At 62.1% G+C, this 57,671-nt stretch carries 47 protein-coding genes and 2 pseudogenes (1 of these 49 only partly in view); 21 read left to right on the top strand and 28 right to left on the bottom strand.

All coding sequences use genetic code 11. From position 1 onward, the window contains the following. Positions 1 to 83 precede the first annotated feature (83 nt). Entirely contained in the window at positions 84 to 446 is a 363-nt protein-coding gene (locus J2D77_RS01775) for a hypothetical protein (RefSeq protein WP_230975401.1), read from the top strand. 295 nt (positions 447 to 741) lie between these two features. On the opposite strand, the gene bcp is transcribed toward J2D77_RS01775, so the two are convergent. Together bcp and J2D77_RS01765 are read right to left on the bottom strand one after the other, a co-directional pair. Next, positions 742 to 1,227, bottom strand: coding sequence for a thioredoxin-dependent thiol peroxidase (gene bcp / locus J2D77_RS01770; RefSeq protein ID WP_207844495.1), 486 nt, complete (start codon positions 1,225 to 1,227; stop codon positions 742 to 744). A 16-nt stretch (positions 1,228 to 1,243) separates the two neighbouring features. Next, positions 1,244 to 4,429 (bottom strand): [protein-PII] uridylyltransferase family protein, encoded by a 3,186-nt coding sequence (locus tag J2D77_RS01765; protein ID WP_207844493.1) that lies wholly within the window; start codon positions 4,427 to 4,429, stop codon positions 1,244 to 1,246. Between the two features lie 65 nt (positions 4,430 to 4,494). Here J2D77_RS01765 and J2D77_RS01760 point away from each other — a divergent pair, with 65 nt between their 5' ends. Both J2D77_RS01760 and J2D77_RS01755 read left to right on the top strand, forming a co-directional pair. Then, positions 4,495 to 7,734, top strand: a complete 3,240-nt coding sequence (locus J2D77_RS01760) for an AsmA-like C-terminal region-containing protein (RefSeq protein ID WP_331000043.1) — start codon at positions 4,495 to 4,497, stop codon at positions 7,732 to 7,734. Positions 7,735 to 7,844: 110 nt separating this feature from the next. Beyond that, positions 7,845 to 9,015 (top strand): annotated as a pseudogene (locus J2D77_RS01755) (IS3 family transposase). A 52-nt stretch (positions 9,016 to 9,067) separates the two neighbouring features. Here J2D77_RS01755 and J2D77_RS01750 read toward each other — a convergent pair. From J2D77_RS01750 to aat, 11 genes are all read right to left on the bottom strand, one after another. Continuing rightward, complete coding sequence (locus J2D77_RS01750) at positions 9,068 to 13,435, bottom strand: glycosyltransferase (RefSeq protein WP_207844489.1); 4,368 nt, start codon at positions 13,433 to 13,435, stop codon at positions 9,068 to 9,070. 166 nt (positions 13,436 to 13,601) lie between these two features. Beyond that, on the bottom strand, positions 13,602 to 14,429 hold the full coding sequence (locus J2D77_RS01745) for a hypothetical protein (RefSeq protein WP_207844487.1): 828 nt from the start codon (positions 14,427 to 14,429) through the stop codon (positions 13,602 to 13,604). Between the two features lie 26 nt (positions 14,430 to 14,455). Continuing rightward, positions 14,456 to 15,355, bottom strand: coding sequence for a dTDP-4-dehydrorhamnose reductase (rfbD, locus tag J2D77_RS01740; protein ID WP_207844485.1), 900 nt, complete (start codon positions 15,353 to 15,355; stop codon positions 14,456 to 14,458). 17 nt (positions 15,356 to 15,372) lie between these two features. Then, positions 15,373 to 15,930, bottom strand: a complete 558-nt coding sequence (gene rfbC / locus J2D77_RS01735; RefSeq protein WP_207844483.1) for a dTDP-4-dehydrorhamnose 3,5-epimerase — start codon at positions 15,928 to 15,930, stop codon at positions 15,373 to 15,375. 48 nt (positions 15,931 to 15,978) lie between these two features. Continuing rightward, complete coding sequence (rfbA, locus tag J2D77_RS01730; protein WP_207844989.1) at positions 15,979 to 16,860, bottom strand: glucose-1-phosphate thymidylyltransferase RfbA; 882 nt, start codon at positions 16,858 to 16,860, stop codon at positions 15,979 to 15,981. A gap of 26 nt (positions 16,861 to 16,886) precedes the next feature. Continuing rightward, complete coding sequence (gene rfbB, locus J2D77_RS01725; protein ID WP_207844481.1) at positions 16,887 to 17,945, bottom strand: dTDP-glucose 4,6-dehydratase; 1,059 nt, start codon at positions 17,943 to 17,945, stop codon at positions 16,887 to 16,889. 79 nt (positions 17,946 to 18,024) lie between these two features. Beyond that, the gene (locus tag J2D77_RS01720; RefSeq protein WP_207844479.1) at positions 18,025 to 19,251 is read right to left on the bottom strand and encodes a glycosyltransferase family 2 protein; all 1,227 of its coding nucleotides are present in this window, start codon (positions 19,249 to 19,251) and stop codon (positions 18,025 to 18,027) included. A 225-nt stretch (positions 19,252 to 19,476) separates the two neighbouring features. Beyond that, positions 19,477 to 20,250, bottom strand: a complete 774-nt coding sequence (locus tag J2D77_RS01715; RefSeq protein WP_207844477.1) for a hypothetical protein — start codon at positions 20,248 to 20,250, stop codon at positions 19,477 to 19,479. Positions 20,251 to 20,301: 51 nt separating this feature from the next. After that, on the bottom strand, positions 20,302 to 20,925 hold the full coding sequence (locus J2D77_RS01710; protein WP_230975400.1) for a hypothetical protein: 624 nt from the start codon (positions 20,923 to 20,925) through the stop codon (positions 20,302 to 20,304). Next, on the bottom strand, positions 20,925 to 21,731 hold the full coding sequence (locus J2D77_RS01705; protein WP_407927072.1) for a hypothetical protein: 807 nt from the start codon (positions 21,729 to 21,731) through the stop codon (positions 20,925 to 20,927). The genes J2D77_RS01710 and J2D77_RS01705 overlap by 1 nt, the downstream gene beginning before the upstream one ends. Before the next feature lie 119 nt (positions 21,732 to 21,850). Next, positions 21,851 to 22,486 carry a leucyl/phenylalanyl-tRNA--protein transferase gene (gene aat, locus J2D77_RS01700; protein WP_220556007.1) on the bottom strand — a complete coding sequence of 212 codons (636 nt, stop codon included), beginning with the start codon at positions 22,484 to 22,486 and terminating at the stop codon, positions 21,851 to 21,853. 289 nt (positions 22,487 to 22,775) lie between these two features. Between aat and J2D77_RS01695 the strand changes: the two genes are divergently transcribed. Further along, positions 22,776 to 23,753, top strand: coding sequence for a 2-hydroxyacid dehydrogenase (locus J2D77_RS01695; protein WP_207844473.1), 978 nt, complete (start codon positions 22,776 to 22,778; stop codon positions 23,751 to 23,753). A gap of 13 nt (positions 23,754 to 23,766) precedes the next feature. Further along, the gene (locus J2D77_RS01690; RefSeq protein ID WP_207844471.1) at positions 23,767 to 23,943 is read left to right on the top strand and encodes a hypothetical protein; all 177 of its coding nucleotides are present in this window, start codon (positions 23,767 to 23,769) and stop codon (positions 23,941 to 23,943) included. A 96-nt stretch (positions 23,944 to 24,039) separates the two neighbouring features. Here the strand turns inward: J2D77_RS01690 and J2D77_RS01685 are convergent, their stop codons facing one another. Further along, positions 24,040 to 24,876, bottom strand: coding sequence for an EcsC family protein (locus J2D77_RS01685; RefSeq protein ID WP_207844469.1), 837 nt, complete (start codon positions 24,874 to 24,876; stop codon positions 24,040 to 24,042). A gap of 244 nt (positions 24,877 to 25,120) precedes the next feature. Between J2D77_RS01685 and J2D77_RS01680 the strand changes: the two genes are divergently transcribed. Both J2D77_RS01680 and J2D77_RS01675 read left to right on the top strand, forming a co-directional pair. Continuing rightward, complete coding sequence (locus J2D77_RS01680) at positions 25,121 to 25,837, top strand: hypothetical protein (RefSeq protein ID WP_207844467.1); 717 nt, start codon at positions 25,121 to 25,123, stop codon at positions 25,835 to 25,837. 122 nt (positions 25,838 to 25,959) lie between these two features. Continuing rightward, positions 25,960 to 26,295, top strand: coding sequence for a TIGR01244 family sulfur transferase (locus tag J2D77_RS01675; RefSeq protein ID WP_207844465.1), 336 nt, complete (start codon positions 25,960 to 25,962; stop codon positions 26,293 to 26,295). 207 nt (positions 26,296 to 26,502) lie between these two features. Here J2D77_RS01675 and J2D77_RS01670 read toward each other — a convergent pair whose 3' ends face one another. Both J2D77_RS01670 and J2D77_RS01665 read right to left on the bottom strand, forming a co-directional pair. Beyond that, on the bottom strand, positions 26,503 to 26,937 hold the full coding sequence (locus tag J2D77_RS01670; protein WP_207844463.1) for an EVE domain-containing protein: 435 nt from the start codon (positions 26,935 to 26,937) through the stop codon (positions 26,503 to 26,505). 2 nt (positions 26,938 to 26,939) lie between these two features. Next, positions 26,940 to 27,233 carry a YciI family protein gene (locus J2D77_RS01665; protein WP_207844461.1) on the bottom strand — a complete coding sequence of 98 codons (294 nt, stop codon included), beginning with the start codon at positions 27,231 to 27,233 and terminating at the stop codon, positions 26,940 to 26,942. 186 nt (positions 27,234 to 27,419) lie between these two features. Here J2D77_RS01665 and J2D77_RS01660 point away from each other — a divergent pair, with 186 nt between their 5' ends. The 7 genes and pseudogenes from J2D77_RS01660 to ccmI all read left to right on the top strand — a co-directional run bounded on the left by J2D77_RS01660 (position 27,420) and on the right by ccmI (position 32,758). Further along, positions 27,420 to 28,193 (top strand): heme ABC transporter permease, encoded by a 774-nt coding sequence (locus J2D77_RS01660; RefSeq protein WP_207844459.1) that lies wholly within the window; start codon positions 27,420 to 27,422, stop codon positions 28,191 to 28,193. Then, positions 28,190 to 28,363, top strand: coding sequence for a hypothetical protein (locus J2D77_RS01655; RefSeq protein ID WP_207844457.1), 174 nt, complete (start codon positions 28,190 to 28,192; stop codon positions 28,361 to 28,363). Before J2D77_RS01660 ends, J2D77_RS01655 begins: the two co-directional genes overlap by 4 nt. After that, positions 28,360 to 28,890, top strand: coding sequence for a cytochrome c maturation protein CcmE (ccmE, locus tag J2D77_RS01650; RefSeq protein WP_207844456.1), 531 nt, complete (start codon positions 28,360 to 28,362; stop codon positions 28,888 to 28,890). The genes J2D77_RS01655 and ccmE overlap by 4 nt, the downstream gene beginning before the upstream one ends. 28 nt (positions 28,891 to 28,918) lie before the next feature. Further along, a complete protein-coding gene (locus tag J2D77_RS01645) occupies positions 28,919 to 30,904 on the top strand; it encodes a heme lyase CcmF/NrfE family subunit (protein WP_207844454.1) in 1,986 nt (661 codons plus the stop codon). Continuing rightward, positions 30,901 to 31,473 carry a DsbE family thiol:disulfide interchange protein gene (locus J2D77_RS01640; RefSeq protein ID WP_230975399.1) on the top strand — a complete coding sequence of 191 codons (573 nt, stop codon included), beginning with the start codon at positions 30,901 to 30,903 and terminating at the stop codon, positions 31,471 to 31,473. The genes J2D77_RS01645 and J2D77_RS01640 overlap by 4 nt, the downstream gene beginning before the upstream one ends. Next, positions 31,470 to 31,967: pseudogene (locus J2D77_RS01635) on the top strand (cytochrome c-type biogenesis protein); the annotation flags it as partial. The gene J2D77_RS01640 and the pseudogene J2D77_RS01635, both read left to right, overlap by 4 nt. A 59-nt stretch (positions 31,968 to 32,026) precedes the next feature. Next, positions 32,027 to 32,758 (top strand): c-type cytochrome biogenesis protein CcmI, encoded by a 732-nt coding sequence (ccmI, locus tag J2D77_RS01630; RefSeq protein ID WP_207844450.1) that lies wholly within the window; start codon positions 32,027 to 32,029, stop codon positions 32,756 to 32,758. Between the two features lie 181 nt (positions 32,759 to 32,939). Here the strand turns inward: ccmI and J2D77_RS01625 are convergent, their stop codons facing one another. Beyond that, positions 32,940 to 33,470 carry a hypothetical protein gene (locus J2D77_RS01625; RefSeq protein WP_207844448.1) on the bottom strand — a complete coding sequence of 177 codons (531 nt, stop codon included), beginning with the start codon at positions 33,468 to 33,470 and terminating at the stop codon, positions 32,940 to 32,942. Between the two features lie 89 nt (positions 33,471 to 33,559). Next, the gene (locus J2D77_RS01620; RefSeq protein WP_207844446.1) at positions 33,560 to 33,928 is read right to left on the bottom strand and encodes a YidB family protein; all 369 of its coding nucleotides are present in this window, start codon (positions 33,926 to 33,928) and stop codon (positions 33,560 to 33,562) included. Positions 33,929 to 34,129: 201 nt separating this feature from the next. On the opposite strand from J2D77_RS01620, the gene J2D77_RS01615 reads away from it, so the two are divergent. Further along, positions 34,130 to 36,313, top strand: coding sequence for an FUSC family protein (locus tag J2D77_RS01615; protein WP_207844444.1), 2,184 nt, complete (start codon positions 34,130 to 34,132; stop codon positions 36,311 to 36,313). A gap of 299 nt (positions 36,314 to 36,612) precedes the next feature. On the opposite strand, the gene J2D77_RS01610 is transcribed toward J2D77_RS01615, so the two are convergent. The 9 genes from J2D77_RS01610 to J2D77_RS01570 form a co-directional block, all read right to left on the bottom strand. Further along, the gene (locus J2D77_RS01610) at positions 36,613 to 37,485 is read right to left on the bottom strand and encodes an ion channel (RefSeq protein WP_407927071.1); all 873 of its coding nucleotides are present in this window, start codon (positions 37,483 to 37,485) and stop codon (positions 36,613 to 36,615) included. A gap of 458 nt (positions 37,486 to 37,943) precedes the next feature. Continuing rightward, positions 37,944 to 39,104 (bottom strand): hypothetical protein, encoded by a 1,161-nt coding sequence (locus J2D77_RS01605; protein WP_230975398.1) that lies wholly within the window; start codon positions 39,102 to 39,104, stop codon positions 37,944 to 37,946. Beyond that, complete coding sequence (locus J2D77_RS01600; protein WP_207844440.1) at positions 39,101 to 40,051, bottom strand: MlaD family protein; 951 nt, start codon at positions 40,049 to 40,051, stop codon at positions 39,101 to 39,103. Before J2D77_RS01600 ends, J2D77_RS01605 begins: the two co-directional genes overlap by 4 nt. Further along, positions 40,051 to 40,752 (bottom strand): ABC transporter ATP-binding protein, encoded by a 702-nt coding sequence (locus tag J2D77_RS01595; RefSeq protein WP_207844432.1) that lies wholly within the window; start codon positions 40,750 to 40,752, stop codon positions 40,051 to 40,053. The genes J2D77_RS01600 and J2D77_RS01595 overlap by 1 nt, the downstream gene beginning before the upstream one ends. Beyond that, complete coding sequence (locus tag J2D77_RS01590; RefSeq protein ID WP_230975397.1) at positions 40,752 to 41,660, bottom strand: MlaE family ABC transporter permease; 909 nt, start codon at positions 41,658 to 41,660, stop codon at positions 40,752 to 40,754. The genes J2D77_RS01595 and J2D77_RS01590 overlap by 1 nt, the downstream gene beginning before the upstream one ends. Then, positions 41,657 to 43,978: an adenylate/guanylate cyclase domain-containing protein gene (locus J2D77_RS01585; protein WP_207844427.1), complete on the bottom strand. Its 2,322-nt coding sequence runs from the start codon at positions 43,976 to 43,978 to the stop codon at positions 41,657 to 41,659. The genes J2D77_RS01590 and J2D77_RS01585 overlap by 4 nt, the downstream gene beginning before the upstream one ends. Before the next feature lie 339 nt (positions 43,979 to 44,317). Next, a complete protein-coding gene (locus tag J2D77_RS01580) occupies positions 44,318 to 45,826 on the bottom strand; it encodes a Ppx/GppA phosphatase family protein (RefSeq protein ID WP_207844424.1) in 1,509 nt (502 codons plus the stop codon). 90 nt (positions 45,827 to 45,916) lie between these two features. Continuing rightward, on the bottom strand, positions 45,917 to 48,556 hold the full coding sequence (locus J2D77_RS01575; RefSeq protein ID WP_230975395.1) for an RNA degradosome polyphosphate kinase: 2,640 nt from the start codon (positions 48,554 to 48,556) through the stop codon (positions 45,917 to 45,919). A gap of 253 nt (positions 48,557 to 48,809) precedes the next feature. Further along, complete coding sequence (locus J2D77_RS01570) at positions 48,810 to 49,610, bottom strand: P-loop NTPase family protein (RefSeq protein WP_207844421.1); 801 nt, start codon at positions 49,608 to 49,610, stop codon at positions 48,810 to 48,812. A 106-nt stretch (positions 49,611 to 49,716) separates the two neighbouring features. On the opposite strand from J2D77_RS01570, the gene purM reads away from it, so the two are divergent. From purM to J2D77_RS01540, 6 genes are all read left to right on the top strand, one after another. Beyond that, positions 49,717 to 50,799 (top strand): phosphoribosylformylglycinamidine cyclo-ligase, encoded by a 1,083-nt coding sequence (purM, locus tag J2D77_RS01565; protein WP_207844419.1) that lies wholly within the window; start codon positions 49,717 to 49,719, stop codon positions 50,797 to 50,799. Next, positions 50,796 to 51,431 carry a phosphoribosylglycinamide formyltransferase gene (gene purN / locus J2D77_RS01560; RefSeq protein ID WP_207844417.1) on the top strand — a complete coding sequence of 212 codons (636 nt, stop codon included), beginning with the start codon at positions 50,796 to 50,798 and terminating at the stop codon, positions 51,429 to 51,431. Before purM ends, purN begins: the two co-directional genes overlap by 4 nt. A gap of 8 nt (positions 51,432 to 51,439) precedes the next feature. Next, complete coding sequence (locus J2D77_RS01555) at positions 51,440 to 52,870, top strand: RsmB/NOP family class I SAM-dependent RNA methyltransferase (RefSeq protein ID WP_207844415.1); 1,431 nt, start codon at positions 51,440 to 51,442, stop codon at positions 52,868 to 52,870. Between the two features lie 190 nt (positions 52,871 to 53,060). Further along, entirely contained in the window at positions 53,061 to 53,765 is a 705-nt protein-coding gene (gene rpe, locus J2D77_RS01550; RefSeq protein ID WP_207844413.1) for a ribulose-phosphate 3-epimerase, read from the top strand. 85 nt (positions 53,766 to 53,850) lie between these two features. Further along, positions 53,851 to 55,929, top strand: a complete 2,079-nt coding sequence (locus J2D77_RS01545) for a heparinase II/III domain-containing protein (RefSeq protein ID WP_207844411.1) — start codon at positions 53,851 to 53,853, stop codon at positions 55,927 to 55,929. A 9-nt stretch (positions 55,930 to 55,938) separates the two neighbouring features. Further along, positions 55,939 to 57,063: a glycosyltransferase family 4 protein gene (locus J2D77_RS01540; RefSeq protein ID WP_207844409.1), complete on the top strand. Its 1,125-nt coding sequence runs from the start codon at positions 55,939 to 55,941 to the stop codon at positions 57,061 to 57,063. Between the two features lie 126 nt (positions 57,064 to 57,189). Here the strand turns inward: J2D77_RS01540 and J2D77_RS01535 are convergent, their stop codons facing one another. Continuing rightward, on the bottom strand, positions 57,190 to 57,671 hold the 3' portion of the coding sequence (locus tag J2D77_RS01535) for a hypothetical protein (RefSeq protein WP_230975394.1). The gene runs 127 nt beyond the window's last position; only the last 482 of its 609 coding nucleotides appear in the window; the start codon falls outside the window, past its right edge; its stop codon occupies positions 57,190 to 57,192.

Below are 57,671 nucleotides of genomic sequence, written 5' to 3'. Positions count from 1 at the left end.
GAGAGTCGATACTGAAGCCTGTTGGAAAAGAAAGGGGGCGGCCCATGAAACCCGCACCCAGGAGTAATGATCCAATGCGCCGCATGACACAAATTCTTATGGCTCTTCCCCTCGTTGCCGGCCTTGGCCTGGCGACACTGCCCGCGGCACAGGCCCGACCCGGTGAGCATTGGGGCGGAGGATACAGGCATGGATGGGGTGGTGGCCCCCGGGCTTACGGCCCACGTTATTACGGTCCGCGCTATTATGGCCGTGGCTATTACGGCCCCGGCGCAGGCCCGATCGCAGGTGCCGTGATCGGCGGCCTTGCCGTGGGCGCGCTGGCCGGTGCAGCCATGAGCGGTGGCGGCCCGGGCTACTACGCCGCCCCCCCACCCGCTGCCTACCCAGTACCCGTGGCACCCGTTCCGGGCTATTATCCGGGCGGCTATTACCCGACGTGGTAACGGCCAGCCCGGTAGGGTAATGCCGGCTTGAGCCAATGGTTGAAGCCTCTTTAAAGACGCAAGGCGTGGTACGGACCATGGGCTTTGCGGCCCGAAAGTCCCGATCGGCCGAGCGGCTTTACGAAGCCTGACCCCATATCGGTCAACATATGAAAGTTCCTGGTGAAGCTTTTTTTCAAAAAGCTTCGAAGAACGTCACCTTTTTGAAAAAAGGCGACACCCAAAAACTTTTATTATTCAGCAATGGCCTGGCGGACAGCCAGCGATGACGGTCCGCCGGAGCGAGCCGGTCACGTCAGGCCGCGCCCGCCAGGGCCTGGGCTTCGTGCATGACGGCTTCGACATGACCATCCACCTTCACCTTGCGCCAGATCTGGGCGATCCTGCCATCGGCCCCGATCAGGAAGGTCGCGCGCTCTATGCCCATGCTGGTCTTGCCGTAAAGGGTTTTCTCCACCCACACACCGTAAGCTTCGGTCACGCTGCCATCCGCGTCGGAAGCCAGGGGAAAGGTCAGGCCGTATTTGGCTGCAAAGGCATCCAGCTTCTTGACCGGATCGCGCGAGACACCGATCACGGCAATGCCTGCCTTTTCAAACGCATGCAGCGTTTCATTGAAACCGCAGGCTTCCTTGGTGCAGCCCGGCGTATCCGCCTTGGGGTAGAAATACAGCACGAAGGGCTTGCCCTTCAACGCCGCCAGATCGACCGTTTGGCCCCCGCTGGCCTGCATGCTGAAAGCCGGAGCCTGATCGCCCACCTTAAGCGGTGTGGTATCCATGAGACTGTTCTCCCTGTTAAAAATCGTCGGGCCGCATTGCCTTAACCCCGGCCGACGCATGCTGTTCCGCGGCAATGGGGCCAATCACCCGATCAAAGCAAGTCCGCACCGTTCTGGCCAGTGCGTTCACCCGTTCCATCAATGCAGCAAGGTCTGGCGCGTCCATGCCACGCAGCAGGATTTTCAGCGCTGGGGGGGCCAGGTCTTCTTCCAGCTCCTTGGGCGGCACCGGGCCGCAGAGCAGGCGCAGCAGGGCCTGCAAGCGCCGCCAGACCATATCCGCCTCGATCAGGGTGCGGGCATCGGGCGCGCTGAGCAGGCCCGCTTTTGCCAGGCGCGCCAGGGCATGGCGGGTGACGGTGCTGCGTGCCGCCGGGTCGGCCGCGCAAAGCTGGAGACTCTGCGCAATGAATTCCACCTCCATCAACCCACCGGCCCGGCGCTTGACATCCCAGATGGAAAGCGGGGGCATATCGCGCGCCAGCCGTTCGCGCATGTTTCGCGCATCGTCCAGCAACGTGGCGCGTGACGGCGGGGGCTGGCGCAACGTCCCGTCCAGAATATGGGACAGGTCCTGGCGCAACCTGCCCCGCAAGGTGCGGGGTGCAGCGATAATGCGCGCGCGCGTCAGGGCCATGCGCTCCCACGTCCAGGCGGATTGGGCGTGGTAGCGCACGAACGCGGTGCGTGAGACCGCAACCGGCCCTGCCGCACCGGACGGGCGCAGCCGCATGTCCACCGCGTAAAGGGGACCTTCCGGCCCGGGCGCGGTCAGTGCCGCGACAAAGGCATGGGCAAGCCGGGTATAATACGCGCCAACAGCAACCGAACGCGCAAGCCCGGCGGCTGCCGCAGCCCCCTGCGCGACATCCCCTGCCCCGCCGCCCGACTGCCCGGCCGACCGGCGGCGTGTGCCCGCACCCTGGGCCGCCACCACGCTGGCCTGCACGTGTTCGGGGTGGTCGAACACCATCAGCAGATCCAGGTCCGAGCCCGGCATCATCTCGCGCGAGCCGACCTTGCCCAGTGCGATCACTGCCATGCCGCCGCCGGGCACCCGCCCGTAGCGGCGCATATGCTCGTCCTCCACCGCTTTCTTAAGGATGGTGACAATCGTATCGGCCAGCATGGTGCGTTCCTGCTCGGCCCTGTTCTCGTTCATGCGGCCTTCGAGCAGGGCGACCGAAAGGCGGAATTCCTCCCCCCGCAGCAGCGGGTGCAGGGCGGCCACGAGCCCTTCGATATTTTCCGCAACCTCGGCCAGATGGTGCAGCCGGGCCACGACATCGCGCCCGTCCTGCGGGGCGGATTCAAGCAGCCCCTCCAGGGCGGACGGCGTGTCGGCCAGGTAATTCGCCAGAAAGGCGGAGGCATCGAAAATACTGGCAATGCGTTCGATCAGCCCCGGATTATGGTCGAACAGCGAGAGAAGCTGCACACCCGCATGCTGGCGGGCCAGCAACGCGTCGAACCGTCGCAGACACGCAAGCGGATTGGTGCGCGCCCCGAAACTGGCCAGCAGCTTGGGCAGGAACGACCAGAGCAGCGCATGCGCATGGTCGGAGCGCAGGGCGCGCAGGCCATTCCCGCTCCACCGGTCCAGAACCTGCAGGGCCTCGGCAATCTGTTCGGGGGGAAAGCCCTGTTCGGCCAGCAGGTCCGCAAGCTGGCCTTCATCCGGGCCGCGCACCAGCACGCGCCCCTGCGCAGCACTGCCAGCGCTGGCCTGGGTCACGAAATGCCGTTCGAAAATGCGCCTGGCCTCACGCATGCGCGGCAGCATATCCAGCGCGAAGGCCTGGCCGTCGGCATAATTCATGAAAATGGCGAAGGCTTCGAACCCTTCCACCGTGTCGGGCAGGGCGTGGGTCTGGTGGTCGGCACGCATTTGCAACCGGTGTTCCGCATCGCGCAGGACACGGTATGTGCGGGCCAGTACCTCGGCTTCCTGGCGGGGGAGATGGCCCGAGCCCACCAGTTTTTTCAGCCCGCCAAACGTGGTCTTGTCGCGCAGGGCCGGTTCGCGCCCGCCCCAGACAAGCTGGATCGCCTGGACGATGAACTCGATTTCGCGAATGCCGCCCTGCCCCAGCTTGAGGTTATGGCCCAAAAGCCAGTCGCGGCTGGCCAGCGGGTCCGCCAGCACGGCGTCGGGCAGGTCCGCCAGATCGGTGCGACCGGCCTTGCGGTGGCGGTCGATCCGGGCTTTCATGTCGTGAATGTCGTCAATCAGCGCGAAATCGAGGGTACGCCGCCACACGAACGGACGAATGGCCGCCAGGAAACGCCGGCCCACGCCCAGGTCCCCCGCCACGGGGCGCGCCTTGATCATGGCCGCGCGTTCCCAGGTCTGGCCCAGGCTTTCGTAATACAGAATGGCCGACTGCACCGTTACCGCCGGCGGGGTGGAGGCCGGGTCGGGGCGCAGGCGCAAATCAGTACGGAAAACATAGCCATTCGCATCGCGCGCTTCCATCAGGCTGACAAGATCGCTAGTCATGCGCACAAAGACGCGCCGCACCGCTTCGGGGTGCTTGTGCGTCAGGGGATCATAGAGAACCACCAGGTCGATATCGGATGAGAAATTCAGCTCCCGCGCGCCCAGCTTGCCCATGGCCAGCACAACCAGGCCACAGCCTTGCGTGGGGCGGTCGGGGTGCGGCAGTTCGATCTGCCCGATCTCGTGCGCGCGCCACAGCAAATGCCTGAGTGCGAGTTCCAGCGCGGTCTCGGCCAGGCGGCTGAGTGTAGCCGTCACATCATCGAGCGACCAGAACCCGCCCAGATCCGCCACGGCGCAAATAAATGCTATGCGTTTTTTAAGGCGCCTGAGAAAGGCTGCGACATACTCTCGCCCCGATGTGGGGTCAAAATCAGCACATGCCGCAAAAACATCCTGCACGCATCTGTCCGGTCCATTTTCCAGCAACGCCGCGAACGCGCCAATATCGTCACGCGCCAGGTCGGCCAGATAGGGGCTGTTCCCGCCCAGGCAGGCCTGCAACCCCCGCGCCCCGGCCTGCGCCATGACCATGGGGAAAATACCCGCCGCATCCGCCAGGGCCTGCATGTCGGCTGCAAAGCGTGCTGCCGCCTGCGTATCGGCCGGCCTGGGCCAGTCCGCATCCGGCCAGGCGCGCAGGCCGCGCCCGCGCGGCAGCCTGACGTCATGAAAAAGAAAATGCTCTGCCTGCTGCGTCATGAAGGGGTCCGTATCGTGAACCACGAAGGCTTGCTGCGTTGACCGCCAATGGTCAAGACACAGCCGTGCGGAAAACGGTGACATTACGGCGCGCGCTGCTGGGGGGCGTGTGCACGCTGCTGGGCCTTGGCGTAAGCGGTGTTGCCGCCCTGCTGGTCTACATGACAATCCGGCCCATCGACATTACCCCGGTTGTGCGGCCTTTTCTGCCCGTGGCCCTGATCAACAGCGGCACCAACCGCCCGCCTTTGGCCAGCCTGAGCCTGGACCGCGCGGAACTGCGCTGGAACGGCCTGCATGACGGGCTGACATCCCCGCTTGCCATTGTCCTGTATAACATCACCCTGCAAGGCCCCGCCCGCAGGACGGATGACACGATACGGGAGGCGCGGGTCATGCTGGACCCGCTATCCCTGCTGCGCGGGACGATCGGCCTGCGTTCGGCCAGCCTGCGCGGCGTGCGCATTACCCTGCGCCGCAAGGCCGATGGCTCCACCGGCCCGGATTTCGACCTGCCAGCCAATATGCAAAGCCCCGGTGGCGGCAACAGTGTCGATATCGGCAAGCTGGAACATATACGCCTGGACGACGCCGTCATTACCGTCAACGACCAGATGGCCCATACGCGCTGGGTGGTCTCCCCCCTGAGTGCGGATCTTTCGGTCCGGCACAGGAACCGCCATCAGGGGCTTGTGGGCACGGCGTCCATCGGCCTGTCACGCCAGGACGGCACCAGCCTGACCCGGCTGGTAACCCTTTCTGCCAATGGCGCGCCCGTGGGGCATGACGGTGCCATTACCTGGCGGCTGCTGAGCACCCCGGTCAGCCCCGCGGCCCTTTCAGCCCTGGCCCCGCAGTTGAAAACCGTGGATATCCCCACCGCCCTGACAGCGGACACAAGGCTGGTGCCCGCGGCAGGCACGAACTGGCTGCTGCCCGATGGGGTGAACCTCAACCTCGGCCTTGGGGCTGGCCGCATGGTCCTTGCGGGATCGACATACACCCTGGACCACGGCGCGGTCGCCCTGGGCCTGACGCTGGACCGTACGGCCCAGGGCAGCCTGCCCGCGCACCTGGTCCTGCACGATACAAGCCTGTCCGTGCATAATGCCGATGTGCCGCAGGGGCCCGACCATACGCTGGAACTGGAACTGGCCGGGCAGCTCACGGCATCGGACCTGCTGCACCCGCAAGGTATAAGCGGGCAGGTCACGGCGAATATCGCGCATGTGGCGTTCGAGGACATGCACAGCTACTGGCCCGAACATGCCGCCAAGGGCGGGAAGAAATGGGTTGCAGACAACATTACCAGTGGCGATGCGTCCGGCCTGCAAACCACCCTTTCCCTTGCCGGCACTAAAGGGTGGGATACGCTCAAGGTCGTGGGGCTGGATGGCGGGCTGGCGGCCAAGGGGCTGACCATTCACTGGCTGCGCCCTGTCTCCCCCCTGCATGACATCACGGCCCGGCTTGCGATCCATGACCTGAACACGCTGATCATCGATTTCGACAACGGCTACCAGCTTGTGGACCGGGCGGGCAAGAATGTCGGCCTGTCGGGCACGGGACGGATCGAGGCCGGTCCCGGCCGCATGACCATTACCGGGCTGAGCCAGCGGGACCAGACCGGGATCATTACCTCGAAACTGACCGGCAGGCTGGAAGATATCCTTGCTTTGCTGGCCGAGGACCGGCTGCACCTGCTTTCGCGCCATCCGATCAGCATCACCAATCCGCGCGGCAAGGCGGAGGTGAACCTGTCCCTTTCCCTGCCCCTGGTCAGCCATGTGCGCATCGATGACATGACCATCAACGCCCATGCGGACGTATCCCATGCCATGATGGGCAATGTCGTGGCGGGGCGGAGTGTCACCAACGGGCATTTCGAGCTCGACGCCACAACGCAGGGGCTTACCCTTTCCGGCGGGGGCGTGATCGGCGGGTTGCCCGCCAATGTCACCTACCTGGCCGATTTCAGCCGTGTCGGCCCGCAGGCTGTGCTGGAACAGGCGCATATGACATCGCGCCTGACGCCGCAAAGCCTGGCTGCCGCCGGGTATGACCCGGGCGAACATTTCAACGGCACCGCCGATCTTGATGTCGCCTACCGCGAAACGGAGGACCACCACGCAACGGTGGATGTGGGGCTGGACCTTGGGCATGCGCGGATTCTCATTCCGCTATGGCACAAGGCGCCCGACCAGCAGGCCCGGGTTTCCGCCCGGCTGGCTTTGGTGGATGGCCATATTGTCGGCGTGGACCGCATCGTGGCCTCCGGCCCGGACCTGGAGGTCAAGGGCCAGGCGGCGATCCGCCCGCATATGCCGCCCGAACTGATCGTGTCGTCCTTCCGTATCGCGCGTTCCAGCGGGCATGCGCGCCTGGCCTTGCCGACGGGTTCGGACAGCATGATCCATGTCGGCGTCTATGCTGACACGCTTGACCTGTCCCCCCTTGTGACGGGCGACCCCGCAACGCAGCAACCCACGACCCAGGCCCCGGCGGGCTATCACATTCCCGAAGCCGCGACCGGTCGCCTGCATGGCCCCGCGGGCACGGCATGGGCGATCGACCTGACCGCCGATACCTTGTGGTACAACGCGACCAAGCCATCGCTACGGGGGGTCAAGGCCTATTTCGAGCATAATGGCCGCCGGTTGCGGACCATGCGCTTTACCATGCGCGGCCCCACACCCGTCAGCATGTCGCTGACGCCACAGGGCAACAGCCGATCCCTGGACGTGACCATTCCCGACCTGGGCACGTTCCTGTCGGCCTTCAACATCCTGCCCGACGTGGAAGGCGGCCACGCGGTGCTGACCGGCACGTTCGACGACAGCCAGGCCACGGCCCCGTTCAAGGGCAAGATCAACGTCAGCCCCTTCACCCTGAAAAAAGCCCCCACGGCGCTGCGCGTGGCACGTAATATCTCGGTCTATGGCTGGCTATGGGCGCAGAACACCGACGCATTCGAAATCACCCATATGAGCCTGCCGGTGACCTTCGAAGGCGATGTGCTGAGCATTCACGACGGCAGCATAGGCAACACCGCCTTGGGCGCAACGCTGGAAGGTGCGATCAACCTCAGCCGCAACAACATAGACCTGCACGGCACGGTGGCCCCGGTCTTTGCCGTCAACAAGCTGCCGGGCAAACTACCGGGCATAGGCCGCGTCTTCAGCCCCGAAAAAGACGGCGGCGTGGTGGCCATGACCTTCGGCATAAGCGGCAAGCTGGACAATCCGGGCCTGCACTTCAACCCGTTTTCCATCCTCCTGCCCGGGGTTCTGCGGAATATGTTGTAATCATGACCTACTCATAGAATCTGAATAACAGGAAGAGATAGCCTTATCCAAGCGATCTCTCAGACACTGGTCTGTCGTGAGAAAACTGGTCCAATTCTGAAGAAAGCCCTCTGGGGCATAGTTTTACGCCTGAGCAGATCATTGCGAAGCTGCATGAGGTGGATGTGCTCGTTGGCCGAGGTGCGACGGCGGTGGAAGCGTGTCGACAGATCGGCATCGCTGAATAGACGCTGTATCGGTCGCGCAAGGAATATGGCGGCCTGAAAGTGGATCTGGCGCGTCGCATGAAGGATCTGGAGCGGGAAAATGCTCGATTGAAGAAGCTGGTGGCGGATCTCGCACTGGACAAGGCGATCCTGCAAGAGGCGTCGAAACTGACTTTTTGAGCCCCTCCCGTCGCCGTGAGGCGATCGTACAGGTCCGTTGTGCATTGGCGGTATCGGAACGGCTGACCTGCCGGGTGCTTGGCCAGCACCGCTCGACACAGCGTCATCTGCCAAAGGATGATGCCGACGAGCATCGACTGACAGCCGATATCATCGCGCGCTGGCCAAGGATTACGGCCGCTATGGCTATCGCCGCATCCATGCCCTTCTGGGGCGTGCTGGCTAGCAGGTCAGCCTGTCGGTGGTAGAGCGGATCTGGCGGCGGGAGGGTCTCAAAGTTCCGAAGAGGCAACCGAAACGGCGTCGGCCATGGTTGGACGACGGATCGTGCATCCGGCTGCGCCCACAGCATCGTGGGCACGTGTGGTCCTATGACTTCGTCGAAGATCGGACGCACAACGGCCGCAGATACCGGATACTCAACATCATCGACGAGTGCAGCCGGGAATGTCTGGCAACGGTGCCGCTGCGGCGGTCCCGGTCGAACGATATGGTCGATCTGCTGATCGATCTATTCATCGAACATGAGCCGCCTGGGCATATCCGATCGGATAACGGCCCCGAATTCGTCGCCAACGCGGTGCGCGAATGGTTGGGCCGAGTGGGTGCCATCACCTTCTACATCGAACCCCGTAGCCCTTGGGAAAACGGCTACATCGAGAGCTTCAATGCCCATCTGCGGGACGAACTGCTCAATGGCGAGATCTTCTACAGCCTTGAGGAAGTAAAGGCCGTCACCGGCTGGTGGCGCGACCATTACAACCGGATGCGCCCACACAGCAGCCTGCAATACCGCCCGCCAGCGCCAGAAACAATCAGAATGCCAGCGTGGCCGCTCGGTTCCGCGACGCTTCACCTCCCAGCCAGGCTGGCATCAGAAGCGCATATCAACTAACTATGAAACCGGACCAGTCATCGCAGGCAGCCCATTTCACGACGATCACATCTCAGAGGAGCATGTCCTGCCTTATCTTACTTGAGACAACCTCAAGGTCAGCCGCCTGTTGAATGATTTTATCATATTCCTCTACCATGTCTGCAAAACTAGGCTGACTATCCAATACAGCCCGGCTTTTTGTTGCCAGTTTTTGGCGTAATGCGTCATCTTCTACTAGATTGGCCATGAGAATTGCCAATTCCTCCACATCACCAGGTGGATAGAACAAAGCATTCACATTTTCATACACCTGCTCTGGTATACCGAATACTGGCGTCGTGATGATAGGCAACCCGAAAGCCATTGCTTCCACAATTACTCGTGGTGCACTTTCTATACGTGAAGTACATACAGCAATGTCAGCCGCCGCGTAATATATAAATGGATCACTTGTTGGTCCTGTTAACACTATCCTATTGGCCGCTGACGAAGGCAAACTGTTGATACGAGACGTAATCACGTCCGTATAAGCTGGTTCTCCATTTGCACCCACTAAGAATATGCGTATCTTATCCTGAGTTTTTTCCTCCAACCAAGAAAAAGCTTCTATTATATCCAACTGAGACTTACGTGCACAAAGAGTGCCCACCACCACAATTGCCACTTCCCTATTCCCAAGGTTCAACAAATTGCGGGCCTGCGCACGATCCCATCGAGAGACCATCTCCGCCAAACGCGCGGGAGGAATCCCGTGACGAACAAGCTTGAATGTACCTTGGCTATCAAGTTTATGCCACGCACGACGCGTTGCATCAGCCACATAGATGACCCTGTAAGCTTCAGCAAATGCATTGTATGCATAAAAACGGATTGCCTCGGGCAGGTAGTCGAAATAGCTCTCCCATGCCTCACTCTCGTGCTGACACAAGATCGAAGGCAGACCAACGTAGGTTGCAGCAATAACTGCCCAAAAATTCTGAAGAGTATTGGCGACTACGACCTCGGCTCCCAATTGCTTCAACAAAGCCCCGTAATCCTCACAACTACGAGCTAATGTTGCCGCATCATGCACGTCATGCAGCGGTGAGCGAGACATAATATGTACTGGAATACCCTCTGCCTCATAAACTTCGCGAAGTGGACCGTCCCGTAGCGACAATATTTTGGCATGAATATTCCCTCGCTTTATTAGACCGACGGTCAGATCCATTAAAACGGAGGGCGCGCCTTCATAATTCAGGTTATGCGTAACCATTACCACATTGACAGGATTATTCCGACGACTCTGCAAACAGACCGCTGCTGGTTCAAAGCGCTCATTCTCCAGCGACAAATTGGGATTATACCAACGGTCGTACCAATTGCCATAAATACGACGAAAATTTATTCGCTCGTGTGGATTATATTTATAACCTCGTGTTTTACTCTCAAAATGAAACAACTCAGCGGTCGCGCAATAAACACAACTCCGGTTTGAAATTACAACTCTATAGCAATAATCAACATCATTATAAGAAACCGGAAAATTCAACTCATCAAAGCCACCCAACTCTTCGAACAATGTCCGCGAAGTCAACATACAGGCTGCTGTTACGGCAGAATATTCACGTGATGTTCGAACAAAACCCATATATCCCCAATCATGTCGAGGAATATTGCGAAACGCATGCCCGACCAGTCCCTCATGATAGCCATGAACAACACCTGCGTGCTGGACCGTATTATCCTCAAAGTAAAGTCTTGCTCCTACAGCGCCAACTCCCGGCATCTGACCATAACCCATCATCTGGCTTAACCATCCAGGCGATATGACTTTGGTATCGTTGTTAAGAAACAATATATACTCTGTAGTGCAGTATTCTTGAACCGCCCTGTTGTTAAGATTAGCAAAATTAAATCCTCCTTCGGGGCTGGGTATGCAAACCACCCGAATGTGAGGAGCTAACGTTAGAGATTCCAGATAAGCAATTGCTTCGGGATCATCACTCTCATTATCAACGATTAGAATATTGTAATTACGATATGTCGTTTTTACCAGAGAGTTTATACAAGTTCTAAGGAAATCAACCTGATTTTTGGTAGGAATAACAATCGTTACTGATGGACCATCATCAGGGAAAATAAGTTCGAATATGCCGCATCGTGCCTTGGCGGCCCAGTCAGGATGTATCACACGCACATCAGAATAACCCCGGCGTTTCATGGCCTCCAGCACGGCGCGACGACCTGCCTCGATGCTTGCAGGCTTATTATCCGCAGAGACGGCCGTAGAACCAGGAGCCGCACGCCAATGATAGAGAATTTTTGGAATGTGACCTACATGACGGGCTTTCTCTGCAGCGCGCAAAGCAAAATCATAATCCTGAGAACCGTCAAATGATTTACGAAAACCACCTAATTCGACGAAGAGAGATCGACGAACGCTAAATACATGTGAAATATACATAAATGACAAAAGCAATATTGGCGCCCAGTCCGGCTTAAACTGAGGCGCATAACGATGACCCTTTGTATCTATTTTATCATCATCACTATAAACAATATCCGCATCAGGATGATCCGCATAATAAATAGCCAATTCCGCCAAACAATCAGGAGTAATCAAATCATCATGATCAAGAAAGGCAACAATCTCTCCACTAGCCATTTCAACGCCAGCATTCGTAGCCACACTTATTCCCCCGTTTTTCTCCAAACGGGTGGTTTTGATACGTGAATCACGAGCTATCGCTCTTTCCAGCATAGCTGTTACATACGGTGCACTGCTACAATCATCGACAAGACACAATTCCCAATCATCATATACCTGCGCAAGAACAGATTCAAGCAATTCCTCGAAAAAAACGGGATCTGTATTATAAACAGGCGTAATCAATGAAATTTTCGGAGTGCGACCCTTTCGCTCTCCAAGAGAAGCGCAAATATTGTCAATAGCGCCACGGCTTAGTCTATTAACAGCCAACCATGATTCATAAACTGGCAGCGGCTCCTTACTTGACCATATATTTCTGCCTTTTTTTTCCGAGTTTTCTTCTTTCAAAACTACCGTTGCCGCACTTTCATTATGCCTAGGCAAATCCACAATTTGAATTAAATGCCGCCACGTGCCGCGCACCCCAAGCTTATAGAAACAAGCAAGCATAAAGATAATACGCTTCGGCAACCTATTTGGCCTACGAATAACCTCATTCAACAGAGGCCTCATAATTCTTTTTATAAAGCGAAACTTAAGCAACCCCGTCCGGATAGAAGTCTTACACCACCGCATCCAAGCTGTAATGCGCCATGATGATGAGGCATAAACTGCATGCAACTGAATCTCTAAATCTTTAACCGCCGCATTAAGGCGCTCAATTTCCGGATAAAGAATACTCAACCGGTCGTCGCGCTCGGAAATCTCGCTGGTATATTTTTTTACATCATTCTGTAATATTTTGAGTCTAATGGGATACGTAGCTTCAGCTTTTTTATATAAAGTAGTGAGGCGCTCCACTTCTTTATAGAGAGGCTCCAATCGATTATCGCGCTCCACAACCATATCATTGGCATGATGCACGGCCGCCGTAGCATCGTTGAGCAAAGTATTAAGACGTTCTACTTCTTCATATAAGGGCTTCAATCGATTGTCGCGTTCCACAACCATGTCACTAAAACGCTGGTTCTCGTCCATGGCCCGCGACAAAAGATTGGCGCGCTCCTGCGACCATGCTCTATCAAACAAACCAGCACCCAGACGTGAAAAAAAGCGACGGACAACGGCTAGTCGCTCTGAATTTACCGCCACGTCCATTATTAACCAGCGAATATTTTCGGGCATAGGTTCAGAACCCACATAGACCATGCCCAAGCCATTAGAATGATCGAAAGAAAAAGCCGGATATTGCACGGATATTTCTTCCCACAATTTCCATACACCAAATCCCCGTTCACGCACATTAATATCGTGCAATAGAATTATGCCTCTCCGACTCATTTTGGGAAGCCATTTTGTAAAATCATTTTTTACAGCATCATATGTATGCAAACCATCAATATGCAATAAATCGATCGAGCCATCGGAAAAATAATCAAGCGCCTGGTCAAAAGTCATCCGCATCAAGCAAGAAATCGCACCATATAAGGGATTATGATAAGCACTAAGCTCATCATAAACCTCATTACCATAATAACCCGCGTGGGGATCACCCTCCCAAGTATCGACAGCATAGGATTTAATAGGCAAATCGCAAGCAATCGCCGCCTGCAAAAACGCACAATAAGAATTACCAGTATGAGTTCCCAGTTCCACCATGCACGTCGGACGTGAACTCTCCATGAGCCAAAATGCGAATGGAATATGTCCAACCCATGGGGGAGGCCACGCCAAAAACTGCGGCTCCGCCAAAATTACTTTTGAACGCAGAAGGTGCATGATATCAGTGTCAGAAGCGATCGACATAAAAATTGGACATCCACTCAATTATGATTGACCTTGATTTTACCCTTTTTAGCATTTAGTTTTGCGCTCTGAAATACTTTCTTTTTTGCATTGGTGCACTCTTGGCATCGGCAACATGATGGTGACCCATCCGTAATCCGCAGATCGCATATAAGCATATCGCGTGTCAGGAAAGAAAATCTCTTAATTTATACCCCCAACGCACTTCTCTTTTACTTGAATTGTAGTGAAATCTCCTTGTCTTGCTAGGTATGTGCATAGATGCTGCTTGAAAATCCTCTTCTTTCACATAGCCTTGGGAGCGTACTCTTTTCCCGCGCAGTGGTAAGTTACCAACGTAACATCCTTGCAAACTCACAATCCATGCCAACAAAGACTCTGAATGCAAGTCGTTATACTTGCAAAATTTCTTGATTTGATTAAAGCGTGATGCATAAAACTTTGCGGCTTCAGGCCTTGCCAAAGCGCATCGATCATTCAACCCACCCCAACTATGCCATGATGGAATCAATATAGATTTAGCGTGGCTCATATTTTTCAGTAAATCAGGTATAAGAACTTTATCTATATATAAAATGTCTGGCCTGACGAAAAAATACGCATCAAACTTATCGTTATTGATCGCTTCAAAAGCGTTCCACCCATTTTTTAAAACATACAACTGATTTAATAAATTTCTTATAGAAGCCCAATCGTCGCAGAAAGGGTCTTGTCTTTTTTTTGCAATTTCTAATTCAGCGTCGATTTTATTTTTCTTTTGATCAAAAAGAAAATAGTAATCAGAATAGATTTTCAGGAAATCGCTTCTATCGATATCGACTTCATATTCGCCCGACCTGGCATTATGGATCCTGTCGATCATGTTTAGAAACGATATTTGTGTAAATTCCACGCCGATATCTTCATTTGGCTTTATAATATTCCTGTAAATTCCATCTCTCGTTTGCGATGGACTCCTGGAAATACCAAAATAGATCAGCGCAATTTTGACCATAAAAACCTGTTTTCTTTCACTGCTGTCTATGAACTATAAAGCGTTTTGACAACCTGACGTAAGCTGTCTTCCCATGCCGGCATAGCCACCCCAAATACGCGCTTCAGTTTAGCACTATCCATGCTGGAAACCGCCGGACGCTTGGCGGGCGTTGGCCAGTCTTCTGTCCGGATGGCTGTCACGTCCGGCATTGCCTGCCCGTAGGCTGTGGCCTCTTTCAGCGCTGCGACGGCCAGGCCATGCCATGTTGTCTCACCCGTGCCGCAAGCGTGGTAAATGCCTGCGAACTCGTCTCTCCAGCTATCCTTTTCCATAACAGCCAGGACTGAAAGGATGGCCCGCGCCAGATCATCGGAACTGGTTGGGTTACCACGCTGATCGCCAACAACTTTCAGGGTGGGGTTTTTAGCGCCCGCGTTCAGTATCGTCCGCACAAAATTTTTCCCGTGGGCCGAATAAACCCATGATGTGCGCAAAACCAGGGTTTTAGGGTTGGCCGCCAATGCCAGTTTCTCGCCTTCGGCTTTTGTTTCGCCGTAGACTGTCTGGGGGGAAATGCTATCTGTTTCCACATAGGGCGCGCCCTTGTTCCCCGCAAAGACATAATCTGTCGAAATATGAATAAGCGGGATGTCTCGTAGCGCACAGAGCCGGGCCAACTCGGCGGGACCGGAGGTATTGGCGCGAGCCGCAGCTTCGGGCTCACTTTCCGCCAGATCGACAGCGGTCCACGCAGCGGCATTGACCACCGCCACCGGCTCAATGGCATCCAAAATGCGTGCCAGCGTTTCAGGCCGGTCGAAATCGAAATCGGGGCGTCCTACACGGTGAATACGCGCCCCCCCCAATTTGACCAGGGATGTCGCCAACTGGCCCTGCCCCCCCGTAACCAGAATGGGGCCGCCTTGAGGTGCGAGACTATTCATCGGACAATGCCCCGCAGCTATAGCTGAAACCAGCCCTGGGCCGCCGAAAATTCGGGGGACAGCAGGTCTTTTTCGGACAACACGGCGTCCTCCGGCTTGATCGGCCAGTCAATGGCAAGCTCTGCACTGTTCCAGATCACCGCGCGTTCAGATGCCTTGTCGTAAAGGGCCGTGCATTTGTATTGGACCTCCGCATTCTCCGTCAGGGTGCAGAAGCCATGCAGGAACCCAGGCGGAATCCAGAGCTGCGACCAGTTGTCTTCCGACAGTTCGGCCGCCACCCATTGGCCGTAGGTCGGGGAACCGGTACGGGCATCCACTGCCACATCCCAGATAGCACCTTTCGTGCAGCGGACCAGCTTGCCTTGGGCGTGGGGCGCAACCTGGCAGTGCAAGCCACGCACAACGCCTTTCTGGCGGGAAAGACTCTGGTTGTCCTGCACGAAAGGCTGAGTGATGCCTGCCTCACGCATACGGTCGATATTATAGGTTTCCGAGAAGAAACCGCGATTATCCCCGAAACGAGGCGGTGTCAGGACAATGACGTCAGGAATGGCCAAGCGCTCTGTTTTCATACTCTGAACTCTAGCATGTATAAATATTCTGGAAGAAAAGCCTTGCGATCAGCGATGCCCAGCTTCTGAATCGGCAACCTGCATCAACAGACGCCCCAGTTCCGTCTTGATCATGCATCGGGCATGATCACGCAACTGATCCGCTGTAATGAAGCCCATACGGTAGGCGACCTCGGCCGGGGAGCCGACGAGCATGCCCTGCCTGGCCTGAATCGTATTCACAAACTGGCTTGCTTCCATCAGGCTGTCTGGAATGCCCGCGTCCAGCCAGGCACAGCCCCGCCCAAGACGGTCGACCTGCAAGGATCCCTCTTCCAGATAGAAGCGATTGAGATCGGTTATTTCCAGTTCGCCGCGGTCTGAGGGTTTGAGCCGTTTGGCAAAGTCCAGCACCCGAGCATCATAGAAATAAAGCCCGGTGACCGCCCAGTTGGAAGGGGGATTGCTGGGTTTTTCAACAATACTCAATGCGCGCCCCGTGGAATCGAAAGTCACCACGCCATAACGCTCGGGGTCACGGACCTGATAGGCGAAAACCGTCGCCCCCGAAGGCCGCAAGGCAGCGGTTTGCAGGGCAACACTTAAATGGTCCGCAAAAATCAGATTGTCGCCAAGGACGAGAGCACTGGGCGCATGACCCAGCCAGTCCTCCGCGATCAGGAAAGCCTGTGGAATACCGTCTGGCGTGGGCTGAACACGGTATTCGAACGTCACGCCAAACTGGGAGCCATCCCCCAGCAGGCGCTTGAACTGCGGCAGGTCGGCCGGTGTGCTGATGATCATGATATCGCGAATACCGGCCAGCATCAGCGTGGACAGCGGATAGTAGATCATCGGCTTGTCGTAAACCGGCAGAAGCTGCTTGCTGGTGGCTATGGTCATCGGGTAGAGCCGGGTTCCGGAGCCGCCTGCCAGCAGAATACCCTTCATGGGTGTGGAAATTGCAGTTTTCTGTGTCATTCGGCGGCAGTTCCCATACGGTTGCCAGTATAACGGCGGGCGCGAATGCCCTCCCACCAGGAGCGGTTGTCCAGATACCACTGCACGGTGCGGCGGATTCCGGTTTCGAAATCATGCCGGGCTTTCCAGCCCAGCGCCTGTTCGGCGTGGGAGGGATCGATTTCGTAGCGGAAATCATGGCCCGGGCGGTCTGTGACGAACCGGATCAGACGCTCACGCGGCCCGTGTGCATCCGGCGCGAGTTCGTCCAGCACTTTGCAGATGGTACGGACAACCTCCAGGTTGCTGCGCGGCTGGCGGGCACCTATGGCGTAGGTTTCGCCCGGAACGCCTTTTTCGACCGCCTTGACCAGGGCCTCGGCATGGTCTTCCACGAACAGCCAGTCCCGCACATTGGCGCCATCACCATAGACAGGCAGGTCCTTGCCCTCGATGGCGTTGATGGTGATGAGCGGAATAAGCTTTTCGGGGAAATGCCAGATGCCGTAATTGTTGGTGGTATTGGTCACGAAAGTGGGCAGCCCATAGGTATGGTACCATGCCCGCACCAGATGATCGGACGATGCCTTGCTGGCGGAATAAGGACTGCGCGGATCGTAAGGTGTCGTTTCCGTAAACGGCGGATCATGGGGCCCCAGCGCACCGAACACCTCATCCGTCGAGATATGATGGAAGCGAAAAGCCGCCCGATCGGCTTTGTCGAGCGACAGCCAGTATTTGCGGGCGGCTTCGAGCAGGGAGTACGTGCCCACCACATTCGTCTGGATAAACACGCCCGGACCGTCGATCGAGCGATCGACATGGCTTTCGGCCGCCAGATGCATGACCGCGTGGGGACGAAACGCCTCGAACAGGCAGCTCATCTCGCTGCTATCGACGATATTGGTACGCGCGAACGCATACCGACCGCTGGACGACGCATCTTCCACTGTTTCTTCGGACGCTGCATAGGTCATGCAGTCCACGTTCAGAACAGAATGATCGGTCGTCCGGACAAGGTGCCTGATGACCGCAGACCCGATAAAACCGCAACCGCCTGTCAATAAGATACGCAATCAGCACCTCTTTAAAAGATTTTATATTTTCGTTGTCTCATGAGCGACCGCGCCCATAAAATCAATAAAAATTACAAAACTATCTCCTACCCCCTCTCCCGACACTATTGCTTACAAAAAAATTAACCGCGCGCAGGGGTTTTGTTATTTTCCACGATTTTGAACTTTCCATATGAGAAATATAATTCTTTAATTTTATAATAATATTCTCTTTTTCATTCAAAGATGCTTCGAGCGACGCCACTTTGTGTTCAAGGGACGTGACGGTGTTTTTAAAATCAGCCTGCGTCTTTTTCAGTTCAACCTCGCCCCGCGTACGGTCGAGGCTCAGCTTATGAAATTCCCGTATTAAATATTCGTTGGAAGAAAGCGTTGAAAATTCCTTATATTTTTCTTTTTCATAGCCTCCCGCAAGAAGACTGGGGTCTAACTGAATTTCCTGAAAGAAATCCTTTATACATTCATACATTTCAAAAAAAGCCGTGTCTTTTAATGTAATCAGATGCCAATTAAGGAAACTGACACAATATTCAAAATAATATGCTTTATAATGCTCATATACACCCTTTTTTATCAACTCATCCCGTACCCCTCTGAGCGCGATGAGCGCACAGAGGAACGATTGCTCCCTGGTATTGGAGAGCGAGTTCTTTCTATCGAAGACATGCGTAATAAGATAATCGTCTATTTTTGACAGTCTCTGCGCGCAGAGAACAATAGAAAAAACAAAATACAAATCATTGGTCGTTCTTATTTCCTGAAATCGCAACCCGGATTCCAGAATGATTTTTCTTTTGATAATCTTATCCCATGCCCACCATACAAAGCAGTGGAAAATATTGTTTTTTATATCCCTGGCAGAAAAAACCTCCGTATCCGGCAATAAATCATCTCTGATGGACCATGTCATGGGAGATGTATCATGCGTCTGCAGATTTTTACCGTATGACCGGAAAACCACTATATCCGCATCACGTGATTTAGCAGCATGATAGGCTTTTTCCAGCATATCGGGATGATATATATCATCATCGTCCAGGAAGATAAGATACTCACCCTGAGCAAGGGATAAGGCCAGATTCCTCGAATAGGCAGCACCACGGTTTTTATCGTTGAAAACGATCTTGAAATTGTCCTCCTTGTCAAATTTTTCCAGTATCTCTGCCGTACCATCCGTCGATTTATCGTCAACCACAATAACCTGATAATACTCAAGTGTTTGGTTTTTAATATTACAAAGGGTTTCTTCTATAATATCCGCAGAATTATATGTCGTTATGACCACAGAAACAGGAACGCCGCTCACTCTTTTGATCTCCTGCATTCTACTCTCTCGAGTCCTGCGCAAAAAATGGTGATTCCACAAAATTGCTTGACAGCGATAATACTCTGCTCACTCTCTCAATAATACCTCTCGCCACGCCGCGCTCCAAACAGGTCTTCTCCCCTCACCTTCGGGGCAGTCATCCAACAGCCTTACGTGACGAACCTCAGCCCGTACAGCGCGACCCGATCCGATGGATACGCCACCTTACTGTCTTTTCTTATCCGAAGCACCCGCCGCAGCGTAACCCGGCAGATCGTCCGCGGCCTCGTCCCCGTCATGTATGTCGGGCAGCTTATCCAGCCATTGGCCGGTTTCGCGCCCTTGCGGGGTCGCATTGTCGGGTAAAGCCTGGGCCGCGTCACCGCTATCGTCGGAGAGCATGTCCGCGGGACCTTCCTGCAAATAAACGGTGTCGTTCAAGGCACTGGTCACGGAAGCCTGGAGCTGGCCCGAGCGTGCAAGGGTGCGGAAGGATGTTTCCTCATCCACCATTTTGGTGTCCAGCCCGTTGCCGCTGATCTCCCCCACCGCATGAAACGCCGGATCGGCCACGGGGTTCACGGGCGCCACCAGCCAGTGGCGCGTGTGCGACACCACACTGGCGGCATCGGCCTGCGCGCAGGGCTGCATGTGGGTGAGCGTCACGGTCTCGGTCGTAACAAACCCTTCGGTGCGGCTGTCCAGCACGATGCGCGTATGGTTATGGTGATGGGTATTGCCGCGCTGGGGCACCACCCTGCGCTGCCATTGCTGCGCGGTAAAAACGGTGCCGGACGGCACGACAACCAGAACCTGCGTGGGCGCAGCCGCCTGCGGAGCAAGGCACACATTCGCCGCCCCGCCATCGGCTGCGTGTGCAACCCCACCCAAACCCACGCCCTCCCGCCCCGGCAGGCATGAGCCAAAAGCACAAAAGGTGAAAACCAGGGCCAGTGCGCCCAGCACACGCAGGGAAACCCCGCCAGCTTGCGGTTTCATGGGCAAGGCACCTTTCCTGTCAGCCTTTTCGCACCGCCCCGCCACCCGCGATCAGGGATGGGCCGGGCCTTCGGACTTCAGGCCTGCCGGAATGGCAAAAACGCTGTCCGGCTGGGCTGCGCGACTGACGCTGAGCGCGCGCACACGCACCTGCCCGTTCTGGACAACCTGAAGCAGCAGGCCATCAGCCGTATAACAGGCATCGGTCTGTCGCCCGTCCGTATCGGTCGTGCGCCATAGTGTGCAGCCTTCACCCGCGACAGTGGAACTCCCCAATCGCGCATAGGTGCCCGTAGCTGGGTGCTGGCCTGGCAGGGTCAGTTCCTGCTGGCCGGGGACGGGCATGGAACTCTCCCGCCCACGGCTTTCATCCACCACATGCAGGGTGCGATCCTTCCACGACGTGATCATGAACACGCCCGCCCCCTGGGGGTCCAGGCGCTGCCGCAGGGTGGAAACCTGCCAGCGCATGCGTTGCCGGGCCGAGGTCTCCCCCTGGGCGGAGGCCACCTCATACATCACATCCGCATCCACCGATGGCGTGACATAAGGGGCATCGGCCGTGCCCTGGGCCAAAGCGCGCCCCCCGCCCACACCAGGCCAGGCGAGTGCGACCAGAAAGGACATGATCGTGCCCGCGCAAGCCAGACGCGCGCCATGACGACACATGACCATTACGGGTTCCCCTGCTGGCTGGTATCGGGCTGGCTGGTGTCGGACGGATTGCTGCCGGGCTCGCCACTGGCGGGGGGCTGGGCGGCCGGGCCCTGCCCTTCCTCCCCGGCGCCACCTGCGGGAACCGGGGCATGCGGCTTGACTTCCTGGTACCCCACCGGCGGCTGGAAGGCGCTGCTGGGCACCGTTTCGTAGGACACGCTGGTCGCCACCAACTGGCCGTTCAGCCCATCCACATCCGCCCCGTCCTGGCGCAGGATAAAGCCGTCATCGGTCACGCAGGCAGAGGTCGACCCTTGGGCGGAATAAGCCTGCCAGACCGTACAGGGCTGACCCGCCACCGTGTCCGTTCCCTTGCGGGTGAACTGCATGGACAGGTCGAGCAGGAACGGGTTGCGCACGCTTTCCTGCTGCACAAGCCGCGTATAAATATGGCGTGTATTCAGGATCACCAGCACTTCCTGTGCCGCGCGGTTGATAATGACGGCGCCACGGCTGGCGCCATCGGCAGCCCCCGTCAGGTAGTTCAGGCGCAGCAAGCCGCCATCGCCCGAATACAGGACCTGCACCTGCCGCGTGGGCAGTGGCGTGGTGGGGGCCGGGCCTGCCTTCAGATCCTGCTCGGTCGGGCGGGGCTGAAAACTATAGACAATCACGGCATCACGCGCGGGGGTAAGCGGCGGGTGATCCATCGCCTGCTGGGCATGGGCGTGACCCACGCCAAGGCTCAGGCTCCCCACCGCGCACAGGGACAGCAACGCCAGACGCCGCGCATGGCCCGCGCCCTTGCTCAAGACGGGGGAAATATCAATCACCGTGGCTGTCTCCAATCTTCACGCAGGGTTATCGGCAAGTCTGCACGCCTTTCATGGGTCTTTCGTGGATCTTTCATAGGTCTTTTATCCGCAATCGGCCGGCTGTGGTGTCATAAATTGCGGATTTCGCTTTCCAGCATATCGGGCGGAATGTCTGCCTGCCAGCGTGGCGGCATGGCTATGGCACGTTCCAGCAGGGCCTTGTAGCGGGCCGCGGGAATTTCCGTCCCGCCGAATGTGGCCAGATGGTCGGTCCCGAACTGCGTGTCCAGCAGGATGAAGCCGCCCAGCCGCAACCGTGCCACCAGGTGAACAAGGGCAACCTTGGAAGCGTCGCTCACGCGACTGAACATGCTTTCGCCAAAAAACACGCCGCCCAGGGCCACGCCATACAGGCCGCCCACCAAATCTCCATCCAGTCGGCATTCCACGCTATGACCGAACCCCATATCGTGCAGGGCGCAGAAAATCCGGTAAATCTGACCGTTGATCCAGGTTGTCTCCCGCCCCGGGGCGGGGCTCGCGCAACCGCGCATGACGGCAGGGAAATCCCGATCCACGCTGACTTCGAAACGACCTGACAACGCCGTGCGGCGCAGGCGCCGGGGCAGATGAAAGCCATCGAGCGGCAGAATGCCCCGCGGGTCGGGATCGTACCAGTCCAGCCCGCCGTCTTCCGACGCCATGGGGAACAGCCCCGCGGCATAGGCCGCGAGCATGAATTCGGGGCTGAGCCCTTCTGGCATGCGGATCTTTCCTCCCTGGCTGTATGGCTGGCTGCGTGGCCTGGCTGCATGGCGCACGCAGTCTGCTGTTCTGGCCCCTTGGCGCGGCCGCATGGGGCTGCCCCGTAATCCCGATCGCCGGACCGAATCATTGCGACGCGCCTGTTACCCGAACCGTGCCACCGGCGGGGCATCAGGTCATGCCCGGGATGGTAGGGCATGCGCCACGGGGCCATCCCTGCCATGCCAGATTGACAGGGCCGGAGGCAACGGCCCAACTATCGCACCAATAAAAATTATGGAGACCGCCGTGACAGCCACGCCCCCACGCCTGATTCGCTCGGTTCGCCTGCTTGACGCGGCGGAAGCGCGCATCCGTTCGGAATTCACGGCCCCCCCGCCCCCCGACACCGCCATGGACACACCCACGGCCATAGCACTGGCCAACGAATTCAAACCCTTCGCCATGGTGGTGACGCATACGGCCCCCCTGCGCAAACCCGATATTGCCAAGCTGCCCGACAGCGTCAAACTGGTGGCGACAGTCAGCGTGGGGCTGGACCATCTGGACGTGCCCGCTTTGCTGGAACGCGGCATTGCCGTGTCCAACACGCCCGACGTGCTGACCGACTGCAACGCCGATTTGGCGATGATGCTGGTTCTGGCCGCCAGCCGCCGGGCTGCGGAATATTTCACCCTGGTCAAGACAACCGGCTGGACAAAGCCGCTGGGCATGGCGGACATGCTGGGCCACCGCGTAAGCGGAAAGCGGCTTGGCATTGTGGGCATGGGCCGGATCGGCCAGGCGCTGGCCAGGCGCGCACGCGGGTTCGACATGGATATTCTCTACCACAACCGCCGCCGTCTCGATGCGGCGGAAGAAGCGGGCGCCACCTATTACGCCACGCTGGAAGACATGCTGCCCCATTGCGATATCGTGTCATTGCACATGCCGGGCAATGCGTCCGCCCCCCCTATCATCAACGCCCAAACGCTGGCCCTGCTGCCGCGTGGCAGCGTGCTGGTCAATGCGGCGCGCGGGTCGCTGGTGGATGAAGACGCGCTGATAGACGCCCTGCAATCGGGCCAGCTCAGCGGGGCCGGGCTTGATGTCTATCGCCACGAACCCAACCCCAATCCCCGCCTGGTGGCCCTGCCCAACCTGTTCACCACCCCCCATATGGGCAGTGCGACGGTGGAGACACGCACCGCCATGTGCATGCTCGCCCTCGATAACGTGGCGGCTCTGGCGGCAGGCAGGCCCATGCCTTCCCCCGTAACCGCGTAAGGGAGCAGGAACCATGACCTTCCGCCTGTTCTGCGTACTGGCTGTTTTCGCGTGCCTGGGCCTGGATTTCATTGCCCCCCATTACCACGGCACGGCCGAAATCGGCGGGCTGGCATTCCTGGGTTTCGCGGTGGCGGCCACGGTTCTTGGGCTCAGGGCCGACACGCGCGCGAAGGCCCCGCTACGCTAAATCAAGGCCGGGCCATACAGGACCGAACCACATAAAGCCGGGCCGCGTGGGGTCGTTCACCCGCAGCCCGGTTCGCGCCCGATGGGCGTGCGTGCCTTACAGCAGCGGGTCCCTGTCGCGCGGGGAGAGGTTATCGCGCATGGCCAGGGCCGTGTCGCGCACCACGGGGCCGTGTTCGCGTTCGAGCCTGCGGATAGTGAAATGCGCGCGCGCCAGAGCCCGGTAATGGTTGAAGAACGCCGTATTCAGCGACGCACCGCACAGCGCGCCGGCCACCGGCATAAGCTGGAGCGAGAGCTTCTGCCCCAGCGCAAGCCCGTAATGGGATGCGACCTCGGCAATCAGCATCACCACCGGGCGGCCACGCAGCACCGCGCGGGCCGAGAAATAGCCCAGCTCACTTTCCTCGCCATTGCGGCGATTGGGGAAAGCCTTGAGCGCGAACACTTCAAGGCAGGCGCGGCGGGCGTCCGGATCGTTCATGTCCTCGCCCTCCTCACGCGCGATACGAGCAATTTCGCGCATGATGGTCAGGGTGGTGAAGCTGATGTCAGGGGCCAGGCCCGCAAGCCCCGTAAAGCCCCCGACAGCCCCCGAAACCGCAACCGCCGCCTGCAGGGCAGGCGCCCGCCAGCGCGGTTCCTCCATGACCGTATCGGCAACACCGCCCATGCCCAGAACGGCCACATCGAACGCGCGGGCCACGGCGGCTTCCGCCAGGCCGCGCAATTTATCCTCGAAACCGGGGGCCATGCCCAGGCCGCGCAGGCCAAGACGGGCCGCATGCCCGACAGCGCCCCCCATCAGGTCAGCCAGGCGAATAAGCACACCGCGCCCCGATTCCACCTCGGCCAGGGCGTGTTCCAGTTCCCCCAGATCCTGCCCGCTCAGTACCAGTGGCGTCAGCGCGCCGCCTGCTTGGTTCGTGCTCATTTCTGTTTTTCCTGCCTGCTGTCATCGGGGTGCGCGACAGCGCCGCCACCCCGATCGGAATTGTCATGAACATAACAGGCACCGACCCCGAAAGACAGCGCCCCGCACCCCTGCCCTCTCCACGCAGCCCCGCATGCGCGGGAACAACATTGTCTCTCCCGCGTGAAGCCCTTACACCACGTAGTCTGATGCACCATGGTCAGGAATCTGGCGCGCGTGCCCCCGCTTTCAAGGAGTTGGCTCCATGACTGGTCTTTCTCACCCATCCTTTTCCAGGACGCGGGCGGCCGCAGCGCTGCGTGGCACGCTGGGCAGTCTTTCGCTCATGGCAGCCCTGGGCTTAGGGGCATGCGCCACACCGGGGCAGGAAACATACCAGAACGCCCTGGCCGATGCCCGGACCGATCCTGCCCTGTGCAGTGCCGACAGCTACGCGCCGGCAGGCAAGTATACGACCCTTGTCGCGGAATCCTGGCTGAAGGCGCACCAGCCCGGCAATGCCGACGCGCAGGACGCAGCCCCGCCACCCCGCGCCGACCCGCCGCCGGTCACGGTATCGGGCGTGTCGGCCATGCCCGATGTCAGCTTTCCGCCCTATTCGCAGCGTGCCTGCCGCATGACGGTCCAGAGCGGGACAAACCCGCCGGAAACCGGGTTCCTGACCGTGGCCTATTTCATTCATAACGACAGGGTGGATACGTCACTCGCCCGGTGGGATTCCGATGGCGCCGTCTCGCGCTATTACGATGCGCTGAAGGAGAAGGTCCGCGCCGGGGTAGATATGAGCAACCCCACGCTGCAAGCCTGCATGAAGCATTTTCCCGCCCTGCACCCCGACAGCACCGACCCCGCCGTGCAGCAGGCCGCCGTCAGCCTGCGCGCCTTGCTGATCCGCCATTGCCTGGCCGACCACGCCGCGTTGCAGAACCTGTATTCGGACATGTATTTCATCCACCGGTAAATCTCAGGCACCGGCTTTTCCCCACGGGCAGCCCCTGGCCGCCGGTTCCTGCCCGTGCCCGATACCACCCGCCCTACGGCCCGCCATGCGTGGGCCATGACCGACAAAGGACCGTCCAGACCATGACATTCCACACGCTCAGCCCCGATTTCGCCGTTTCCGCCCAGATTACGGTGGATGACATTCCCGCCATTGCCAAGGCCGGTTTCAAGACCATCATCTGCAACCGCCCCGATGGCGAGGAACCGGGCCAGCCGACAGCCCAGAGCATTGGCGACGCGGCGAAGGCGGCAGGCCTGTCCTTTATCGCCATACCGGTCATGGCAGGCCATGGCCCGTCATCGGATGCCATTATCGAAACGCAGGAGACGATCAACACCCTGCCCGGCCCGATTTTTGCCTATTGCCGTTCGGGCAACCGTTCCGCCCAGCTCTGGACGCAAGCCACACAGGTCTGAGCCCACACAAGGCTGAAGCACCCCGTGGAGCAGGCCCGCCGGAGGCTCGCCCACGGGAAATGCTCATAGGGTCGCTTACGGGAAACGCCCGTCAGGGAGGCCCCTGCACAGGCGCCCCGGGGGATACCCATGGCGGGTCCGCCCAAGCCGCCTGCACATTATCACGATAGCGTGTTCAAAACCCCGACCTGAGGGGCCCGGCAGCCTTCAGCCCGGTTCGGCCCATGCGCCCATTTCGCACAGCAGCGCCCATTCGGCTTGCGTGACAGGGCAGACCGACAGGCGGGACTGGCGCACAAGCGCCATCTCGGCCAGGGCGGGCGTGTCCTTGATTTCGCTCAGCGCCACCGGGCGGGGCATGGAGCCGACGGTTTTCACGTCCACGCAGACCCACGCCCCCTTGGGCCCCGAACCATCGGCCACCGTGGGGTCGGGATAGGCTTCGCGCACCACTTCCACCACGCCCACGATCGCGCGCTGCACGTTGGAATGGTAGAAAAACGCGCGGTCCCCCGCCTTCATGGCCATGAGGTTTTTTTTGGCCTGATGGTTGCGCACACCCGTCCAGGGTTCCACATCATGGGCAACCTGTTCCGCCCAGCTAAAGGCGTCCGGTTCGCTTTTGACCAGCCAGTACGCCATGCCTATGCCACCAGTTGCCCGTCGCGGAAGACGGTCCGCAAGGGCCTGACGATCACGCTTTCGAACAGGTTGACCCCGGCATAAGGGTCGGCTGCGGCAAAGCCTTCGGCACTTTCGCGGTCGGGCACATCGAGCAGGATCAGGCTGCCGCAGGGCTTGCCCTGTGCGTCAAGCTGCGGGCCCGCGAACTGCACGGCCGCCTTGTGGCTTTCAAGAAAGGCCAGGTGCTGCGCACGCGTGGCCACGCGCAGTTCCAGCGCGCCGGGTCGGTCAGTACAGATAATGGCAAACAGCATTGCGTTTGGTACTCTCGCTCTGGTGGTTGTATCGCGCAGGCAGAACGCCCACGAAGAACCGCGTTATGTCAAGATACGTTGCGCGTTATATCAAAGAAGACAAGCATAGTCCCCTTCCCACAGGCGCGTGAATGTGGAATGGAGAACAGCCGAACGGGTCAAACTGGAAACGGAGCGGGTCATCATTTGAACGCCACACCAACCTTTACCGCGCGGGCTGGCGGTTTTTTCCACCGCTACGCCAATCCCGGACGCTTTCTTAAACTGGGTGCCCGCCTGCAACCCTGGCTGACCTGGCCCGCCGTCGTGCTGACCCTGGTGGGGCTGGGCTGGGGGCTGTTCTTCTCCCCCGCAGACTGGCAGCAGGGAGATTCCGTGCGGATCATGTATATCCACGTCCCCGCCGCCATGCTGGCATCGGGCGGGTATGCGGGGCTTGCCTTGTGCGGCGTGCTCTCCCTCGTCTGGCGCCATCCGCTGGCTGACCTTGCGGCGGTCGAAATCGGACCGGTGGGTGCGTGTATTACCGCCCTGTGCCTTGCCACGGGTTCGCTGTGGGGCAAGCCGATGTGGGGCACATGGTGGGTGTGGGATGCGCGGCTGACATCCGTTCTGGTGCTGTTTTTCCTGTATCTGGGCCATATCGCCCTGATCCGCGCTTTCGACGACCCGCAGCGCGGCTATCGCGCCGCCGCCATTCTGGCCCTAGCCGGTGCGGTCGACCTGCCCATCATCAAGTTCAGCGTGCAGTGGTGGAACACCCTGCACCAGCCCGACAGCATTACGCTGACAGGTGCGCCCACCATGTCCAGTTCCATGCTGTGGCCGCTCGGGCTGTCCACACTGGGCATATCGCTGGGCTTTGCGGCCATCGTGGTGGCCCGCACGCGTGCGGCCGTGATGGAAAGCCGTATTCGCGCGCTGCTGTCCTCCCCCCGCCGCAAAGGAGGTGCCGCATGACGCATCTGCCCTATATTCTGGCAAGCTACGGGCTGGCCACCGCCATGGCCCTTACGCTTTCGATCGGGGCGGCCCTGCGCCTGCGGCGTGACCGCGCCCGGCTGGATGCGCTGGAACGCACAAGTGCGAAAAGAACCGCCCCGTCAGCACAGGCGGGTGCCACGCCATGACGCGCAAGACCCGACGGCTGTGGCTTGTCATTGCCTGCGTGGCCTGCCTGGGCACTGCGGCGGGGCTGATCCTGCGGGCGTTTTCATCCGATATCGTGTTTTTCGTCACGCCATCGCAGGTCGTGGCCGCCCCGCCCCCCAAGGACCGTACGGTCAAGCTGGGCGGCATGGTGGTGGCGGGTTCCGTCAAGCGGGAGAAACGGGGCGAGACCCCGATTTCCACCTTCGACGTAACGGATGGCCAGGCCTCCGTCACCGTGCATTACGAGGGCATTCTGCCCGACCTGTTCCGCGAGGGGCAGAGCGTTGTCGCCATTGGCACGGCAACCCCGCCGCATGACTTTGCCGCCGCCGAAGTGCTGGCCAAGCATGACGAAACCTATATGCCCAAGGAAGTGGCCGAAGCCCTGAAAAAAGCCGGAAAATGGGACCCGCGCTTTGGCCCGCCCCCCAGTGCGACAAGCTGGAACCAGATGACCGTGCAGGACGCCCGCAAGGATATTTCCGCGGCCCCCGCCACCAACTAGACCAACAGGCGGGAGCCCGACCCCTGATATGCTGAGCCCCGAACTCGGACACTACGCCCTTGCCCTCGCCTGCGTGCTGGCCGGGGTGCAAGGTATTCTGCCCCTTATTGGCGCGCAAAGGCGCAATGCGCGGCTGATGGCGCTGGCCCCGGGCCTGGCGGTGGGGCAGTTGATCGCCCTTGTCTGCGCCTTTGCCTGCCTGATCAACGCCGCCGTCACGGATGATTTTTCCGTCCAGAACGTGGCGGCCAACAGTGCCGTCTCCAAGCCGCTGCTTTACAAGATCACGGGCGTATGGGGGAACCATGAAGGCTCCATCCTGCTGTGGGCGCTTATTCTCAGCCTGTGCGGGGCGGCTGTTGCCGCTTTCGGGCGCAGCCTGCCCACCGCCCTGCGCGCACGCGTCATTGCCGTGCTGGGCCTTGTAGCGACCGGCTTCGAACTGTTCTGCCTGACCACATCGGACCCGTTCGCCCGCGTCTGGCCCGCCCCCATGGACGGGCGCGGCATGAACCCCCTGCTTCAGGACCCGGGCCTGGCCTTTCACCCGCCCGTTCTCTACACGGGCTATGTGGGCTTTGCCGTTCCTTTCGCCTTTGCCATCGCAGCCCTGATCGAAGGCCGGGTGGATGCCGCCTGGGGCCGCTGGGTGCGCCCATGGGCCGTGGCGGCCTGGTGCTTCCTGACCTGTGGCATCGCCATGGGGTCATGGTGGTCCTATTACGTGCTGGGCTGGGGCGGCTACTGGTTCTGGGACCCGGTCGAGAACGCATCCCTCATCCCCTGGCTGACCGGCACGGCGCTGATCCATTCCGCCATTGTGGTGGAAAAGCGCGAGGCCCTGAAAATCTGGACCGTGCTGCTGGCGATCGGCACGTTTTCCTTCTCGCTTTCGGGCACGTTCCTTGTGCGGTCGGGCATTCTCAATTCCGTGCACGCATTCGCCAACGATCCGGCGCGCGGGGTGTTCATTCTGGGCCTGCTGGGCGTTGTGATCGGCGGGTCTCTGGCCCTGTTCGCCTATCGCGCACCCTCGCTGACGGCGGGCGGACTGTTTGCCCCGCTCTCGCGCGAAGGGGCTCTGGTGCTCAACAACATCCTGCTGTGTTCGATCTGTGCGGTGGTGCTGACAGGGACCATGTACCCGCCGTTCATGTCCTTGCTGTTCGATCGCACGATTTCGGTCGGCAAGCCGTTTTTCGATGCGACGACCATCCCGCTGGCCCTGCCCCTGTTCATCTTCATGGGCTTTGGCCCCATGCTGCCGTGGAAACGCGCGCAGCTCTGGCCCGTGTTGCAAAAGCTCTGGCTGGCCGCCTGCGTAAGCGGGATTGCCGTCGTGGTCGCAACAATCCGGCTCTCGGGCGTGCTGCCCGTTCTGTGTGCGGCGGCGGCGGTGTGGATCATCGGCTCCAGTATCACGGATATCGCAACCCGCACCAAGCTGTTCCGCACATCTTTTGCCAACAGCGTGCACCGTGCGCGCATGCTGCCGCGCGCCATTATCGGCACCGCCATCGCGCATGCGGGGGTAGGCATTACGGTGCTGGGGCTGGCCGCCATGTCGCAGGCGCAGCACCGCATTGTCGAGGTTCCCATCGGCACGACCGAGCATCTGGCTGGCTATGACTGGACGCTGACCAACGTCACGCAGGAGCCCGGGCCCAACTACACCGCCATGGCCGCCACGCTGGAAGTGCGCCGCCACGGGCAGCTTGTCACGGTCATGCACCCGTCCAAGCGCAGCTTCAACAGCCAGAACCAGACCACGACGGATGTGGCCATCCACACCAACCTGATGGCCGACCTGTACGGCGTATTGGGCGACCGGCACGGGCCGGACAGCAATCCCACCTATGTGCTGCGCCTGCATTACAACCCGCTGGCACCGTGGATGTGGCTTGGCGCGCTGGTCATGGCCTTTGGCGGTGCGCTATCCCTGTCCGACCGGCGCGTGCGGGTGGGGGCTCCACAGCGCGCGCGTTCTTCCACCGCCACGGTAAGCGTATCATGACCACACCAGACACCACCACACGCCGCCGCCTGCTCATGGCCCTGCCGCTGGCCGGGGCCGGGGCTGTCGGGGTCGCCTTCTGGAAAATGCTCTCGGGCATGGAACAGGGCTCGTTCAACCCGCACGATATCCACGCACCAGCGCTCAACCGCCCGGTGCCGGACTTCACCACACCCGATCTTGCCCCCGGCAAGGGTTTCGGCACGGCGGATCTGCGCGGCCTTACCCAGCCCATCGTGCTGAATTTCTTTGCGTCGTGGTGCATCCCCTGCCTTGCGGAAATGCCCATCCTCATGACCCTGAAGGAGCAGATCCCGCTCTGGGGCATTGCCTACAAGGACAAGCCCGAGGATGCAGCCGGTTTCCTGCGCCATTCGGGCAACCCGTTCAGCCGGCTGGGCCTTGACCAGGATGGCCGGGTGGGGATCGAATGGGGTATTTCGGGCGTGCCCGAAACATTCCTGATCGGGCCGGGCGGGGTGATCCGCTGGCATAGCGCCGCACCCCTTGGCGAAGACACGATCCGCGACACGCTTATTCCCCTCGCCCGGACGTTGAAGACACCATGAACTGGCTTCGCCTTGCCTGCGCGACAGCGCTCGGGTTCTATCTGGCCGTGGCCCCTGGGCTGAGCTTCGCGGTGGACGACCCTTCCGAAATGCTGCCCGACCCGAAGGCCGAAGCCCGGGCAGAAGCCATAGGGGCGCAGTTGCGCTGCCTGGTCTGCCAGAACGAGTCCATTGAGGACAGCAGTGCCGGACTTGCGCGCGACCTGCGCCGCGTGGTGCGCGAGCATGTAGCCAAGGGCGAGAACAGCCAGCAGATCATGGACTGGATGGTCAGCCGCTATGGCAACTTCATCCGCCTGCGCCCTGCCTTTTCCTTCGGCACGGTCCTGCTGTGGGGCATGCCGGTGCTGGCCGTGCTGTTAGGAACTGGTGCGGCCGTGCTGTTCTACCGCCGCCGCGCAAGCCAGCCCCCACCCGCGCCGCTGACACCGGAAGAAGAAGCCCGGCTGGCCAGCCTGACCGCACGCGCCCCGCAGGACAAAGGTTCGGCAGATGAGCACCCGGCAGACACGGGCCCGGCAGACAGGGACCCGACGGGCAAGGGAGAGAACGTATGATCTGGCTTTCCATCGCATTGCTCAGCCTGATCGCCCTTGCGCCTGCGGCATGGGGTCTGTGGCGACGGGACCGGGAGATCCGGGATGAACGCAGCGCCGCCCTGGTGCTGCACGGCGCGCAACTGGCCGAGGTGGACCGCGACCTGGCCATAGGCCTGATCGCGCCCGAGGAACACGGTGTGGCCAAGCTGGAAATCCAGCGCCGCATTCTGGCGGCCGATATACCCGCCCCCGGCGGGCCGGCCGTCACCACCGCGCGTTGGGGCTGGGTCATGCTGGTGCTGGCCCCTTTCCTGGCCGTGGCCCTTTACCTGACCAATGGCATGCCCTTTCTGCCGGCCCAGCCGCTGGGGCCGCGCCTGGTCGCGCGCCACATGCAGGACCAGAAGGATGACGCGGTCGTGGCGCAACTTCGCCAGGCCCTGGCCACCCTGCCCGAGACCGACCCCAACCTGCGACAGGGCTACCTGCTGCTGGGCCAGGCGGAAGCGGGGCGCGAACATTACGCCGCAGCCGCCGATGCCTGGGGCCACGCCCTGGCCCTGGGGTTCGAACCCGAACTGGCCGCCCGCACGGCAGAAGCCCTGACCCGGGTGGACCAGCACGTGACCCCGCAGGCGCTGGACCTGTTCCGCAAGGCGCTGGACGCCGCACCCAAGGATGCCCCCTGGCGTGACGCCGCCCAGGCCCGCATAGCCCAGGGTGAACACGAACTGGCCAATCCGTGACAGGGGCGCGCAAGCCCCGTCCATAGTCCTGCTCACCAGCACGGACGGCGCCACCAGGCCGGCATGGCAGGACCGTTCCGAACCGCCCTGCCCTCACCGACCCGGTAGCGGGCGGGTGATTGCAGGGCGTGGGACCGGGCTTACGGGTAACTGTTACGGGTAATCGAAAAGAACGCGGGTATCAGAACCCGCCGCCCTCGCGCACGGTTGCGGGCCGGGCCCATAGCTGCGAGACAGGCCGACGCTGCGGCGGGCGCGGCTGGCAGGAAATGAAATACAGCCCGACCACGAACACGATGTTGGAAAATGCATTGAACCACACCGCCAGGCTGAAGGCGGCAGGGGCGGTCATGGCCTGATAGACCACATAAAGCGTGAACGGGATGGACAGGATCCGCACGCCCAGCAGCATCTGCCGCAGCGGGTTGGCCATGCCGACCTTGACCAGCATCCGCAGCCGCCCCAGGCCGAAAAAGAAGCTGACGCACAGGGCCCAGATCAGCACGTTGAAGATCATGTTGCCAAAGTCGTTCATGCCGGTCACGACAAAAACGGCAATGATGGAGACCGCCGACAGCAGCACCGAACCGAGCTGGCAGCTCATCCCCAGTTCAAACGCGGGAAAGCGCTCCGGCAGCCGGTCAGCCAGTGGCTGACACAGCTCATCCAGCAGCCATGCGTCCACGCGTGTAATACGTTCACCCAGAGTCATGGCGATACTGTAACGCAATCACGCGCGTTATGCACGACCGCCAGGCATTCTGGCGGCGTGCTTTGCAGGACGGGCTTTCTGGCGCTTTTTCAGGCGCTCTTTTCCGGGGTGGCGGGCAGCACGCCATCGGGCGTCTTGGCGTTGACGGCAGCAGGCAGGAAATGGGCCAGTGCGCTCAGCACGCTATCGGCGGGCAGGCCAGTGCGTTCCACCAGGTCATGCACGGCGCCGCTGCCCAGAATGTCGTGAATTTCATCTGGGGTTACGGGCAGGTTCCCGCTCTGGCTGACCCACGAACGCACCTTGTCGCCCAGGCCCGCCTGATCGGCCTTGTCCAGCAGGGCCTGGACGTTCTGGGGCTGGAGCCAGGTCTGGACCTGCTGCTGGATGGCGTTTTGCGCATCCACCCCCAGTACGCTCCCGACCTTACCCAGGATATTCTGAAAAAATTCGGACATTTCGGCCTTCCTTCGCTGGCATGGCTTAAATACTATCGCTTCGGTTGGCGCGGCTGCCGCCCGTGCGGGCCGCCACGCGTTCTCCTTACCGGCGATAGCTGATATGCAAATGAACCTACAAGGAAAAACTGGGAAAACACGCTACGCTTCCAAGCCTTAGGCCATGCCTTTCTCCCCTCAGCCGCAAACAAAGTAGACCCCGTGTCCAGTCTTTCATTTTCCCTGCTCTCCCGGATCGGCTCCCTACGTGATTTTCATCCATTGCGGCGGCCTTCGGGGCCGGGGCGGCGGCGTCTGGCATGGCTTCTGGCACCCACGCCCGCGGCCGTGGGCTTTGCCCTGTGCACCACCACAGCAGCGCTGATCGCACTTGTCATCGCGCTATGGATGGAACTGGATGACCCCCAGTGGGCCGCAATGACCGTATGGATCGTAGCCCAGGGATCACGCGGGGAAAGTCTTTCAAAGGCGCGCTGGCGTCTGGTCGGCACGGGTATTGGCGTTGTCATGTCCATTACGCTGATCTCGGCCTTCAACCAGAATGCGTGGCTCTTTTTCCCAGCCCTCGCCCTTTGGCTGGGCGGGTGCTGCGGGCTTGCCACGCTCGTGCGCAACTTCCGTTCCTACGCGCTGGTGCTGGCGGGCTATACCACGGCCATTATCGCCATTGCGGCCATTCCCCACCCCGAAAACGTGTTCATGACCGCCATGTCGCGCGCCACGTATATCGTGCTGGGCATTGTCTGCGAAAGCACGGTGGCGGGGCTGTTCGCCCATAACCTGGCCCAGACTGCGCGCCGGAACATCCGCGACAAGCTGCGCACGGCATTGGGGAATGTTTCAAGCTCGGTCGCCAGCCTGCTCTCGGGCGATCGGGAGGCCATGATCCGCTCGCGCGCCATGTTCGGCCCCATTCTCTCGATCAATGACCAGATCGAATTTTCCGAAATCGAAATGGGTCCGCACGGACATGAAGGCGACCACGCCCGCGCAGCACTTGCCGCGGTTTCGGTGCTGCTGTCCCGCGGGCTGGGCATGGCCGTGCGCCTGCAATACGTCCAGACCGACCAGCCCGCCTTCCGCGAAACGGCGGCGCGGGTCAGCGAATTCCTGACATCGGTCCCCCAGCGTCTGGACACGGATGAGGAAGTGCAGGCCCTTTTGCGCGACCTGCAACTGCTGCGCGCGGAATGCCACCAGCAGATCGTGGATGCGCTGACGCGTGAAATCGGCACCGCCTTTGGCCCGCACGAGCATAATACCGGCATTTCCGCCCTGCTGGACGGCCGCATCCTGCATAATGCGCTTGATGAGCTTCTGGGCGAGCTTGAACAGGGTATTCGCGAATACGATGCCAGCCAGCATTTCGTGCGCGGCGACCATTTTCATTTCCGCCTGCAATCGCATGTGGACAAGCGCGAGGCCCTGTATAACGGCGTACGCGCGACGGTTGCCATTGCCTCCGCCGGGTTGGTGTGGGAATGCACGGCCTGGTCGGCAGGGCTTGGGTTCATAACCTTTGTCGCGGTTGTCTGCGGGCTGTTCGCCACGCGTGAAAACCCGGTGGTGGCGACAAGCCAGTTCATGGTGGGCAGCCTCTGGGCGGCCGTGGTCGCGTTCTTCCTGGTGTTTGTAGTACTCCCCACCCAGGAAAACTACGAAATGCTGGTGGCAACCCTGGCCCTGCCCATGTTCGCAGGCGGGCTTGCCGCGCGTAATGCAGGCACGGCCCTGCATTCGGCCGCCTATACGCTGCTTTTGCCCAATTTCGTGCATCCGCTCAACCAGGGGCGGGTCAGTGAGGTTGCCTGGTTCAATTCCACCTTCGCCATTCTGGCCGGTGTGTTTTTCGCGGTGCTGATCTTCCGCGCCGTGCTGCCGTTCAACAGTGCGGCCGAGCGGTGGCGCATGCGCCGGACCATGCTGCGCGACCTGCGCACCCTGGCCTCGGCCGAGCCCATTCCCATGACGCGCGACTGGATCGGCCGCAATACCGACCGTTTCTCGCGCCTGATCCGCCATGCCGGGCCAACGCCTTCACCCACGATCGAAGGCTGCCTGCAAGGCACCCTGGCAGCCATGACGATCGGGCTGAACATCATTCGGCTGCGCACACTGCTCAAGCGTGACCATATTCCGCCCGCCGCCCGCCGCGCGATTGAAATCGTCATGCTGCGGATGAGCAATTTTACCGGCAAATACGGCCATACCGCCCATGCCGCGCGCGTGGCCACCGCCGCCCTGCGCCGCATGGAACGGGTGGAGCCCAATATTACCACCCGTATCGAACTGACCCGCGCCATCGCCTATCTGATCGTGGTCTCGCACGAACTCGATGCGAACGCGGTGTTCCTGGATGCCTCCAAACCCTACCGCGCCAGTTAAGAGCCTGTTCCATAACGCCTGGCCGATCATTAAAAATAAAAGTTCCCGGATGTCGCCGTTTTCGAAAAAAGCTTCACCAAAAATTTTTAGGACCTTGCTGGGCGTTTCACAGGTTAATGGACCAGACCCGCGGGCATGATGCACCGCAGACACGGCACACAAAGCCGACAGGGTTTAACAGGATACCAGAGAGTGAAAGGCCGCGGCGCTCTACTGCCCCAAGCCGTTGGAAAAAGCCCGAAACCTGTCGGGCCTAAACGGGGCCAAAGCCCCCTGCTGCGGGCCTTGGGTTGCCGAGCCTAATGCTCTTCCACATCGTGGAAGCGGCTGTAATCGACGGCAATCCGGCCATCGGGGCGGCTGAGGACGATATCGACAAAGCGATGGTTGTGATGCACCCGGTCGAAGCGGTACGCCGTTCTGGCGAACACCGTCTGGCCCAGCGCTTCGTCCGTTCCTGTGACCGTAATGATGATTTCAGCCGACTGGGCTTCAAGCTCTGCCAGGGTCTTTCCGTGCAGCGGACTGTCCGGCCCTATGACATGGGCCAGCACGAAGGCAAAGCGCAGGACGGGCACATGAGACTGGACCAGCAGAAGCTGGTCGAACTTGCGCACCAGATGCCCGCTGTCGCTCATGACCAGGCGCGACAGGGCGACCTCGATATCGACTGACAGAATAACGCTGATCCGCTGGTTGGCGATACGCACGCACAGGGCGGGAATACCGCCTTCGTTGCTGATGACCGCCTTGTCGCTGAACATCACACGCGCCCGCGGCCGGGCAAAGCGTGCAAAGATCACCCCCGTCATCAGGGCGGTGACCATCATGCCCAGAAAGACCTCGACCGAGACAACGATATTGGCGTACGGCCCCACGGGGGTCATGCCGCCATAGCCCACGGTGGAGAGCGTCTGCACGCTGAAGAAAAACAGCGACAGCAGCGTATGCGGCCCCAGGTTGGAAATCTGGTCCGGAGCCTGGGCATACAGCAGCGCGAAAAACAGGTTGACCAGCAGGTAGGATACGACGGCAATCGCCATGAAGGCGGGCCAGCTTGCCGTCAGCGCGTGGTGGTAGAGATCCGTCCACACACTGTCCTTCAGGCCGACGCGGACAATCTCGCTATGGTTCTTCTCATTCGCCAGCACGTGGTCGCGAAAACGCCGCATGACATCGTGCGACGACAGATGAAATTTCTTTGTATCGGCGTGCCCGTGATCAGCCCCGTGGGGCGGGCGGTGCCTATGCCCCGCATCCTGGGCTGCGGGACCGGTCTGTTCTGCTGTGGGGTCGGCGTCGGGACGGTCCGCGACGTGGTGCTGTTTTTTCCTGTAGCGATGCAAAATCCGCTTCATGGCCAATGCTCCGTGCATCGGCTCGCAAAAGGCCAATGCTGTTAGCCAGCCTGTTGCATATTGCCCGGACCCTGTGCTCGCCTAATTCTGCATGGAACCCCTGCGCCCGTTCGCCGCAGCCCGGTCCGTACGGCCAGGACACCCGGTTACGCTGGCTGCACGCCCCCGGGTGGGCAGGAACATGCGCGGCATCACAACCCCGCGCGCCCGCAAGCCGGTGCGCGAAAACGGGGTTATGGGGCAAGAACAGCGCCCATGGTGGCGCATTGCCGTTACGGGGTGGCGTTATCCATATCGAAGGGGCGCAGGGGAACATCACCCGCGTTACGCCCCCAACTGGCGGCATCGCCCCCTGTGCCTGCGTTCGCTGCCCCGGCGGAGGCCGCCAGGGACTGGCCCACAGCCGCCGACCCGGCAATTGCCGCCTCGGACGCGGCAGCGGGCAGCGTCGTGGTGGACGAGCCATTCTGGGCGGCGGCACTTTGCGCAGCACGCGCCCATAGCGCCTTGGCCCCCGGCTGGTCCCCGCTGGCATTGGCCAGTTCGGCCGCCAGCGCCAGCACACGCGACATATCCCGATAAGCCCCATTGTCACGCAGCAACGCGGCTGCGTGTTCAGCCAGCGCCCGACCCCGCGCGGGGTCGGATGCACGCAGGGCACGGGCCTGGATTTCACTCAGGGCGGCCTGCTGCATCGCCTGCTGCGGGGCGGAGAGCGTTTTTGACCGCGCCCCCTGTCCGGCCAGATAGGCTTGGGCCTCGCTCAACCCGGTGGCATCCCCCCGCTTGTCCGCGGCAAGGCCCGCCACCAGGGCCGCGCGCATGCCCGCAGCCCCATCGCCCGCCGCCATGACATGGGCCGCCAGTTCCTGCGCCTGCGCGTACTGCCCCAGCCGGTAACGGGCTGCGGCTTCCACAAGGTCCAGGAACGGCATGGAGGTTGCCTGGCGCAGGGCTACGGCCTGCCGGGTCGCGGTTATGCTGGCCAGGGCTTGGGCGGGCTGGTTGGCCGCCAGTTGCGACACGGCCAGATCGTACCCTGCTTCGGCAATGTTGGGGGCACTGTCACGCACCAGCGCCAGATCGGCCGCCTTGCGGTACTGCGTTGCCGCAACACTGTAACGCCCCAGTGCGAAGGAATCCTCCCCCGCGGTCATGAACTGGTCCCAGGTCTCGTCATCGCGGACGGTGGGGTTTTGCGCGCCACCCCCGCAGCCCGCCAGCAGCAAGGGCAGGCCAAGCACGGCCCCGCGCAGCAGGCCGCGCAGGCTCCGCCCGCCCGCACCCCGATCCGCAACACCCCTTTCCGCCCCGCCTTTGCCGCTCAGCAGCCGGCGGGCCCGATCGCCCTGTGCCGCACCACTGTCGAACAGTCCCCCACATGCCAGACCATGGGCGGGGCGTGTGGCCTGCTTGCCCATGCGCCGCGTCATGGCCGCACCTGCTCGGGTGCGAGACGCTTGTGGCGCGTGACCTTCTGACCGCCCAAAAGCCACATGCCCCGCAACTGGTCCGTCAGTTTTTCCAGCCCGTACAGCGTGGTCTGGGCCTGGGCCAGCAGGGCCGGAAGATCGGCGGTGCCCGCTTCCACATTGGCCGCGATCCCGCCCAGATGCGGCGTCGCCCCCTTGAGGTCGTTGGAGGCGGATTTCAGGTTGCCCATTGTCGCATCCGTTTTCTTCATGACGCCGGAAATCTGCTGCTCGATGGGTTTGAGACGGTTTATCACGTCATCGAGCGAGGCAATGACCGCCTCGGACCGTCTGATAAGCTGGTCATTGGTCATGAGCTGGCCCACCGTGCCCTTGCCCGCATGCATGTCGGTAATGGTGGAATCGAGCTGGGCCATCATGTGTCGCGCGCTGGCCAGTGCAGGCATGATCTCGGCCTGGATGCTGTTCAGCGTGGCGGTGATCTGGTCCGCCGGGTTGGGTGCAGGGGAGGCGGAAATAACCGCATAGGTCCAGTCCATGGGCTCACCCGAGCCACGGCTGAGGTCGAGGTAGGACGCGCCGGTGACGATCAGCTGCTTGCGGATAAGGGCCGTGCTGTCGCGCCGGATGAAGGGCTTGGCCTGCGGGTCCAGGTCGACATTGGCGTACATGTTGCCCGACGGGTTGAGCTTGATGGCGCGAATGGTGCCCGCATGCGCCCCCATGAGCTGGACATCCCCCCCCACGGTCAGCCCGCCCACGCCTGATGCCGGCAGCACCACCTGCAGCCGGGCGGGCGGTGTCAGCCAGTCGCGCAGCACACCCGCCTCCACCACAGATCCCACAAAAATGGCGACGCTGAGGAGAACGAGAAACCCCACCCATTCATCCGCATAGCGCAGGAAGATAAGTGGCTTGACCTTCTGTCTTAAGCGGAGCTGAAACATTACGCCATCCGTACTGCTGCTAGACCGTCATCGGCAAGCCGCCAGCTTGCCGTAATACCCTGGCGGTAACGCTGCCAGACGGCATTGCCACGTACCAGCCAGATCACACCCGCACCCCGGTCCCGCGCCTCGGTAATCGCACCCAGGAAGGGGTTGGCCAGTTCCTGCGGGCCACCCTCGAGCGGGTCCTCGAGCAGGAGCAGGTGGGGCCGCCCCAGAAACGCCCGCACGCAGGCCGCACGGCACAGATCCGTATCGGACAGGAGTGCTGGGCTGAGCGTGGGCAGGCCGGGCAGGCCGAACCATTCCGCCAGGCGCGCGGCTTCCTGCAACAGGTCGTCCTGCGGGCGGGTGGTGTGGTGAAGCTGCTGGAGCATGATGGCGATATGGGTGGGCACGAATTCCGGCCAGCTTGCCCGGCGCGTGATCCGCCCGATCCGCCCGCGCAGCGCGTTCAGCGCGCGGTCCTTCATCTGGGTCCAGTCCAGCCCCATGAACGAGACATTGCCGCCGTCGAGCGGGACAAGGCCGCTGCAGATATCGGCGAACATGGTCGCGCGCGCCGCATCGCGCACCTCCACCACCACGCAGTCGCCGGGCATCAGCTTCATGCTGAAGGGCAAGGGCGGGAGCCCGCTTTCCTCGAAGGAGGGAATGGCCTTGTTCAGTTCCAGAAGAGGGCCGGAAGAATAGGTTTCCATTACAGTTCCAGACTGAACAGAACGCTGACCACCATGACGATCAGCATCCCGCGGGAAAACCCGCGCGGCAACAGGGAGCGCAGCGTATCCGTATTGGTGGCGGTCAGCCCGGTCAGGCAGCCGCCCAGCCCCACGACAAAGCCCACCGTAATGAACTTGAGCGGAATGACCACGTAATCGGCCCCGGACATGGCTGTCACCACGTCATCGAAAAAGGTCCAGACGGGGTTGGTGATCACGCCGCTGATACGGCTCATGACATAGCCGGTGACAAGGGATGCGAACGAAAACAGGATGCCCAGCGTAAAGCCCGCCACCGTAAAGGCCAGCGTGCGCGGCATGACCAGCAGCAGAAACGGGTCCACCCCCACCGCCTGCATGGAGCGGATTTCCCCGCCGATGGTCAGAAGCCCCAGCTCGGTCGTGGACAGCATGCCGTTGCGCCCCAGCAGCAGCACCCCCACCAGAATGGGGGCGATTTCGCGCACCACCACGTTGATCAGGATCGATCCGGTCATTTTGGCAAGACCCGTCAGACCCAGCCAGTAAATGACCTGCGACACGGCGGCCAGCCCGGTCAGCACCCCGGCGAACAGGGTAGCCACCAGGCCGCCACGGATAATGCTGTTCATGGTGCTGACAAATTCGTACCGCACCGTCCGCCGCCAGGAATGGGCGCGAAAGCTTTCGTAGATCACGCCCCATGACGCACCCAGCATGATCAGCATGAAACGGGCCTGCCGGCGTGTCAGCCGCCCGATCCAGGCCAGCTTGCGCTGCCCCCATTCCAGCACCGACACCCTGCGTGCGCGCCGGCCTGCCACAAGGGGGTCATGCGCATCGGGCATGAGCCGGTGTTCCTGGCTTTCGTTGTCCGCTTCGGGTTCGGGGGGCAGGTGCTCGCTCATCGGCGTGCCGCCAGCGTGTAGGCCCGCCCAAGCCCCAGATGCGGCGCGAAGAACGCACCCCGGCTGCGGAACAGGTAGCGGTCACGCAGGGCGGCATAGACGCGCTCCGTCACCTGGATAACCCCCGGGTCGGATGCCCCTTCGGCCATGAGTTCGGCCAGGGAGACAGTCTGCCCCCACAGGTTGAAGACCTTGGGGCTCTGCCCCACCGCACCGCCGAAAGCCGTGCCGTAGTCGATCCCCATGGTGAATACGGGTTCGAGGTCGGCGGCAGCCAGGGCTGCCATGAAGGTCTCGCGCATTCTCAATGCCGCATCTGCAACGCGGCTCAGGGCACCAGGGTCGGGGGCGGCGGTGCAGCCCGCCATGCAGATCATGCGGTGGCCCGCCACCTCGACCGCGAAAAGCTGCTCTTCCGCCGCGATGGCCTGCACATCCATCGCCAGCTGGTTGATCAGGGTGATAAGGGCCGTCACCTCCTGCTCGCCCTCCACCACCGGGTCGGAGAAGGTGATGACCAGCACGGCCACGGAGGAATAGATGCTTGCGCCCTGCAATGTCTCAAGCTCGGGCACGTGCATCAGCATGTTGTCGGTCAGCACCGGGGCAAGGGCTGCCGGGGGTGGGCGATCGGGCGCCTGACCGGCCGGCGCCTGTGCGGCATGCTGTTCCAGAACCTGCTGGGCCGCAAAGCGCGTGCCCGCGATGTTGGTCGTCAGGTCCAGGAAATATTGCAGGTGCGGCAGCAGGGTGGGGTCTTCCAGGGCGATCATGCCCAGCACGCCCTTGGGCCCGGATACGGGATAGACCGCCAGGGTGCGCGTGCCGATCTCGCGCATGACCAGCCGTTCGAAGGCGGCCGTCCGTTCATCGGCGGCGGCGGTGCCGACCGTGAAGGGCGCGCCCTCGTTGATGGCTGCGAAAAACTTGGCCAGTTCCGGGCCACCCATTTCAAAGCCGCCGGTATGGATATCCTGCGTGAGATCATAGGATTCTTCGCAGACCATGGCCGCCCCGTCATGCAGGAAACGCCACAGGCTGGCGCGCCGGGCCTGGGTTACGCGGGCAAGCTGGGTTGTCAGCACCAGCGGTTCCACCGACGGGTCGAACAGTTGCGGGGCCATGGCCACCTGCCGCACGGCGGCACTTTCCAGCGTGATCTGGGCCTGCTGCGTGGCCAGTTGGCGCGTGCCGCGTTCCGTCCGGCGCACCTGCCTTATGAACAGCCCGCCCACGAATATCGAGAACACGACGATAATGCCCGCGAACTGAAGGCTCTGCCGACTGCTCTGGCGGCCAAAGCTTGCGAAATCCTGCGCGGGCACAGCAATCAGCAGCACCCAGCCTTCCGAATAGCGCGGCAGGGCCGAGGCCATGGTAATGTAGTGCTGGCCATTGGTCGTGACATTGTGCGGGCCAAAGCCCCGCACGCGGTAATGATCGTAACCAAGGGAGAAAACCGGTTCGTCCTTGGGATTGATCACCATCTTGTCGGGGTTCCACCCCGCGGCCCTGGCCTGCTGCGTCAGGTTCCGCCCCGCCATGATACGGCCCTTGCTGTCCACGATCATGGCGCTGCCGGAATTGCCGATCTTGATTTTTTCCAGATACGCGCTGAGCTGGTTGAGCGAAATATTCGCCGCGAACACCAGTGTATGGCCGTCCCCACCCTTGAAGCGGACGGAACTGGTCATGACGAACTGGCCATCATCGGGGAAGAGGAACGGCTGGGTCCATTTTATGCCGTTGACACCATTGGTATCGGCATACCAGGGCCGGGTGCGGGGGTCGTAATCCTTGGCGTCGGCATCCCACTCCTTCACCTTGGTGTCGTGTTCGTCATACAGTTCGTGGTGAAAGACGCGGCTTGTCCCCTTGCTGACCAGGCGCACGCGATCCAGCAGCCCTTTCTGGGTGCCGCGCGTCACCAGCATGAAGCTGCCCTGCTCGTCCGCCAGGTAAAAGGACTGGAGCTGCGGTGCCTCGCGCAGCACCGTGCTGGCGTAGGCATAGAAAACCCTGTCCTGCACCTGGACGGGGGCATGGGCGATCATGCCGCTGGCAACCTGGTTGCCGGTGACGGCGGGCATGATGTAATCCGCCACTTCCTGGCCGATATTAAGCTGCACGGCTTCGAGCAGTTCATGCGTCAGCCGCGAAACGCCTGCCTGGGTTGTCCGGTAGGAGGTGTAGCCCACCCACGCAATGGCCACCACGGCCAGGACGGTCAGAAAGAAAGGCAGCATCAGGTGCAACAGCACCCGCCGCATGGATGTCTCGTTCCGGATTGTGGGGTCAACGATCTCTTCAGAAGCCACGCAATGAGTCCCAGTGGTTGCTGGTCATATCCCGCCGGGCCCACGCACCTGCGGACAGACCCGAACATGGACCCCACCTGCCGAACAGGAGATGTCTCTTGCCCCTAACCTGCCCACAACCGCCCGCAATGTCCAGCCTTGCGCACCGGGAGGCTGCCCTTCACGCGGGCCTGTGACATGGGGGCACCACCAGAAAACACCATGCATGCGCCAAAGGTTTCGCACCCGATTACGGGTGCGCGTGGTGCCCGCTCATTGAAAAGGGACGCCGGCCATAAGCTCCCTGCCCGCCGGCACGCGCCATGGGGGCGCTGTTCGCGCAGCCGGGTGGGCGTGGTTTTAGCGGTCCGGCAGGTCCACGGCAAAGCGTGTGGGCACGTCCAGCGCCTGGCCCAGCCGTTCCAGGCCGCGCCGCACGCCCTCGCCCTTGACCGCCACCCGGGCGGATGTCAGCGTCAGCACCAGTTCGGTCCCCTGCCACGCAAGGGACGTGCCGTCGAGCAGGATGCCTGCCCCGCCGGAAAGGGAATAGGCCAGCCGCAGCGCCAGCCCCACGGCCACCGCACTGCGCCATTGGGCCTCGCCCAGCAACAGGCGGGACGTGCCAAGGAACGGGGCTGAAAGTTCCGCCGAATACCGCACCGCCAGGGCGAGCGACAGCCAGGCCCGGGCCTGATGGTCGAACCCCGCCCCCTGCACGCGCAGCACGCGCCAGTAGGTCTGCTCGGCCCTGTATTCGGGGTGGTCATGGCTGCCGATGTCGGACAGGTAGCAGGCAATGCCGCGCAGGTAGCGTTCGCGACTGCTCTCGGCGGGGTTGAGGCAGTCCGTCCAGTCGCGCAGGACGGCGGGCAGCGTGCTGCTGCGACCCAGCCGGTCGCACATCTCGCGCGCGACAGTTTCCATCGGGTCTTCGGCCAGGCGGTCGGGGGCGACGTTGAGCATGTACCACCCTTCGCGCAGGCCATCGACGCAGAACACGACCCTGTCGGGCTGGACCTTGCGGACAAGCCGCCGCAGGACGGTGGCGGCAAAAGGAACGTCGTCCAGCCTTTTGCGCGGTGCGCCGGGCAGGCGTTCAAGGGCGCGGCGCGGCGTATCCAGCAGCCACGATGTCATCTCCTGCGCGTCCCTGGCCTCAAGCGTATAGTAATGTACGATATTGAGCGGATACTGCTTGCGCGCGATATCCAGCCTGGCCAGGGCCCGGAACGCGCCCCCCACCAGGTACAGCGTGCTGCCCTGCATGCAGGTCAGCCACTTCACCTTGCCGATATCCTCGTCCGCCAGTTGGCGGGCGCGAGCCAGATCGCCTTCTGCCCGGTCGGACAGCCGGATCATGCCCAACGGCAGGGTCGTGACGTCGTGCCGCCCCTTGGCGCTGAGGTGGATGAGTTCGAGCGAGCCCCCACCCACATCCGCCACCACGCCCTCGGCCCCGGGAATGCCGCACATGACGCCGATGGCGGAATGATCGGCCTCTTCCTTGCCCGAAAGAATGCGCACGCTCACGCCCGGCATGGTGCGCCGTAGCATTTCGACAAAGGCGGGGCCGTTAGCCGCGTCCCGCACGGCGGCGGTGGCCAGGATTTCGAACGGCTCGGCCTGCATCGCCGTGGCAATGGCATGAAAGCGGCTGAGCACTTCCACGGCCATGCCAACACCTTCCTCGTTCAGGCGACCCGTCGCGGTCAGCCCCCGCCCCAGGCGCAGCACGGCCTTTTCATTGAAAATGGGCATCGGATTGCGCGACACGCCTTCGAACACCACAAGCCGTACCGAATTGGACCCAAGGTCCACCACTGCTGACCGACGCTGCATATCCGCTCCCTTTACCGTCACTGCCATGGCAGAAAACCCCTCTGCCCGGCAAGGTGCGCGCGCACCGCCAACCGGCAAATCCCGCACCGGCTGACGGAAACGGGCCCCCGGCGCGGATCAGACATCAATCATCAGATCCTGGGCCGATGACAGGGATGCCGGGGCACGGATGGGTGTTTCATGCGCAGCGGACCCCCGCCCGGAGAGGGAGGGATGGGTCATGAACCATTCATGCGCGGAAAACGGCTTGTTGCCCGCCGTAAGCCTGCGCCACACGCCGTTCTGTTCGAGAATCCAGGACTGGAGGTTGTCGCGCATGTTCGAGACCATGATCTGGTCCAGCACCTGGGCATGCACGGTGGGGTTGGTGATGGGCACCATGCTTTCGACCCGCCAGTCCATGTTGCGGGTCATCCAGTCGGCGGAGGAAATATAGACCTTGGCATGGCGCGAGGGCAGGCGGTGGCCGTTGCCGAACACGAAAATGCGCGAATGTTCCAGAAAACGCCCGACCACGGACTTGATGCGGATATTCTCGGAAAGCCCCGCAACACCGGGCCGCAGGCAGCATATCCCGCGTATGACGCCCACGATCTTCACCCCCGCACAGGAAGCGCGATACAGCGCATCGATCAGTTCGGGATCGACCAGGGCGTTCATTTTCAGCCAGATCAGCCCGGACCTGCCTGCCTTGACCTGGTCTATCTCATCCTCGATCAGGCGCAGCAGCGTCTTGCGGATGGTCATGGGCGAGAAGGCGATTTCCTCCATCTGCGCGGGCATGGCGTAGCCCGTCACATAATTGAACAGCCGCGCGGAATCGCGGGCAAGGGAGGGATTGCAGGTGAAAAAGGACAGATCGGTGTAAATGCGCGCGGTAATGGGGTGATAGTTGCCAGTGCCGAAATGGGCGTAGGACCGCACCACCGCCCCTTCGCGCCGCACCACAAGGCTGAGCTTGGCGTGGGTCTTCAGGTCGGCAAAGCCGAACACGACCTGCACGCCCGCCGCCTCCAGCGCGCGGGACAGGCGGATATTGGCTTCCTCGTCAAAGCGCGCGCGCAGTTCCACCATGGCGGTCACGGACTTGCCCGCTTCCGCCGCCTCGATCAGCGCCTTGACGATGGGAGAGTCGCGCGACGTGCGATACAGCGTCTGCTTGATGGCGATCACGTTGGGGTCGAGTGCCGCCTGGCGCAGGAACTGCACCACCACGTCAAAACTTTCGAACGGATGGTGGACCAGCAGGTCCTTGGCGCGGATGGCGGCAAAGCAGTCGCCGTTGAAATCCAGTATCCGTTCGGGAAAGCGCGGCGTATAGGCGGGAAACAGCAGTTCGGGCCGGTCATCGACGATCATCTGCCGCAGGTCGGCCACACCGATCATGCCCGAATGCACGGCTATTTCCTCGGGCGGGAGATCAAGGTCCGAGGCTATGGCTTCGGCCAGTTCGGCGGGCACGCGCTTTTCCATGTCCAGATGGATCACCACACCGCGGCGGCGGCGCTTGAGCGCTGTTTCATACGAACGCACGAGGTCTTCCGCCTCGTCCTCGAATTCCACATCCGTATCGCGGATCACGCGCAGGACACCACTTTCCCCCACCGTCAGGCCCGAGAACAGCCGGTCCATGAACAGGGTTATCAGATCCTCCAGCCGGATGAAGCGCACGGGTGGCGGGGGTATGACCTGGGCCGTGGGGTCCGCCACCTGCACGGCCAGCGACTGGCCGGCAGGCGGCATGGGGGCCGGCAGGCGGATGAAGCGTTCGATCTGCGCGGGCAGGAGGATCAGCGCGTTCATCGCGAACAGGCCCGTATCGGCGTAGAGCAGGCGCAGGCCCAGAGCCAGCCCCATATTGGGAATGAACGGCAGGGGATGGGCCGGGTCCACCGCCAGGGGCGTCAGGACGGGGAAAATACGGTCCATGAAGCATTTTTGCAGCCAGTCGAGATCGGCGTCGTTCAGATCCGCGGTTTCGCACAGTTCCACGCCCGACTGCGCCAGGCTGGGGCGCAGTTCGGTCCAGATCCGCTGCTGGGCCCGCAGCAGGCGCGCGCAGCGTTCGCGCACGGCTTCAAGCTGCTGGGCGGGGGTGCGACCATCGGGGGAGAGCTTGGTCAGCCCTTCGCGCAACTGCCCGACCAGACCCGCCACGCGCACGGAATAGAATTCGTCCAGGTTGCTGGCACTGATGGACAGGAACCGCAGCCGTTCAAGCAGGGGATTGCGGGCGTTATCGGCTTCCTCCACCACGCGCTGGTTGAAATCCAGCCAGGACAGTTCGCGGTTGATGAAGCGCTCGGGCGATGTCAGGGTAATCTGGCGCTCGGCTGTCCTGCGGCTGCGCCCGCCCGCCAGGGCCCGGCCTGCTGCCTTGTCCGCCACCGCCTTCTCTGCCTCGGCTTTTGACGTGGCCACCTTGCCCGCACCCGCTTTTTCGGCCGTCGTTTTTTCGGGGGCTGCCTTTTCGGGCGTCGGCTTGTCGTTCATTACTTTTTCGGTCGCTGCTTTTTCAGGCACGCCCTTGTCGATCACCGTCTTGTCGGCGGTTGCCTTTTCCGGTGCCCGTGCTTCGGGCACTTCCCCTTTGGCGACGCCCTTTGCCGCCTTGGCGGGTTTCCCCCTGGTCGTACCCCCCTTGGTCGCACTTGCTTTAACAGTCGTCCCTTTGGCGGCTGCCGCTTTGCTTCTGGCTTTCCTGGCGGGCAGGCGTGCTCCGGTTTCGTTTTCCGTCTTGTTATCCTGCGCCGTCATGTTGCCTTGCCCCCCGTATGCCTTGCAGCATGGTGCGCCGCAAAAGCTGTAAAAAACAGCCCCCGGCACACCGCCGCCCGTGAAAAAAGCATAATGCAAATCATGCCGTTCACGTAAAGCGCACCCGCGCCTTCAGGGGGCTGAGTCTTAAAACCATCATATTTCAGGCATTTTTCAGGGCGTTCTTTCGGGCGTTTTCCCGGGTGTTCCCTCTCGGGCGTTCTCTCGGGCAGTTTTCAGGCGCTCTCCTCTTTCAGGCGCTCTCGTCCTCGCGCTTTTGCAGGTTTTCCAGAACGCTGGCGGCAAGGCCGCGCGTGACCCCTCCGCCCGTGGCCAGGGCCGCCGCATCCAGCATGGCCACGCAGTCGCGCACCGCACCCGCACTGCGCGGCAGGCGGCGCAGCAGCCATTCCGTCACCTGGGGCGCCACCACCAACTGGCGTTCGGCCAGCAGGCGCAGCAGCAGGCGGCGCAGCAGGTCGCCAGAAGCCTGGCCTACAGGTACTGCCGCCGTTGCCCGCAGGCGGCTGAGCAGGTCCGGCAGGGCAAAATTCCAGCGCGAAGGCGGCAGGCGGGCGGCCATCAGCAACGCCATGCGCCGCTCGCGCGCAAGGTTGATCAGGTGCAACAGGTCCTGGGCACGGGGCACGCTTTCGGCATTGTCCAGCGCCATGGCCGCGAACCCGCCCTCTGTCAGCAGGGTGGCCACATCGCGCTCGTTCAGGCGGCTGCCCTGCATGATGGGTGCGCCGTACCGCCCCGCCCAGACCGAGAGCAGGTGCGTCTTGCCTGTGCCACTTTCCCCCCACAGGGCCATGCGCCCTTCGGGCCAGCGGCTGGCTGCTTCGGCGTCCAGCACCCATGCGCGCGCCGCCGCGTTGGAGGGGGCAGCCACGAAGTCCGACCGTCCGAATCGGGGGCGGTAGGCAAAGGGCAGCCCGATCTGTTCCGCCCCTGCGGGGTCGGCGCGGCTTACCTCCTGCCCCCGCAGGCCGCCACTTGAAGGCATGGCAGGGGCATTATGGGGGCTGTTTGTTTCATCAATCCGTGTCATGCCGCTTTGCGCGCCGCGTCTCCTGCCTTAAAGACTGTTCGCGGGAATGCTATCTCACCACGTTCCCGGCATCGACCTTATTCTCATTCTGACCAAGAGCGCACGCATGACGTCTTCCCCTCGCCCTCCCTCATCCGGTCTCACCTATCGTGACTCCGGCGTGGATATCGAAGCGGGCGAAGCCCTGGTTGACGCGATCCGCCCGGCCGCCAAGGCCACGGACCGGCCCGGCACCATGGGGGGGCTGGGTGGATTTGGCGCGCTGTTCGACCTGAAGGCCGCAGGCTTCAAGGACCCGGTCCTGGTTTCCTGCACCGATGGGGTGGGCACCAAGCTGACCCTGGCCATCGAAACCGACCTGCATGAGACCGTGGGCGTGGACCTTGTGGCCATGTGCGTGAACGACCTGATCGTGCAGGGGGCAGAACCGCTGTTCTTCCTGGACTATTTCGCAACGGGCCGCCTGTCCGTCGCCAGTGCGGCCAAGGTCGTGCGCGGGATCGCCCAGGGGTGCGAACAGTCGGGCTGCGCGCTGGTCGGTGGCGAAACGGCGGAAATGCCGGGCATGTATGCCGACGGGCATTACGATCTCGCCGGCTTTTCCGTGGGGGCCGCCGAACGCCATGCCCTGCTGCCCGCCGGGATCGTGGCGGGGGATACGCTGATCTCCCTGCCCTCATCCGGTGTGCATTCCAACGGGTTTTCGCTGGTACGGCGTATCGTGGCCGATGCCCACCTGGCCTGGACGGACCCCGCCGCCTTCGCCCCCGGCCAGACGCTGGGCGAGGCCTTCCTGACCCCCACGCGCCTTTACGTACAGTCTGTGCTGGCGCTGCATCGGGCCGGGCTGCTCCATGGCGCGGCCCACATCACGGGCGGGGGGCTGCCGGGCAACCTGCCGCGCGTGCTGCCCGAAGGGCTGGATGCCGTGATCGACCAGCCCTGGCCCGTGGCCCCGGTTTTCAAATGGCTGGCCCGCACGGGCAATGTGGATGACGAGGAAATGCTGCGCGTGTTCAACTGCGGGATCGGCATGGTGCTGGTGACCCCCGAGCCCGATCAGGCGCTGGACCTGCTGCGCGAAATGGGCGAGACGCCAACCGTCATCGGCCGTGTCGCCAATGCCGCGACCGCGCTCAGCAAGCCCGGGCTGCAAATGCTGGCGACACCGGATTTCCGCGCCGCATGACCTTCCAGCGCAGCACGGACCGCACGCCTGTCGCCATTCTGCTCAGCGGGCGGGGCAGCAACGCCACCGCCCTGATACGCGCAGCCCAAGACCCCGCCTTTCCCGCCAGGATCTGCCTGGTTCTGAGCAACCGCCCCCAGGCCCCCGGCCTTGATGTGGCCCGCGCGGCAGGCCTGCCTACCCTGGCCATAGACCACCGCCCCTACGGCAAGGATCGCGCGGCCCATGAACGCGCCATGCATGCCGCCCTGGAAGAGGCAGGCGCGCAGGCTGTCTGCCTTGCGGGTTACATGCGCCTGCTGACCCCGTTCCTGACACAGGCCTGGGCGGGGCGCATGCTCAACATCCATCCCAGCCTGCTACCCTCCTTCCCCGGGCTGCATACGCATGAACGCGCGTTGGAAGCGGGCGTGCGCGTGCATGGCTGCACGGTCCACCTGGTGACCGAGGGCATGGACGAAGGCCCCATCCTGGGCCAGGCAGCCGTACCCGTCCTGGCCGGTGACACGGCCGAAACCCTGGCTGCCCGCGTGCTGCGGCAGGAACACCAGCTTTACCCGCAGGCATTGCTGCATTTCCTGACCAACCATCCCCCTTGCGCCAGCAGTGCCGACGCCCTGCTGGTGGCCTGAGCCCTGTCATGACATCATCCGATCGCCCGAGCCGCCCCAAGACGCGCGGCCAATCTTCCCGCAGCCATGCACCGCGCGGCGCGGCCCCCGGCAACCCGGCACCGGGCCAGCCTTCGGGCGGGCCCGAACGCGGGGGGGCACCTGGCGGTAAACCCCGCCAGAAAGGGCACCCGCCGACCCCGCCCGACCCCACGCGCGATGTCGCCTTCGATATTTTATGCGGGGTGGTCGAACACCGCCGCATGCTGGAAAACAGCCTGACCCGCTCGGCCACCGCCCACCATGCCGAACCGCGCGACCGGGCGGCCGCCCACCGGATCGCGGCTGCAACGCTGCGCCATCTGGGCACGCTGCGCACCGCCCTTGAACCTTTCCTGCGCAAGGAACCGCCCGAGCCGGTGCGTGTCGCCCTGATGATGGGCTGCGCGCAGCTTCTGTTCCTGCAAACCCCGCCCCATGCCGCCGTGGGCACGACGGTCTCACTCCTGCGCAGGCGCAAGCTGGCCCCGTTCGCAGGTCTTGCCAATGCTGTGCTGCGCCGCGTTGCAGCCCAGGGCGATGCGGTGCTGGACGGGCTGGACCAGCCCCGGCTGGATATTCCCCCCTGGCTGTGGAGTTCATGGTCCGTGCTGGGGGCGGGCGTTCCGCGCGCCATTGCCCGGACACTGAGCCATGAAGCCCCGCTCGACATCACGCTGCGCCCGGGCGCTGTGCCGCCCGAAGGGGGCGTGCTGCTGCCCAACGGGTCATGGCGGTTCGAAAGCGGGACGCGCGTTACTGAACTGGCCGGGTATGAGGAAGGGGCTTTCTGGGTGCAGGACGCCGCAGCCACCCTGCCCGCCCGCCTGCTGAACGTGCAAAACGGCGAGCAGGTGCTGGATCTGTGCGCCGCCCCCGGTGGCAAGACCGCGCAACTGGCCGTGACCGGGGCCCATGTCACGGCCGTCGAGAACAACCCGGCCCGCATGGAACGGCTGATCGAAAACCTGGCCCGCCTGCGGCTGGACGTCAAAACCGTGCAGGCCGATGCCACCACCTACACGCCCGACGCCCCGCAGGACGCCATTCTGCTCGACGCCCCGTGTTCGGCCACCGGCACCGCGCGCCGCCACCCCGATGTGCTGTGGGTCAAGCGCCCGCGTGACCTTGCCGCCCTGACCGACATGCAGGACAAGATGCTGGCCGCGGCACGTGACATGCTCAAGCCCGGCGGCAGGCTGGTCTATGCCGTGTGTTCGCTGCAGGAGGAAGAAGGCCCGGCCCGTGCCCGCGCCGCCCAGGCCATGGGCCTGGTGCCCAGCCCCTTCACGCCCGAGGAACTGCCCTGCCTGCCACAGGCCATAACGCCGGAAGGCTGGTTACGCACGCATCCCGGCCTGTGGGCGGAACAGGGGGGGATGGACGGATTTTTCGCAGCCCGCTTCACCCGCCCGGCCTGACGGGGGCACCATAAAGCGGATAGTCACATGATGTTCACCCCGGCCCCATACAGGGGCCGCCGGGGAGCACGAAAAACCGTTTGAAAAAAAACACGCCAGCCCGGACAGTCACTCCCCGGGCACACCTTGGGCACCCCCAGGCCCATCCCGCCCACCGACTTTTCCTTTTCGCCTTTCGGATACACAGACCATGCGCCCTGTTTCCTGCCCCCTGATCGCCCCCAGCCTTCTCGCGGCTGATTTCACCCGGCTGGGCGAAGAGATCGAGGCCGTGGCCATGGCCGGGGCGGACTGGATCCATCTCGACATCATGGACGGGCATTTCGTGCCCAATATCTCCTTCGGCCCGGCCGTGGTCAAAGCCCTGCGCCCGCGCACGACCCTGCCGTTCGACGTGCACCTGATGATCGCCCCGGTCGACCCGTATCTGGAAGCCTTCGCCAAGGCGGGTGCCGACCAGATTCTCATTCATATCGAAGCGGGGCCCCATACCCACCGTTCGCTCCAGCTTATCCGCGCTTTGGGGGCCAGGCCCGGCATCGTACTGTGCCCCGCCACCCCGCCAGAGGCCATTGCCGAGGTCATGGACCTGGTGGACATCATTCTGGTCATGACCGTGAACCCGGGTTTTGGCGGGCAGAAATTCCTGCACAGCCAGTTGCCCAAGATCACCCGCCTGCGCGAAATGATCGCGCGCAGCGGGCGCGATATCCGCCTTGCGGTCGATGGCGGGATCGACGCCGCCACCGCCCCCCTGGCCACCCAAGCGGGCGCGGACGTGCTGATCGCGGGCAGCGCGGTTTACGGCAAGCCGGATTACGCTGCCGCCATGGCGGCCCTGCGCCCCGACGGCGCAGGCAACGCGCAGGCGGAATATTTACCCCTGCCACGCTGATGCCACGCTCTGGCCAAACATGAGGGACAGGCTGTAACCTAGCAAGGCTGTCCCGCCACCCGAACCATGGAGTTCTGACCCGCTGATGTCTTTACGCCACTGGACCCGTGGAGCCCGGCTCAGCTACGCGTTGCGCAACCCCGTTGGCGGGTTTGCCCGCATTCCCGACGCCCCGGCCGTTGTGCTGCGCGATCTCTGGCCGGGGAATGCCGCCGTGGGGGAACGGCTGGTCCGCAACCGGACCGAGTTCGATGGCGTGCCCCGTGCGCTCAAGCCCGGACAGTGGGATGACCCGTCCTGGCCCGTATCCTATCGGCGATGGTTGCAGGGCTTTACCTGGTTGCAGGACCTGCGCGAACTGGGGGCGGATTCCGCGCGGGTGCGCGCACGCACGCTGGTCGGGCACTGGCTGCGCCAGCCCCCCATGGAACGCGCCCTGGCCGACCCCGCCATTACGGGCACGCGCCTGGCCGCCTGGCTGGGATGCTACGAATTTTTCGCAGCCTCCGCCGATGACCGGTTCCACCACAACCTGATGGCGTCCTTCATCATGGAGGCCCGGTCCATCGCCGCCCTGATGCCCGAAGCCGTATCGGGCTGGCGGGCGTTGAGCGCGCTCAAGGGCCTGCTGGCCGTGGGCGTGTGCCTGCCGGATTACCCCGAATTCCTGGCCCGCTACCTGCGCCTGATCGATGAAACACTGGCCAGCCAGATCCATGCCGATGGCAGCCATTTCAGCCGCAGCCCTGAAGAGCAGTTCCAGGTCGTGCGCGAACTGGCTGAAATGCTCTATATCCTGCAAATGGCCAAGCTGCCGGTGCCCACGGCCCTGCTGGACGCGGCAAACCGCGCCACCCCCGCCCTGCGCGCCCTGCGCCATGGCGATGGCGGGCTGGCCCTGTTCAACGGCAGCACCGAACGCGACCCGACCCTGCTAGACCATGTGCTGAGCCGCGCATCCCGCACGCGGGTGGTCGCCGCCAGCCTGCCCGAAAGCGGCTTTGTCAGAATGACCGGCGGGCGCGCCCTGCTGCTGGCCGATGCCGGGGCCCCCGCCCCCGCGGCTTTCAGCCACGCGGCGCATGCGGGCATGCTGTCCTTTGAATTTTCATCGGGCCGGCAGAGGATTATCGTCAATTGCGGGTCCAGCCAGTTGCCGGGCTGGACAGAGGTTCTGCGCTACCCCCCGGCCCATTCCGTGCTGGACATGATCGGTGCATCCCCCATGCGGATCGAGGCGGATGGCACGGTCGCGAACCCGCCGCGCGTCACCCGTTCGCATGTCACGCATGATGGCGCGCACTGGCTGGAAATGACGCATGACGGCTACAAGCGCCAGGGCAAGGGTCTTTATTACCGCCAGCTTTACCTGAGCAAGGACGGGCAAAGCCTGCGGGGCGAGGAGAAACTGCGCGACGCCAGGCAGGGCGCACCGTTCTGCCTGCGCTTTCACCTGCACCCCGATATCATGGTGGAAGCCACGCCAGAGGGCTACCTTCTGCATACGGAAGAAGAAAGCTGGCAGTTCCTGTCCGACGCAATCATCAGCGTGGAAGAAAGCGTGTATCTGGGCCGGGGCAAGGTGGAGCGCACACGCCAGATCGTGCTGACACTGACCCCGCCCCCCGCAGCGGCGGAACCCGGGCCCGCAGCGCAGGCCGAAGCTTCGGGCGCACCCGACCAGCCCGCCGGGGATGCAGGCAAGCCCCCCGCTGGAAAGGGGCCCGCAGGGGAGGACGGAGCCACGCCGGGGCGGGAAGACAAACCCGCGGGCGAGACCACAACTGCACAGGCTGGCGGCAAGGCAGAGGACAAAGCCGGGACCAGAGAAGGACAGGCCGATCTATCGCGCGCTGCCCATGCCGTGCAGGGCGATACCGTTCCTGCCGTGGCACCGGAACAGCCCGACCAGTTACTGGCAACGCCGCCCGGCGAACAGCCCCCTGCCCCGGCACCCGCTGGTGAGCAGAGCGCACAGGCGACGGGCGAGCATGACAGTGCGAAAGCGCAGCTCCACGCCGAATCGGGTGCGACCGGCAAGCCGGACACGACCGCCGCGACACCCACCGGAACGCACAACGGCACACCCGCTGGCGCACCCGCCAATGCGGAGCCGCCTTTGCCGCGGGCCATTCACTGGGCCCTGACCCTTGTCAGCACGTAGACCCCGCGCGTGAAAATACTGGAAATTACCAACGTCGATTTCTCGCTCACGCATTTTCTGCTCCCCCTCATGCGGGCGCTGCGCGCGCAGGGACATGATGTGGTCGGTGTCTGCGCGGAAGGGGACCTGCTGCGCACCGCCCGGGCCGAGGGTTTCCGGATCGAGACACCGGCCCTGGCCCGGTCTTTTTCACCGCTGGCGCAGGCGCGCGCCTTTATCGCACTGGTCCGGCTCATCCGCCGCGAAAAACCCGATCTGGTGCATGCGCATATGCCGATCAGCGGCATTCTGGCACGGCTGGCGGCCAGATTATGCGGCGTGCCCTGCATTGCCTATACGTGCCACGGTTTCCTGTTCAACCAGCCGGGTTCGGCCCCACGGCGGGCACTGGCTCTGGTGCTGGAAATGCTCTGCGGCCGCGTGACGGATCTCTACCTCACCGTCTCGCGCGAGGAAGCGCGCGATGTGCGGCGGCTGCATATTCACCCCCACCCCATCGCCATCGGCAATGGCCGCAACAGCGCCGTTTTCCACCCCGACCCCACGGCCCGCGCCCGCATCCGGCGGGAACTGGGCACGCCGGAGGGCACGCCGGTCATTATCGCGGTCTCTCGCCTGGTGCGGCACAAGGGCTATCCGGAACTGCTGGCGGCCATGGGCGATGTGCATGGTGCCGAATTATGGATCGTGGGGGAACGCCTAGCCTCCGACCATGGGGCGGATATGGCGGGCTGCCTGGAAGACGCCAGCAGGCAGTTGGGGGACAGGCTGAAAATACTGGGCTACCGGACGGATATTCCCGCCCTGCTGGCCGCGGCCGATATCTTCACCCTGCCCAGTCATTTCGAAGGACTGCCCATGTCCATTATCGAAGCCATGCTGACGGGCCTGCCCGTTGTCGCCACCGACATACGCGGCCCGCGCGAACAGGTGGTACCCGGGCGCACCGGCCTGCTGGTACAGCCGGGCACGATCGAACCCCTGGCCGCGGCGCTGAACCAACTGGTCTCAGACCCGCAACAGGCCGCCGCAATGGGTGAAATGGGCCGCGAACGCGCCCTGTCCCTCTTCGAGGAAAGCGATATTATTGGCAGGACGGTCGAAATCCTGACCCGGGCCGCTGGCACAGCGTGAAGGCCCGCCGCTTTTGCGGATTATCTGGCAGAAATTACGCAGGCGAACAGAGCTTGCACGCGCCGAAAAAACCGGGCGTGGCCCCCCGGGCGGATGCGCGCGCCGCACCCTGAAGCAGGCTTTTGCCTAATGCACGCTCTTGCCGGCAGATACGTTCGCACTGGCCGTGTTCGCGCCAGCCGCATGCACACCGGCAGCATTGTCACTGGCGGCATTCGGGGTCGCAGGCGCAGCCGCGCCAGCCTTGTCCCCCGGGCTTTCGCCGGGTGCCGGGGCCGGCGGGTTCGCGGCGGTAACAAAACGCACGGTCAGGCGCGACGGCGAGGCCGCAAGGCGTCCGCCCGAACGGTTTTCCTGCAAGCGGATGCGAACACCGTCGTTATTTTCCATCAGGGAGCCCGAAACACCCGCACCGATCGTTGCCTCGCCCGAAAGGGCCCAGTACGTGCCCTCGAAATCCTCGACCCGTTGCAGGTTGTAAACCTTGCCCACGCTGGTGCCCGATGAAAACCCGATGGAGGCAGCCGATGCCCCCCGCACTTCGAACGGGTACTGGCGCCCGCCATAGGTCAGCACGCCATGGCCCCATGTATAGCCAAGGCCCAGGC

Origin of the sequence: Acetobacter garciniae, assembly GCF_017377735.1 — a bacterium.
Lineage (GTDB): Bacteria > Pseudomonadota > Alphaproteobacteria > Acetobacterales > Acetobacteraceae > Acetobacter > Acetobacter garciniae.
Note: the sequence above shows the minus strand (reverse complement) of the source record. Positions and strands in the feature narration are given on the sequence as shown.

What these genes read in the sequence shown, in the direction of transcription:
- J2D77_RS01775 (WP_230975401.1), top strand. Translation starts at nt 84, where the DNA reads ATGACACAAATTCTTATGGCTCTTCCCCTCGTTGCCGGCCTTGGCCTG.
- bcp (WP_207844495.1), bottom strand. Translation starts at nt 1,227, where the DNA reads ATGGATACCACACCGCTTAAGGTGGGCGATCAGGCTCCGGCTTTCAGC.
- J2D77_RS01765 (WP_207844493.1), bottom strand. Translation starts at nt 4,429, where the DNA reads ATGACGCAGCAGGCAGAGCATTTTCTTTTTCATGACGTCAGGCTGCCG.
- J2D77_RS01750 (WP_207844489.1), bottom strand. Translation starts at nt 13,435, where the DNA reads ATGTCGATCGCTTCTGACACTGATATCATGCACCTTCTGCGTTCAAAA.
- J2D77_RS01745 (WP_207844487.1), bottom strand. Translation starts at nt 14,429, where the DNA reads ATGGTCAAAATTGCGCTGATCTATTTTGGTATTTCCAGGAGTCCATCG.
- rfbD (WP_207844485.1), bottom strand. Translation starts at nt 15,355, where the DNA reads ATGAATAGTCTCGCACCTCAAGGCGGCCCCATTCTGGTTACGGGGGGG.
- rfbC (WP_207844483.1), bottom strand. Translation starts at nt 15,930, where the DNA reads ATGAAAACAGAGCGCTTGGCCATTCCTGACGTCATTGTCCTGACACCG.
- rfbA (WP_207844989.1), bottom strand. Translation starts at nt 16,860, where the DNA reads ATGAAGGGTATTCTGCTGGCAGGCGGCTCCGGAACCCGGCTCTACCCG.
- J2D77_RS01715 (WP_207844477.1), bottom strand. Translation starts at nt 20,250, where the DNA reads ATGAAACCGCAAGCTGGCGGGGTTTCCCTGCGTGTGCTGGGCGCACTG.
- J2D77_RS01710 (WP_230975400.1), bottom strand. Translation starts at nt 20,925, where the DNA reads ATGGTCATGTGTCGTCATGGCGCGCGTCTGGCTTGCGCGGGCACGATC.
- aat (WP_220556007.1), bottom strand. Translation starts at nt 22,486, where the DNA reads ATGCCAGAAGGGCTCAGCCCCGAATTCATGCTCGCGGCCTATGCCGCG.
- J2D77_RS01690 (WP_207844471.1), top strand. Translation starts at nt 23,767, where the DNA reads ATGACCTTCCGCCTGTTCTGCGTACTGGCTGTTTTCGCGTGCCTGGGC.
- J2D77_RS01685 (WP_207844469.1), bottom strand. Translation starts at nt 24,876, where the DNA reads ATGAGCACGAACCAAGCAGGCGGCGCGCTGACGCCACTGGTACTGAGC.
- J2D77_RS01680 (WP_207844467.1), top strand. Translation starts at nt 25,121, where the DNA reads ATGACTGGTCTTTCTCACCCATCCTTTTCCAGGACGCGGGCGGCCGCA.
- J2D77_RS01675 (WP_207844465.1), top strand. Translation starts at nt 25,960, where the DNA reads ATGACATTCCACACGCTCAGCCCCGATTTCGCCGTTTCCGCCCAGATT.
- J2D77_RS01670 (WP_207844463.1), bottom strand. Translation starts at nt 26,937, where the DNA reads ATGGCGTACTGGCTGGTCAAAAGCGAACCGGACGCCTTTAGCTGGGCG.
- J2D77_RS01665 (WP_207844461.1), bottom strand. Translation starts at nt 27,233, where the DNA reads ATGCTGTTTGCCATTATCTGTACTGACCGACCCGGCGCGCTGGAACTG.
- J2D77_RS01655 (WP_207844457.1), top strand. Translation starts at nt 28,190, where the DNA reads ATGACGCATCTGCCCTATATTCTGGCAAGCTACGGGCTGGCCACCGCC.
- ccmE (WP_207844456.1), top strand. Translation starts at nt 28,360, where the DNA reads ATGACGCGCAAGACCCGACGGCTGTGGCTTGTCATTGCCTGCGTGGCC.
- J2D77_RS01645 (WP_207844454.1), top strand. Translation starts at nt 28,919, where the DNA reads ATGCTGAGCCCCGAACTCGGACACTACGCCCTTGCCCTCGCCTGCGTG.
- J2D77_RS01640 (WP_230975399.1), top strand. Translation starts at nt 30,901, where the DNA reads ATGACCACACCAGACACCACCACACGCCGCCGCCTGCTCATGGCCCTG.
- ccmI (WP_207844450.1), top strand. Translation starts at nt 32,027, where the DNA reads ATGATCTGGCTTTCCATCGCATTGCTCAGCCTGATCGCCCTTGCGCCT.
- J2D77_RS01625 (WP_207844448.1), bottom strand. Translation starts at nt 33,470, where the DNA reads ATGACTCTGGGTGAACGTATTACACGCGTGGACGCATGGCTGCTGGAT.
- J2D77_RS01620 (WP_207844446.1), bottom strand. Translation starts at nt 33,928, where the DNA reads ATGTCCGAATTTTTTCAGAATATCCTGGGTAAGGTCGGGAGCGTACTG.
- J2D77_RS01610 (WP_407927071.1), bottom strand. Translation starts at nt 37,485, where the DNA reads ATGCGGCGTTTTCGCGACCACGTGCTGGCGAATGAGAAGAACCATAGC.
- J2D77_RS01605 (WP_230975398.1), bottom strand. Translation starts at nt 39,104, where the DNA reads ATGACGCGGCGCATGGGCAAGCAGGCCACACGCCCCGCCCATGGTCTG.
- J2D77_RS01600 (WP_207844440.1), bottom strand. Translation starts at nt 40,051, where the DNA reads ATGTTTCAGCTCCGCTTAAGACAGAAGGTCAAGCCACTTATCTTCCTG.
- J2D77_RS01595 (WP_207844432.1), bottom strand. Translation starts at nt 40,752, where the DNA reads ATGGAAACCTATTCTTCCGGCCCTCTTCTGGAACTGAACAAGGCCATT.
- J2D77_RS01590 (WP_230975397.1), bottom strand. Translation starts at nt 41,660, where the DNA reads ATGAGCGAGCACCTGCCCCCCGAACCCGAAGCGGACAACGAAAGCCAG.
- J2D77_RS01580 (WP_207844424.1), bottom strand. Translation starts at nt 45,826, where the DNA reads ATGGCAGTGACGGTAAAGGGAGCGGATATGCAGCGTCGGTCAGCAGTG.
- J2D77_RS01575 (WP_230975395.1), bottom strand. Translation starts at nt 48,556, where the DNA reads ATGACGGCGCAGGATAACAAGACGGAAAACGAAACCGGAGCACGCCTG.
- J2D77_RS01570 (WP_207844421.1), bottom strand. Translation starts at nt 49,610, where the DNA reads ATGACACGGATTGATGAAACAAACAGCCCCCATAATGCCCCTGCCATG.
- purM (WP_207844419.1), top strand. Translation starts at nt 49,717, where the DNA reads ATGACGTCTTCCCCTCGCCCTCCCTCATCCGGTCTCACCTATCGTGAC.
- purN (WP_207844417.1), top strand. Translation starts at nt 50,796, where the DNA reads ATGACCTTCCAGCGCAGCACGGACCGCACGCCTGTCGCCATTCTGCTC.
- J2D77_RS01555 (WP_207844415.1), top strand. Translation starts at nt 51,440, where the DNA reads ATGACATCATCCGATCGCCCGAGCCGCCCCAAGACGCGCGGCCAATCT.
- rpe (WP_207844413.1), top strand. Translation starts at nt 53,061, where the DNA reads ATGCGCCCTGTTTCCTGCCCCCTGATCGCCCCCAGCCTTCTCGCGGCT.
- J2D77_RS01545 (WP_207844411.1), top strand. Translation starts at nt 53,851, where the DNA reads ATGTCTTTACGCCACTGGACCCGTGGAGCCCGGCTCAGCTACGCGTTG.